Raw genomic sequence first — 55,418 nt, 5'->3', positions numbered from 1 at the left:
CTGGTCAACAAGCTCAATGCCGACCGCTTCTACCTGACCACCCTGCGCGAGTTCGAATGGAATCCGGCGCTGTATAACATCGCCGGGCCGTTCGACCTGATCATGGGTTCCGAATACGCGTCCAAGCCGCAGCGCCTGCGCACCCTGCTCAAGCGCCTCACCAACGTACCGGCCTATTACCAGGCGGCGCAGGCGAGCATCGTCAACCCGACCCGCGAACACACGCAACTGGCCTTGCAGCAGGCGCCCGGCACCATGACGGTGCTGGCCGACCTGGGCAAGGCGGCGCAGGAATCGATCCTGAACCAGGCCGAAAAAGACCTGTTCGCGCGCCGCATCGCGGCCGCCGGCGACGCCCTGATCGGCTACGTCAACTTCCTCACCGATCTCGATAAAACGCAGCAGGCCAACCAGTCGGCGCGCTCGTTCCGGATCGGCAAAGCGCTGTACGAACAGAAGTTCGGGCATGACATCCAGGCCGGCGTGAGCGCGGAGCAGATGTACCAGAAGGCCTTGAGCGCGCGCGAACAGCTGCTCGCGCGCATGGATACGCTGTCCGACGAGCTGTGGACCAAGACCATGGGCGGCGCCGCTAGGCCGGCCGACCGCACCAAAAAAATCGGCATGGTGATCGACAAGCTGTCGGCCAAACACGTCTCGCGCGAGGAGTTCTTCCCGGAGATCCGGCGCCAGATTCCACTGCTGCAGGACTGGGTGGTGAAAAACAACCTGCTCACGCTCGATCCGAAAAAACCGCTGGTGGTACGCGAAACGCCGCTGTACCAGCGCGGCGTGGCGGGCGCCAGCATCGATGCGCCCGGACCGTATCGGCCGCAGGACCGCACCTTCTACAACGTGACCCCGCTCGACGGCCTCTCGCCCGAGCAGGCCGAGAGCACCCTGCGCGAATACAACCACTGGATTCTGCAAATCCTGAACATCCACGAAGCCATTCCGGGCCACTACGCGCAGCTGGTGTATGCCAACAAGTCGCCGTCCCTGATCAAGTCGCTGTTCGGTAACGGCGCCATGATCGAAGGCTGGGCGGTGTACGGCGAGCGCATGATGCTCGAATCGGGCTATGGCGACAATACGCCGGAAATGTGGCTGATGTACTCGAAGTGGAACCTGCGCGTGGTGACCAACACGATCCTCGACTACAGCGTGCACGTGCTGGGCATGAGCGAAGCCGATGCGATGGACATGCTCACGCGCCAGGCCTTCCAGACGCGCAGCGAGGCGAGCGAGAAGTGGCATCGCGCCAAAGTGAGCTCGGTGCAGCTGACCAGCTACTTCAGCGGCTACAGCGAGATCATGGACCTGCGCGAGCAGCGCAAACAGGCGCTCGGCGCTCGCTTCGACCTCAAGCAGTTCCACGAGCAGTTCCTCGGTTACGGCAGCGCGCCGGTGAAGATGATCAAAGAGCTGATGCAATAAGGAGAGCGCGATGCGCATGGTAATTGGTGTGATTCTTGCGGCGCTTGCGTTGTATGTCGTCGCCTGCGTCGGCCTGTTCCTCGCGCAGCGCTCCTTGATCTACTTCCCGCAGCCGCGCCGTTTCGGCCTGCCCGAATCGGTCGTCAAGCTGCCCGTGAACGGCGCCGTGCTGGAGGTGTCGGCGCGGCCCGAGAGTGGACCGCGCGCCGTGATCTACCTGGGCGGGAACGCCGAGGACGTGTCGGCCAGCCTGCCGTTCCTGGGCGAGACTTTTCCGGGGCAGGCGCTGTATCTGCTGCATTACCGCGGTTACGGCGCCAGCACTGGCAAACCGAGCGAAGCGGCGCTGTTCGCCGATGCGCTGGCCCTGTTCGACATGGTGCAGGCGAGCCATCCGCAGGTGACCGTGATCGGGCGCAGCCTGGGCAGCGGCGTGGCGGTGCATGTAGCCAGCGTGCGCCCGGTGCAGCGGCTGGTGCTGGTGACGCCCTACGACAGCATCGTCGGCATCGCCGAGATGCAGTTTCCGTGGTTTCCGGTGACCTTGCTGTTGAGGGACAAGTTCGAGTCGGGCGTGTACGCCGCCATGGTCAATGCCCCGACCACCATCATCGTCGCCGGCAACGACGAGATGATCCCGCGCGCCAGTTCCGAACTGCTGATGACGCGCTTCAAACCCGGCGTGGCGCACTATATCAATGTGCCGGACACGGGGCACAACACGATTTCGGATAGTCCACTGTACGGGGCAAGCCTGGCCGGCGAGGCGGCGCCGCGCGCCGCGCTCAAGGCCAGGTAAGCCATCCCGCCGCTATTTGCAGACGTCCGACACCCGCGTCCAGCGCTCGCGCACCGCCGGCGAGGCAAATTGCGTCGGCATATTGCCCTTGAACTTCATGGTGGTGTCGATTGCCCATGTCTTGTCGTCGATCCGCTTGACCGTGCGGGTCATCTGGATGGTCGGGCAATTCGACACGTAGGACAAGGTATCCGGATCGACGGTCTTGACGGTATGGTCGGGACAGGATGCCTTGCTCGCCGCCTGGGCGGCTGGGGTGCCGGCCTGCAGGCACTGGGTATGCGGCTTCTTGCCTTTTTCCGCGAAATCACGCGTTGCTGCGCCGGAACGCAAGCGGTTCGATGCATCGCCGCTGGCGCCATCGATCTTGCCTTCGATGACACCTGGCGCGCCCTTCTCCTGGATGATCTCGGCCCGCCCCTCCCAATCGACCTGGTACAGCCCAGGCGGCTGCACGGCGCGGTGATGTTTCGGCGCCTCGGCCGACGCGCTTAGCGGGGAATGGAGCGAGACAACACCAAACAGCGCTAGCGACGGTATGTGTTTCATAGGTTCCTTCGGGTTGGTCCGGTCGGGCTGAGGCAAGGGCCATCGGCTGCTCAACAGAATGGTACAAATGACTACCTTCGTCAATCCCGCGGGCGACTGCCACTAGGAGCCTGCGCGGCAGAAGGAGTCGAGATGAAACGAATGGGAAAAGAACCCAATTCACACCCACTTTTGAGGTCTGTAGCCTAGCTACAGGCCGAGAAATGGGCGGCAAGTGGGACTTTTCTCCATCGGTTTCGGCCGACGAGCTTCTGCCGCGCAGGCTCCTAGGGTCTGTCTTGCTGGATCGTAGCGAGAGCGCAATTTTCGTCGTTTCGAAGCGATCGCTCAGGCACGCGCGCCACTGCGCCTGACAATGTCGGAGTTCCGACACATCAAGGACCGCCAACACGGCCATGCCCCAAACTGATAGGGCGCAAGCAGTCCCGCTTCTGCCTCCTGAGCAGACAGCAGGGTATCTTTCATGAACTGCAACGGCAAATCGGGATTGTCTTCGACAGCCTTGCCAAGGCGTGCCCAATACGCAATTTGCTTTGGCACCGAGCGATGCCCGGCAGCCGCATGTGGCTTGGCCATGTCGATCAGTTCATCCGACAATCTCAGCGTCGTGGACATTGTCGTCACCTCATGCTCATTTTAGTATGCGGCTCTCTGCAAGCGTTGACAACCGACCTGCCCATCCCGTTCCATCGCGTGACGGACTGCCCTGCCAACAATGACTGTGGTATTTCGCGCCGGCTTCCTTGATGTTGACTAGAGGCAAGTGACTTGCCTTATTGCCTCGTTACAATGTGTGAAATTCTGTTCAACTTCACGCAAAGGAGACGCCATGACGCCAGGCCCAAACCCCGCCCTGCTCATCGCCCTGACAGCAATGGCCCTGGCCGGCTGCGCCAGCCGGCCGCCACCGCCAGCCGCGCCGCCGGCCGGCATCAAACCGCCTAACAGCCAGCTCGAGCATTGCCCGCGCGCGCTGGGAACGCTGCGCTTCGGCACGGATGCCGACCTGTCCGGCACCGTGCCGCTGCTGCGCCTGATGGTGCGCGCCTCGAACTGCTTCACCCTGGCCGAGGCCACGTCGGCGCACAGCGGGCGCATACTCGCTCCATCCGACTACACCGCCACGCCATCGCTCAGCTTCGCCCACGATGGCGCCGTCGGGCGCCTCGGTTCGCTGCACGATATCGCCCTGCAGCCGTCCACCCTGCTCACCTTGACCGACACCCGCTCCGGCGCGCAGGTGGCCGTGGCGCAGGGCAGCGCCAGCCACTGGCGTTTCGGCGCGGCGGGCGGCTTTTTCAATGGCGGCTTCGCGGCGGCCGACGGCTACACCCGCACGCCGCAGGGCAAGGCGGTGGCCGCCGCCATGGTCGATTCATATAACCAGGTGGTGCGCTCGCTCAGGCGCCACGCGCCACTGGCCGACGGCGCCGGGCTCAGGGCGGCGCAGGTGGCGCGCCATGATCGGCCACGTTCTCGATAAGCATCAGCAAATCGGTCACGCCCAGATCCACGCCCGCCTGCGACAGCAAGGTGCTCGCTTGCCCGCGGTGATGGGTCTGGTGATTGAAAAAGTGCAGCAGCAGGTCGCCGAAGCGCTTTTGCGAGCGAATTCCCTTGGTATTGGCGTAATGCAGCACATGCCCGAGGTCGGCCTCGGCCAGCTGCGCGGTCCAGCTGACGATCAACTGGTCGAGCAGGCGCCGGTGCGCGCCCAGCACGGCCAGGTCGGTGCTGTGGATGGCGTCCAGCCCGCCTGGTGCCGGCAGCGCCAGCACCGGATCGAGCGCGCCAAAGCGCGCCGGATGGGTGGCGAAACGGCGCAGCCAGATGGTGTCGCCGGCGACCAGGTGGTTGAGCGTGCCGAGCAGCGAGCCGAAAAAAGCGCCGCGATCGGCCGCCAGTTCATCCCTGGACAGCGTGGCGGCGGCGTCATACAGTTTCTGGTTCATCCAGCTGTTGTAGCCGGCCATCAGGCGCAGGTGGGCCAGTTCAGACACGGTGGCCCCGCGCGCGCAGGTGTTGCAGCACGGCGCCGTGTCCGCTGAGCAGGACCGACAGCCGGATCACGCTGCCGCTGCGAAATGTGAGCACGTACATGCCGCAGTACGAACGGTAGTGCACGCTGCGCAGGTCATGCCAGGCTTCGTTACGCCTGCCGCCCCAAGGCGTGATGAAGATAATGCCGCCATCGTCCACCTTACCGCGCGTCATGATGCCTTCGCACAGGCAGTAGATACCGCCGATGGCCAGCAGCAGCGCCAGCGCGACCAGCCCCGTGTAACTGTCGTGCTCGCGCGACAGTGCCACCCAGGCCAGCACGGCCACCCCCAGCAATTGCAGGATGCCGAGCCGCTCCAGGAAAGGCGCGAAAACAAGGCTGCCGTCGCCGGCGCCGATGCGCAGGCGCGCACCGATCCAGCGCACGGCAAACCAGGCGGCAAAGGCACCAAACAGACCTGCGGCAAGTACCGACACAATCACTCCCAATCAATCAATCGACCAATCAGCGCAGCGACGGCTGCGCGGCTTGTCATTGTGCCTCACATCGCGCGCCGCCGCTGGCCGCCCCTGTGCAATGACGCACAAGCAGCGTGCAAGCACGCTCCGTCCGGTCCGCGATCTTTACGGTCGCCTCCGGTAGAATTATTTCCAGCTGTTACTTCCCGTGAACCGTCCCGAAGGCCGGCCGCCCAGCGCGGTATCCCTGACGCCCCCACCGAGCTCTTCCCTGCAAGCACCCGCAGCCTTCCCGTATTTTCAATATAGAAGAATGGAGACATCATGGACATCAAGCACTCTCTCGGCCGCCGCGCGGCTTCCTTACTGTTGTGCCTGCCAGTGTGCGCGCTGGCGCAGGTCCAGGCCGGCCCCGGCGCCTGGAGCGGCAACCAGACCTGGGGCGCGGACAGCGTCAACGGCGGCAACCTGAGCGGTTACTTTTACTGGCCCGCCACCCAGCCCGTGCTGGGCGGCAAGCGCGCCCTGGTGATGGTGCTGCACGGCTGCCAGCAAACGGCGGCCGGCGACGTCATCGATTCGGGATCGGACAAGGGTTTCAACTGGAAAGGCGTGGCCGACCAGTACGGCGCCGTGATCCTGGCCCCGAATGCCACCGGCAATATCTCCGGCAGCCATTGCTGGGATTACAGCCTGACCAATCACAACCGCGCCAGCGGCCACGATGGCGTGCTGCTGAACCTGGTCAGCCGTTTCCTGGCCGATGCGCGCTATGCGGTCGATCCGAACCAGGTGTACGTGACCGGCCTGTCGTCGGGCGGCGGCCAGACCATGGTGCTGGGCTGCCTGGCGCCGGATGTGTTCGCCGGCATCGGGATCAACGCGGGGCCACCGCCCGGCACCACCATCATGCAGATCGGCAGCGTGCCGTCGGGGTTCAACGCCAGCACGGCGGCCAACAAGTGCAGCGCCATGGCCGGCGCCCAGCAAGCCAGGTTCGCCACCCAGATCGCCAGCGTGATCTGGGGCACCAGCGATTACACGGTCTCGCCCGCCTACGGACCGATCGACGCGGCGGCCATGCGCATCGCCTACGGCGGCGTGTCCGGCAGGGGCGCAACGGTAGCCGTGCCTGGCGGCGGCAGCAACACGCCCTACACCGACAGCAACGGCAAACTGCGCACCTCGGAAATCGCGGTGACCGGCATGGGCCACGCGTGGCCGGCCGGACCCGGCGGGCAGAACGGGCACTTCGTCGACGCCACCAAGGTCAATTACCCGGCCTTCGTGATGGATTTCTGGTTCAGGAACAACCTGCGCGCGAGTGCCATTGCGGCGCCGGTGATGACCGCCTGCGCGGCCAGCGTGTCGGGCAACGCCGCCACCATCAGCGGCGCGGGCGTGGATGCGGCCGGCGCCATCGGCAGCTACCGCGTGGTGCTCTCCGGCGCCACGCCGGTCAACGACCCCGCAGCCGGCAGCGGCGCCGGGTTCAGCATCGCCTACGCGCTGGCCAACGGCTACTACAGCGGCACGGTCACGGCCACCAGCGCTACCACCGGCCAAACCTCGGCGCCCTGCGCCCTGCCCACGTTCCTGGTGGGACCGGTGCCGGCCGTGCAGCCGCCGGCCGGCCTGAAGGCAGGAGTCGCCAGCGCCAGCAGCATCGCCCTGTCATGGAGCGCGGCCAGCGGCGCCAGCGGCTACAACCTCTACCGCAACGGCAGCAAGGTCACGCCGGCGCCGCTCGCGGGCACGTCTTACACCGATACCGGGCTGGCGCCATCGACCGCCTATACCTACCAGGCCTCGTCGGTGGCGGGCGCGGTGGAAAGCGGCCTGTCGGCCGGCGTGAACGCCAGCACCAGCAGCGGCTTTACCTGCACCACGGTCACGGCAAGCAATTTTGCCCACGTGCAGGCCGGACGCGCGCATGACAGCGGCGGCTTTGCGCTGGCCAACGGGTCGAACCAGAACATGGGGCTGGACAACCTGTTCTACATCCAGACCCTGGCGCAGACCGCGCCCGGGCACTATGTGGTCGGCAACTGTCCGTAGTTCATTCTTCCGGGCCCGGATTCTTGCCTTCGACCAGGACGTAGGTCTTGCCGTTGTAGGCGTAGCGCGCCGTTCCGTTCAGGCTGGTGATATCCGAGGCCAGTACCGGGCCTTCCTGGCCCTTGCGGCGCGCTTCCTTCTTGCCGTCGTCCTGGCCGACGAAGGTGAGGACCAGGTCGTTATAGTCGGCTTGTGCGGCGGGCAGGGCGAAGCGCCAGCCGGCCACGATATCGGAGCAGATGTTTTCCTCCTCGGGAACGCAGCCGGACGTGGAAAAGAAGATGGTGATGCCGTCGCCGGTGAGCGAACGGACCGGATCGGCAGTCAGGTCGAACAAAGATAGCTTGCGCTGCGCATAGTCCATCATGGCGAAGCCATGCAGCATGGCCAACCCCGGTTTGCCGGGGGCGAGCTGCATGAACCTGGCCCTGCCGATGGTCTCCCAGCTACCCATGCGCGCAATATTCGGGTGGTGCTTGAGCAGCGCCCAGCGGCCATTGGTCTTGCGCAGGATGAAGATGTTCAGCAGCCCGCCTTCGGTGCGAACGCGGTTGTCGTCCGGTCCGCGCTCGCCGTGCAAGGCGTTGGCGACCAGCGCCGCGTCGCCATTGGGCAGGATGGTATGCGCCACCGGTTCGATGGTGTACACGTGCATGCCAGGCTCTTCCGGCACGCTCAGCTGCATGGTGGCGGCGTTGTGCACGGGATTGAACTTGCCGCCGAAGATGGCTTGCATCAGCACGACCCGCTCGCGCATTCCGGCGGCCTCGGCTTCCCGTTGTTCCGGCGTGAGTTCGGGCGCTGCGGGCACGGCCTCGCTGACAGGGGGCGCGGTAGCGGTAGCGGAAGCGCTCGCCGCCGGCGCGGCAGGGGTGGCGGCGGGCCGCTGCTCGCGGCAGGCGCACAGGAGCGCGCACAGGAGCAGGCTGGTCAGCGGAATGGTTCTGCGCATCATGGTTGTGGTTCCTTGTTGGCGCCCTCGGCCAGCGCATAAACGCTGCCGTTCCAGGCGTAGCGCGCCGTGCCGCCGAGCTTGCGGGTTGCGGCGGTCTCGTATTCATCCCCGTCCGGCCCGGGCGTCTTGCGGCGCTGTTTGATGTCTTGCTCGCCCTTGAGCGTCAATACCAGGTCGTTGTAAGGCCCCGCGCCGGCCGGCGCCGCGAAGTGCCAGCCGCCGGCAATGTTGAAACAGCTGGCCGGTCCCGAGGGATTGCAGCCGGCGCGGTTACCCGAGGCAATATGGATCGGCTCGCCCGCCAGGTCGCGCAGGGTGTCGGCGCCCAGGTCGAACAGCGACAGCAGGGTGCGCTCCTCGCCTTGCGAATTGAATCCGGCCAGCATCGCCAGGCCCGGCTTGCCCGGCGCCAGGTTGACGAACACCGCCTTGTTCATCCCGGGCTGGTGCGCCAGCGCGCTGACGTTGGCATGGTGGCGCAGCTCGGTCCAGGCGCCATCGACCTTGCGCAGGATGAACACGTTGAGCAGGCCGGCGTCGAGCAGAAAGTCGGTCGCGTGGCCTTGTTCGTCGGTTTGTCCGCCGACGCCCACCAGCACGGCGTCCCCGTCCGGCAAAAACGCGTGGGCGATCGGAACCAGCGCGTACTGGCGCGTGCCGGAACGGCCCGGTTCGCCAGCCTCGATGGTCGCCTGGGACGTCTCCGGCCGGTACGCCTGGCCGAAGATGGCCCGCATCAGCACCAGGCGCTCCTGCAGCAACGCGGCCCCGGCTGCACGCTGCGCGGGCGTGGGCGGAGCGGGTGGCGGCGCGGCATCCCTGCCTGCGCTGGCGCTGGCAGGCGGCGCGGCGGCAGCTGGCGGCGTGGCCGCCTTGTGCTCGCTGCAAGACGCCAGCAGCACGGCAAAAAGAACACTCGGAAACAAAACGGCTAAACGCATCGGATCGCACACGGGGATGAAAACAAGCCATCTTACCTTACCAATTGCCAGGCTATTTCAAACCGGCAGCCTTGCCCGCGGCTTGTTTGGCGCAAGGCGCGCAGGCAGCCGATTCCGGCCCGCGACGATTGATGCACCTCATACGCGCGCGCGCCGCAACTCCTAGGCTGAATGGATCGGCAGCGGCATTTCCGGGGCCGGCCTGGCTGCCGTGCCAGAACTACACGTCCGCAGGAGGACCCATGAGGCGAATGATTTGCGCAACCATGCTGCTGGCCGTCATGGCCATGCTGGGCGCCTGCGGTGGCGGCGACAGCCCGGCGGCGGCGCCGGCACAGGCGGCGCCGCCAGTGGCCGCCGTCGCCGCTTCCGGGCCTGCCAGGGCAATGCCCGCGCCGCCGCTGCGCGCCGCGCCGGCGCTGGCGCCGCCAGAGGCACCGTTACCGAACGACGTCATGCAGCTGCGCCAGGAAGTGGCCGGTCTGCGGCGTGAAGTGGCCGAGCTGCGCTTGATGCTCACGCGCGCGCCGCCCGCGCCGCAGCCGGCCGCGCCGTTGGCGACGCCGGTGATGCCCGAAACGCCGGGGGTGGCGCCGGCCGAGACCATGTTTCGCGCGGAACAGGTGGACCATGCGTGGAGCAGCCAGGCGTCAGCGGCGGTGCGCGCGGCGCTGGCGCGTGCCAATGCCGGACTCGAACCGCAGGTCAGGGTGCTCGAATGCCGTACCAAGACCTGCCGGGTCGAGGTCAATCCGGCCAGTGCCGACCTGCTCGAAAGCGCGCTGCCGGCCGTGCTGGCCAATCTGGGTTCAACCCTGCCGAACATGACGGCAACGCAGGTGGGAAGCGGTGATGGGAGCGAGGCGACGGTGCTGTACCTGACGCGCTAGCGAATCGGAAAGACCGGCAGCGCCGCAGGGAACAGTCACCGCGGCAGCTGCGGCGGCGTGCTTACGCCGCTTCTTCCGGCGCCTGGGTGGCGCGCACGAAGACGGGCGCGATCAGGAGGCCGAGTTCGAACAAAACCCACATCGGCAAGGCCAGCGCAAACTGGCTGACGATGTCCGGCGGCGTGACGATAGCGGCGATCACGAATGCGCCCACGATCACGTACGGACGGAGTTCCTTGAGTTTGGCCACGCTGACGATCCCCATGCGCACCAGGATCACCACCACCACCGGCACCTCGAAGGTGGCGCCGAAGGCCAGGCACATGGATATGACGAAATCGAGATAGTTTTCGATGTCGGGCGTGACCGCGATCGAGGCCGGCGAAAAGTCGGAGATGAACTTGAACACGCGCCCGAACACGAAAAAGTAGCAGAACGCCACGCCGCTCATGAACAGCAGCGAGGACGACACCACCAGCGGCAGCACCAGGCGTTTTTCGTGCTGGTACAGGCCGGGGGCGATGAAGGCCCACATCTGGTAGAACACCCACGGCAGCGCCATGATGATCGACAGCACCAGCGTGACCTTCATCGGCACCAGGAAGGGGGCGATGACGCCGGTGGCGATCATCTTCGAGCCGACCGGCAGCGCAGCGATCATCGGCTGGGCGATGATGTCGTAAATATGGGCCGGTCCGGGCCACATCATCAGTGCGGCGCACACGATGGCGATGCCGATGCAAGCCTTGACCAGGCGGTCGCGCAATTCGACCAGATGAGAGATAAAGGTCTCTTCGCCCGCTGCTTTATCTGTCATTGAGGATTCAAAGAGGTATTTAGAAGAACAGGGTTAGAAGAAGGACGAGGTGGACGACGAGCGCGGGCGGAATTTTTTCACGCGCGCGGCGCCCGACATGATGTGGGCCTTGCCGCCGTGGCGCTGCTTGTACCAGCCGGGGACGGCCGAATTGCGCACCAGCTTCTTGCGGCGGAAGTCGCGCGCCTTGCGCTCGAGGTCGCTTACGGTGGCGCTGGGCGCGTTTGAGGAAGGCAGGTCGCGCCAGGCGGCATCGACATCGTCGATGTTCTGGGCGATGGTGTTTTCGACGCTGTCCTTGAACGACTGGGCCGTTTCCTGCACTTCCTTTTGCAGGTTGCGCAGTTCATCGAGCTCGATCTCGCGGCTCACCTCGGACTTGACGTCATGCAGGTAGCGCTGGGCGCGTCCATACAGGGTGCCCGCCATGCGCGCCACCTTGGGCAGCTTTTCAGGGCCGATGACAATGAGTGCAACCACGCCGATGATGGCGAGTTTAGAGAGTCCAAGATCGATCATGGCGTCTGGAAGTATCGGACAAGGCGCGTGCCGGAGCACGCACGGTCATCAGAACTTCGTTTTCTCTTTCGCTTCGCCGTCGATGGTCGTCCGTTCCGCCACCTGGGTCGGAACCGGCGGCTTCTCGTCGTCGCCACGTACGCCATCCTTGAAGCCTTTGACGGCCTTGCCAATATCGCCACCCATGTTGCCGAGCTTCTTGGTTCCGAAAACCACGACAACGACCAGCAACACGATCAGCCAATGCCAAATACTCAGTGAACCCATCATTTTCTCCTTACGAGGCGCAAACGCCCGATTCGTGAAAGCGTACGCCGCGTATTCTACGCGATGCCGGCCATTCCTGCCGCATTGTCAGCGTTGCCCGGTCCAGGGACGGGGGCCGCCGATCATGTGCAGGTGCAGGTGATAGACTTCCTGGCCGCCGTCCGGACCGCTGTTGATAAGTGTCTTGTAGCCGCCGGCCGGCTTGCCGCCGGCATCGTAGGTGACTTCACAGCCATGCTCCTTGGCAAGTTTTGGCGCCAGCGCCAGCAGCTTGCCGAGCAGCGCGCCATGCGTTTCGTTGCATTCGGACAAGGTCGCCACGTGGACCTTGGGAATGACCAGCAGGTGCACGGGTGCGGCCGGATGGATATCCTTGAACGCCAGCAACTCTTCATCCTCGTAGACAATGCTAGAAGGGATTTGCTTGGCGGCGATTTTGCAGAACAGGCAGTCGGTCATGGGCAGTTTCCGTAGAGTTAGAAATAGGAGGACCTCAGTCCGGGCGGGCGGCTTTTTCGGCCAGTCCTGAGAGGCCTTCGCGGCGCGCCAGCTCGTCGAGCACCTGCTGCGGCGAGAGGTCGAATTTGGCCAGCAGCACCATCGAATGGAACCACAGGTCGGCGCATTCGTACAGCACTTGGGACGCATCGCCATCGACGCGCGCATCCTTGGCCGCCATCACCAGTTCGGTGGCTTCTTCGCCGATCTTTTTCAGGATCGCGTCGTCGCCCTTGGAAAACAGGCGCGACACGTACGAGGTGGCCGGGTCGCCGCCGTTTTCGAGCTTGCGCGACTCGATCGTTTGCGCCACGCGGGCAAGGGTCTGGCTCATGGTGTGCCCTTCTTGGGATTGGTGTAAATCGTTTCCGGGTCCTGCAGCACCGGTTCGACCACCTGCCAGTCGCCGCTCCTGGCGTCGCCCTCGAACTTTTGATAAAAGCACGAATGGCGCCCGGTATGGCAGGCGATGGCGCCGGCCTGCTCGATTTTCAGCAGGATCACGTCTTCATCGCAGTCGAGGCGGATTTCCAGTACCTTCTGGATGTGGCCCGACTCTTCGCCCTTGTGCCACAGCTTCTTGCGCGAGCGGCTCCAGTACACCGCCTCGCCCAGTTCCACCGTGCGCGCCAGGGCGTCGCGGTTCATCCAGGCGAACATCAGCACATCGTTGGAACCGGCTTCCTGGGCGATCACCGGCACCAGGCCGTTCTCGTCCCAGCGCACTTTTTTCAGCCAGCTGAAATTGGCCGCACTAGTCATTGTGGTCGCTATCATGTTCAATCCAGACGCATCGGAATGCCCTGCGCGGCCATGAAGCGCTTGGCTTCACCGACCGTATGCTGGCCGTAGTGGAAAATACTGGCCGCCAGGACGGCGTCGGCGCGGCCGATCTTGATACCGTCGGCCAGGTCCTGCAGGCCGCCCACGCCGCCCGAGGCGATCACGGGAATGCCGATCGCGGTCGACACGGCGGCAGTCAATCCCAGGTCGAAGCCGGCCTTGGTGCCGTCGCGGTCCATGCTGGTGAGCAGGATCTCGCCGGCGCCGAGGCGCTCCATGTTCATCGCCCATTCGACCGCATCGAGGCCGGTCGCGCGGCGCCCGCCATGGGTGAACACTTCCCACTTGCCGGGCGCGGTCTGCTTGGCGTCGATGGCCACCACGATGCACTGCGAACCGTGCTTTTGCGAGGCCTGGAACACCAGGTCGGGATTGGTCACGGCCGAGGTGTTCATGCTGACCTTGTCGGCGCCGGCGTTGAGCAGGCGGCGCACGTCGTCGACCTTGCGCACCCCGCCGCCAACGGTCAGCGGGATGAACACGGTGGAGGCCACCGCTTCGATGATGTGCAGGATCAGGTCGCGCTCGTCCGAGGACGCCGTGATGTCGAGGAAAGTGATTTCGTCGGCGCCCTGCTCATCGTAGCGGCGCGCGATTTCGACCGGGTCGCCGGCGTCGCGCAGTTCGGTGAAATTGACGCCCTTGACGACGCGCCCGTCAGTCACGTCGAGGCAGGGAATGATACGTTTTGCGAGCATGGTGTGTTCTTCCGGCTTACGCCGGGTCGCCTTCGGTAAGTTCGTCGGCGCGCGCCTGGGCTTGGCCCAGGTTGATCGTGCCCTCGTAGATCGAACGGCCGCAGATGACGCCTTCGATGCCCTCTTCCTGAACCGCGCACAGCGCCTCGACGTCGCCCAGGTTGTGCAGGCCGCCGGAAGCGATGATGGGAATCCTCACGGCCTGGGCCAGCTTGACGGTCGCTTCGATGTTAATCCCGCCCATCATGCCGTCGCGGCCGATGTCGGTGTAGATGATCGATTCGACGCCGTAGGCTTCGAACTTGGTGGCCAGGTCGATCACTTCGTGGCCGCTCATCTTGCTCCAGCCGTCGGTTGCGACCTTGCCATCCTTGGCGTCCAGGCCGACGATGATGTGGCCCGGGAAGGCGCCGCAGGCGTCGTGCAGGAAGCCGGGGTTTTTCACGGCGGCGGTGCCGACGATGATGTAGGTGATGCCGTCGTCGAGATAGCGCTCGATGGTGTCGAGATCGCGGATGCCGCCGCCCAGCTGGACGGGGATCTCGTCGATATCGTGATCGACGGCGAACTCCTGCACCACCTGCAGGATCGATTTGACGGCGGCTTCGTTTTTCGGCTTGCCGGCGAAGGCGCCGTTCAGGTCCACCAGGTGCAGGCGGCGCGCGCCCTGCTTGAGCCAGTGCAGCGCCATTTCGGCGGGGTCTTCGGAGAAGACGGTGGCAAGTTCCATATCGCCCTGTTTGAGGCGAACGCAGTGACCGTCTTTGAGGTCGATGGCAGGAATGAGCAGCATGATCGGTAGTCGCTTAGTTGGGTTGGATGATTGGATGACCGGATGACAATCAGGGATTCCAGTGGACGAAGTTCTTGTACAGCTGCAGGCCCGCACCGGCGCTTTTCTCCGGGTGGAACTGGGTCGCGAAAATATTATCGCGGGCGACGGCGCAACAGAACGGCGCGCCGTAATCGGTTTCGCCGGCGGTGAGGCTGGCGTCGTCGGGCTGGACATAGTAGCTGTGCACGAAATAGAAGTAGCTATCGTCGAGGATACCCTGCCACAGCGGATGCTGGCGCACTTGTCTGACGCGGTTCCAGCCCATCTGCGGCACCTTGAAGCGCGAGCCGTCCGGCTGCAGGCGGCCGTCGAGCCGGAAGCGCACCACTTTGCCGGGCAACAGGGCAAGACCCGGGGTGTCGCCCTCTTCGCTCACGTCGAACAGCATTTGCTCGCCGACGCACACGCCCATCACGGGACGGCTCCTGGCGGCGCGCAGCAGGGCTTCCTCGACGCCGGACTGGCGCAGGCTGGCCATGCAGTCGCGCATGGCGCCCTGGCCGGGCAGGACGATCCGGTCGGCCGAATCGATATCGGCCGCATCGCCGGAGATGAGAACGTCGGCTTCAGGAGCGACGGCGCGCAGGGCTTGCGCCACCGAACGCAGGTTGCCCATGCCGTAGTCGACCACAACAATTTTATTCATAGCAATTCAGGTTCTTAATCGGAGACAGACGCGCTTTCTACCGTCGTCCCCGCGAAGGCGGGGATCCATAGCACGTTGGCGAATCGTCGGTGCTATGGGTTCGCGCCGAGTGCCGCCTTGGCGCGGGAACGACGGGGAAAATGACGATTACAAACTACCCTTGGTCGACGGGATCGTGCCAGCCGAACGGGCATCGCGTTCGGCCGCCATGCGCAGCGCGCGCCCAAAGGCCTTGAACACGGTTTCGCACTGATGGTGCGCGTTCTCGCCGCGCAGGTTATCGATGTGCAGCGACACCAGCGCGTGATTCACAAAACCCTGGAAGAACTCATGCGCCAGGTCGACGTCGAAACTGCCGATCATCGAACGCTTCCAGGGCACGTGCATTTCCAGGCCCGGACGGCCCGAAAAATCGAGCACCACGCGCGAGAGCGCTTCGTCCAGCGGCACGTAGGCGTGGCCATAGCGGCGGATACCCTTCTTGTCGCCGATCGCCTTGGCCACCGCCATGCCGAGCGTGATGCCGGTGTCTTCCACCGTGTGGTGGGCGTCGATATGCAGGTCGCCCACGCACGCGATATCGAGGTCGATCAGGCCGTGGCGCGCGATCTGGTCGAGCATGTGGTCCAGAAAAGGCACGCCCGTGTTCAGCTTTTGCTGGCCGGTGCCATCGAGGTTGATGGCGACGCGGATTTGCGTTTCATTGGTGTTGCGCGTGATGCTTGCGGTGCGGTCTGCGCTGAGGTCTGCGATGGTCATGGGGAGGCTCGGTTAGTGCGAAGTCAGCGATGCCTTGACGGCATCGAGGAAAACAGCATTTTCTTCAGGTGTACTCACGGTCACGCGGATGCATCCGCCCAATCCGTTCATTTTACTCACATTTTTGATCAGTACCTTGGCCGCATCGAGCCGTGCGACGGTGGCGTCGGCGTCCGGCAGGCGCACCAGCAGGAAGTTGGCGGCCGACGGGAACACGGTCACGCCGGGCAGCGCAGCCAGGTCGGCCGCCATTTTCTCGCGCGCGTCGATCAGCAGGGTGGCCTGGTCGTTCAACACCTCGATATGATCGAGCGCGAATTCGGCGGCGGTCTGGGTCAGCACATTGATGTTGTACGGCGGGCGCACCTTTTCGAACTGCGCCAGCAGCTTGGGGGCGGCGGCCATGTAGCCGAGGCGGATGCCGGCCAGGCCCAGTTTCGAGACGGTGCGCATGACGACCATGTTCTCGAACTCGGGCAGGCGCTCCATGAAGGAGGTGCGCGCGAACGGACCATAGGCTTCGTCGACGACGACGATGCCGGACTCGCCGACGGCGCGGATGATCTCGACCATCTCGTCCGGGTCGAACAGGTTGCCGGTCGGGTTGTTCGGGTAGGCCAGGAACACCAGCGCCGGCTTGTGCTCGGCGATGTTGGCGAGCATGGCCGCTTTGTCGAGCGTCATGTCGGCGCGCAGCGGCACGCCCACGAATCGGGCGCCGGCCAGCATGGCCGAACGCGAAAACATCACGAAGCCGGGCGTCGGCGCCAGGATCACCGGGTGGCGCGCGCCGCCCGAGACGGCGGTGGCCATGATCGAGATCAGTTCATCGGAGCCGTTGCCGAGAATGACGTCGTAACCGCCCGGGACGCCCAGACGCGTGCAGATCTTCTGTTTGAGCGTGGCGTTGCTTGGCAGAGGATAGCGGTTCAGGACCGCGGCGGTCAGGCGCTGGCCCAGTTCTTCGCGCAGGTGGGCAGGCAGCGAGTAGGGATTTTCCATCGCGTCGAGTTTGATGAAGCCGTCGGCGTCGGCGACGACGTAGGCATGGTCGGCCTGGACCTCGGGACGGATCGTGTTGGCGATCAGCGTGTCGATGAAACTCATGCTGCTTTGCTCCTTAAGGTGGATGGTTCTTCTGCCTTCGCGGTCTTTTTGGATGGTTTACGCTTCTTGACCATTTCCTGCTCCGGCGGCGAGGCCAGGCGCGCTGCAATAATCTCGCAGTAGGCGGCATTGAGCTCGAAGCCGACAAAATTGCGCCCACAGCGCTTGGCCGCCATGGCCGTGGTGCCGCTGCCCATGAACAGGTCCATCACCACGCCGTCCGGCGGGCAGGAAGCCTTGACCATGCGCTCGATGATCTCGAGGGGCTTCTGGGTCGGGTGGTCGGCCCGCTCCGGGTGTTCCTTGTGCAGGCGCGACACGCTCCACAGATCCTTCGGGTTGTAGCCCACTTCCAGCCACTTGGCGCCGACGAAAATCGAACGCGACCGGGCCTTCTTGGTGGCCGCGTCGTAGGGAATGCGCACGGCGTCCAGATCGAAGTAGTAGTCCTTGCGGTTCACAAAAAAGCCGATGGTGTCGTGCACCGAACTGAAACTGCGTACGCTGCCGCCCATCGACGGTACCCGGCGGTCCCAGATAATTTCGTTCATCATCGTCATGCGCTGCTTGAGCATGACGAAAATCTCGGGCGAAAAGCGCCACGTCAAAAAAATGTACAGGCTGCCGTTAGGCTTGAGCTTGGGCAGCGCCCTGGAAATCCATTGCTCGGTCCAGGCCAGGTAAGCGGCCACGCTTTGCTGGTCGGAGTCGTTGCCGTAGTCCTTGCCCAGGTTATACGGCGGGTCGGTCAGAATCAGGTCGATGGAACCATCCGGGATGCGCGCAAGTCCACTCAGCGCATCCTCGCAAAATACCTGATTGAGCCAGTCGCTCATGCCGCCGGTCGCAATCGCAGTTCGGCGCTGCGGGCGTGCGCCTGCAAGCCTTCGCCGTAGGCCAGTTCGGCCGCGATTCTGCCCAGCGTTTGCGCACCGGCTTCGCTGACGAAAATGACGGAGGAACGCTTCTGGAAGTCGTACACGCCCAGCGGCGACGAGAAGCGCGCGGTGCGCGAGGTCGGCAGCACGTGGTTCGGGCCGCAGCAGTAGTCGCCCAGCGACTCGGACGAAAAACGCCCGAGGAACATGGCGCCGGCGTGGCGGATCTTGTCGGCCCACTGCTGCGGATCTTCCGCCGAAATTTCCAGGTGCTCGGCGGCGATGGCGTTGGCGATGTCGCACGCTTCCTGCATGTCGCGCACCTTGACCAGCGCGCCGCGGTCGGTCATCGAGGTGCGGATGGTGTCCGCGCGCGGCATGGTCGGCAGCAGCTTGTGGATGCTCGCTTCGACCTTCGCAATGTAGTCGGCGTCCGGGCACAGCATGATGGCCTGCGCCAGTTCGTCGTGCTCGGCCTGCGAGAACAGGTCCATCGCGACCCAGTCCGGGTCGGTGGTGCCGTCGCACAGCACCAGGATTTCGGACGGCCCGGCGATCATGTCGATGCCGACCGTGCCGAACACGCGCCGCTTGGCCGCAGCCACGTAGGCGTTGCCGGGGCCGACGATCTTGTCGACCGGGGCGATGGTGGCGGTGCCGTAGGCCAGCGCGCCGACAGCCTGGGCGCCGCCGATGGTGATCACGCGGGTCACGCCGGCAATCGCGGCGGCGGCCAGCACCATCTGGTTCTTCACGCCGTCCGGGGTCGGCACCACCATGATGATATCAAGCACGCCGGCCACCTTGGCAGGGACGGCGTTCATCAGCACCGACGACGGATAGGCCGCTTTTCCGCCGGGGACGTAGATACCCACGCGGTCGAGCGGGGTGATCTTCTGGCCCAGCAGCGTGCCATCGGGCTCGGTGTAGGTGAAGCCGCGCAGTTCTTCTTTTTGCCGTTCGTGGAACACGCGAATCCGTTCGGCCGCCGTTTCCAGCGCCGCGCGCTGGGCGGCCGGCAGCGCATCGAGCGCCGCCTGCAATTCGGTTTGCGGCACGTCGAAGGCGGCCATGCTGGTCGGGCTAGCGGGAATGCGGTCGAATTTGTTGGTGTACTCGAGGACGGCGGCGTCGCCGCGATGTTTGACGTCATGCAGGATCGCCGCCACCGATTTTTCAATCGCTTCATCGGTGGACGCTTCGAAGGCCAGCAGGGTATCGAGGCGTTGCTTGAAGTCCGGCTGGGCCGAATCGAGGTGGCGGATCTGGATGGTCATGATAGTCGTTTCTAAAAGCTTTAGTTGTTCAGGCGCGAGGCGCGTTCGAAGGCGTCGAGAATCGGTTGCAGGCGCTTGCGCTTGAGTTTGAGCGCGGCCTGGTTCACCACCAGGCGCGAGGAGATGTCCATGATCTCTTCGACTTCGACCAGGTTGTTGGCGCGCAGGGTGCTGCCGGTGGAGACCACGTCGACGATCGCGTCCGACAGGCCGACCAGGGGCGCCAGTTCCATCGAACCATACAGCTTGATCAAATCGACGTGCACGCCCTTGGCGGCGAAGTGCTCGCGCGCGGTCTGGACGAACTTGGTGGCCACGCGCAGGCGCGCCCCCTGGCGCACCGCCTTGTCGTAGTCGAAGCCGGCGTTCACGGCGACCGACATGCGGCATTTGGCGATGTTCAGGTCGATCGGCTGGTACAGCCCTTCCCCGCCGTGTTCCAGCAGCACGTCCTTGCCGGCCACGCCGAAATCGGCGGCGCCGTACTGCACGTAGGTCGGCACGTCGGACGCGCGCACGATGATGACGCGCACGTTCGGATCGTTGGTCGCCAAAATCAGCTTGCGCGAGGTCTCCGGGTTTTCGGTGACGGTGATGCCGGCCGACGCCAAGAGGGGCATGGTGTCGTCGAAGATGCGGCCTTTCGACAGTGCCAGGATCAGCTGGGAGTTGGCCGGGTTACTGAATGTGCTCATTGATGTTTTCTCTGGCTTCTTTACTTGATGCGGACGATATCGGCACCCACCGCCGACAGCTTCACTTCCATGCGGTCGTAGCCGCGGTCGAGGTGATAGATGCGGTCGATAATGGTGGTGCCTTGCGCGGCCATGGCGGCGATCACCAGCGAGGCCGAGGCGCGCAAGTCGGTCGCCATCACGGGCGCGCCCACCAGCTTGTCGACACCCTTGACGTGGGCGGTGTTGCCCTCGGTCTGGATCGCCGCGCCCAGGCGGTTCATCTCCTGCACGTGCATGAAGCGGTTTTCGAAAATCGTCTCGGTGATGCGGCTGCTGCCGGAGGCGATGGTGTTTACCGCCATGAACTGGGCCTGCATGTCGGTCGGAAAACCCGGGTATTCGGTGGTGCGGAACGAGACCGGCTTCGGACGGCCGCCCATCTGGGCGCGGATCGAATCGGGACCCATGGTCATGACCAGGCCGATTTCGCGCAGCTTGTCGAGCGCCACATCGAAGTAGTCGGTGCGGGTGTTCTTGAGCAGGATGTCGCCGCCGGTGGCCGCAACGGCGCACAGGAAGGTGGCCGCTTCGATGCGGTCGGAAATCACCGCGTGCTTTGCGCCGTGCAGTTCAGCCACGCCCTGGATCACCAGGCGGTCGGTGCCGATGCCTTCAATTTTGGCGCCCATGGCCACCAGCAGGTTGGCCAGGTCGGTCACTTCCGGCTCGCGCGCGGCGTTTTCCAGGATCGTTTCGCCTTCGGCCAGGGTCGCCGCCATCAGCAGGTTTTCGGTGCCGGTGACGGTGATCATGTCGGTGCGGATGCGCGCGCCCTTGAGCTTCTTGCACTTGGCGTAGATGTAGCCGCCTTCGATGGTGATCTCGGCGCCGAGCGCCTGCAAGCCCTTGATGTGCTGGTCGACCGGACGCGAACCGATGGCGCAGCCGCCCGGCAGCGAGACCTTGGCTTCGCCGAAGCGCGCCAGCAAGGGGCCGAGCACCAGGATCGAGGCGCGCATGGTCTTGACCAGTTCATAGGGCGCCTCCAGGGTGGTGATGGCGCTGCCGTTGAGGGTCACGCGCTCGTCGTCCTGGCTCACCTTCAGGCCGGTCTGGGCCAGCAGCTTGAGGATGGTCTTGACGTCGTGCAGGCGCGGCACGTTCGACAGTTCAAGGTCGCCCGAGGTGAGCAGACCGGCGCACAGGATCGGCAGGGCCGCGTTCTTGGCGCCCGAAATGACGATTTCCCCTTCGAGGCGTTTGCCTCCGACCACTTGGAGCTTGTCCATGCTTATTATCCTTTTAACCTTGGTATTCTTCGGGGGTGAGCGTTTTCATCGACAGCGCGTGGATTTCTTCGCGCATGCGCTCGCCCAGCACAGCGTAGACGATCTGGTGGCGCTGGATCGGGCGCTTGCCGGCGAACGCCGGCGAGACGATGACGGCGGTGAAGTGCTGGCCGTCGCCGTCCACTTCGAGGTGGGTGCATTCGAGACCGGCGCTGATGTAGCCGTGAATAAGTTCTGGTGTGGTAGCCACGATAGGTTCCTCTGATTAGTGGCGCAGGTTGTAGCCGCGCTTGAGCAGGTTGATGGCGATACCCGCGAGTACCGCGAAAAAGGCCGACACGATCGCAAGACTGGTCCACGGCGAGACGTCGGACTGGCCGAAGAAACCGTGACGGAAGCCGTCGATCATGTAGAAAAACGGATTGAAATGCGACACGGTGAGCCAGAATGGCGGCAGCGAGTGAATCGAGTAGAACACGCCGGAGAGGAACGTGGCGGGCATGATCAAAAAGTTCTGGAACGCGGCCAGCTGGTCGAATTTTTCGGCCCAGATGCCGGCGATGACCCCCATGGTGCCGAGAATGGCGGCGCCGAGCAGCGCGAAGGCCAGGATCCACAGCGGCGCGGAAAACGACAGCTTGGCGAACCACACGGTGGCGATGAACACGCCGGCGCCGACGGTCAGGCCGCGCACCACGGAGGCGAGCACGTAGGCCGACAAAATCTCCCAGTGCGACAGCGGCGGCAGCAGGATGAACACCAGGTTACCGGTGATCTTGGACTGGATCAGCGAGGACGAGGAATTGGCGAAGGCATTCTGCAACACGCTCATCATCACCAGGCCGGGAATCAGGAAGGCGGTGTAGTTCACGCCGCGCACGTTGACGTGACCTTCGAGCACATGGCCGAAGATCAGCAGGTACAGCATGGCCGTGAGCACAGGCGCGAGCACGGTTTGCGTGGCTACCTTCCAGAAGCGCAGCATTTCCTTGTAGAGCAGGGTCTGGAAGCCCACCGAAAACATGTTCATAGCGTGCCCTTGTCCATAATCTGCAGGAAGATGTCTTCCAGGTCGGCCTGCTGCAACTGCATTTCGTCGATGACGGCGCCGGATTCGCGCAGGCGCGCCAGGATCTGTTCGACTTCGCCGTATTCGTTCACGCGCAGGCTGTACTTCATGCCGCCGCCATTGCCGTTACCGTTATCCCGTTCGTCGTGCGACACCAGATGGCGCAGGTCTTCCGGCAGCACGCCGCTGGCCAGGTGCACGATCAATTGCGAACCCGAGATGCGGCGGATCAGGGCCGACATGGTGTCGAGCGCGACCACCTTGCCGCCCTTGAGCATGGCCACGCGCTGGCACATCGCTTGCGCTTCTTCCAGGTAGTGGGTGGTCAGCACCACCGTGTGGCCTTCGCGGTTCAGGCGCGAGATGAACTTCCACAGCGTCTGGCGCAGTTCGACGTCGACGCCGGCGGTCGGCTCGTCGAGCACGATCACGGGCGGCTTGTGGACCAGCGCCTGGGCCACCAGCACGCGCCGCTTCATGCCGCCAGAGAGTGCGCGCATGTTCACATCGGCCTTGTTGGTCAGGTCCAGGTTGCCCATGACCTCGTCGATCCACTTGTCGTTGTTTTTCAGGCCGAAGTAGCCCGATTGCAGGCGCAGGGTTTCGCGCACCGTGAAGAAGGGATCGAACACCAGTTCCTGCGGCACCACGCCGAGCTTCTTGCGCGCTTCGCGGAAATCGGTGACGACATCGTGGCCGTGAATGGCGACCGTACCCGCATCGGGGCGGATCAGGCCGGCGATGGTGGAGATCAGGGTGGTCTTGCCGGCACCGTTCGGGCCGAGCAGGCCGAAGAACTCGCCTTCTTCAATCGTCAGGGAGACGCCACCCAAGGCTTTGAGGGCCTTGTAGCTTTTCTCGACGTTGGTAATTTGAATCGCTGTCATGCGTCTTTTTTGGGTGAGCAAATGTCTATACAGCATGCAGAGACATTGCGGGGTGAGCCGTCAATTATAGGGGAAATCGGGAGAAACAGAGTTGCCCAGGGTTACAGGCAGGGGGAGTGGAGAGGCGAATGCGCCTCTCCAAAGGCAGGATCAATGGTGCTGCAGGTTGGCGGGAGTGTCCACCAGGAAGGCATCGACGCCGTACAGCGCGGCCAGGCTTTTCAGGCTGTCCGGAAGATTGACATAGGACAGCACCACGCCGGCGCTGCGCGCGGCGCGCTGCCAGGCGAGCAGGACCGCGACCGCGGACGAATCGGCCACCTTGACGGAGCCGAAATCGAACACGGTCTGGCCCGCCTTGATCGCATCGTAACCCTGGACCAGTGCCGCCTTGGCGTTGTGCACGGTCAGGGTATCGATGTTCTCGAGCTTGTTGGTTTGAACCACGGTTTCAGCCCTATTATTTAAGCGGCTTGGCCAGCGGCTTGGCGGCCAGCTTCTTGTTGCGCTCGGCCAGGGTCTTGATCAGGCCATCGATGCCGGACTTGTTGATTTCCGATGCGAAGGTGCCTTTGTAGGTTTCCACCAGCCACGCGCCCAGCACGTTGATGTCGAAAATCTTCCAGCCGGTCGGGGATTGCGCCAGGCGATAGTTCAGGGTCACAGGCTCGCCGCGGGCGACGTTCACTTGCGAACGCACTTCGACTTCCTTGTCTTCCGGCGCGGCGCGCAGCGGCTTGAACTCGACGGTTTCATTCTTGATCTGCGACAGCGCGCCCGAGTAGGTGAAGATCAGCAGGGTGCGGAACTCGTTCGAGAGCTGCTTTTGCTGCTCGGGCGAGGCATCGCGCCAGGCGCGGCCGGCGGCCAGCTGGGTCATGCGCATGAAGTCAACGTGCGGCAAGATCTTGCTTTCGACCAGGTCCATGACCTTTTTCTGGTTGCCGGCCTGGATGTCCTTGTCGGCCTTGGCGGTGTCGATGACGTCGGCGCTGATGCGTTTGACGAGCGCGTCCGGTGCTTCGGCAGGGGCGGCAGCAGTGGCGCTGGTGGCGACAGCTACGGTCGCGAGGGCGATAAGTTGTTTGATCAGTTTCATAAGCTCTTTTCGAAAAGGTTGCGTGTTTACCAGTACTGGACTGTGCGTTGACAGCCCAGTTTAACGGTTAACTACTTCGAGGGCGTTTCGGATGACACCGCCGGCGCGGCAGGGGCCGCTTCAGGCGCCGGCGTCGGAGCCGGCGCGGTCGGCGTGGCCGCCGGCGCCGCATCGGTAGCCGGCGCGTCGTCGGCGTAGGCGGCGCGGATGCTATTTGCGTCGGCCGGGCCTTCGTTGGCTTCTTTCAGCGCCTTGCGCGAGCTTTCGCCGTCGAACACCTGGCTCTGGCGGCGTTGCAGGAAGCCGTCGCGGATGAATTCGTAACGGTCGAGTGCGGCGCCTTCCAGCAGGTTCGAGGCATCGAGCAGGTTGGCGCGGGTATCGATCACGCGCACCGCAGTGCCGATGTTGCGGGTCGAGACCGGATCAACGTAGGACCAGCCGTTGGCGGCCATGTCCACCGGCAAGCCGGAGGTATCGCGCACGGTGGACGGGCCCAGCAGCGGCAACATCAGGTACGGGCCGCTCGGCACGCCCCAGTAGCCGAGGGTCTGGCCAAAGTCTTCGTTGTGCTTTTTAAGGCCCGCTTCGGAAGCGATATCGAACAGGCCGCCGATGCCGAAGGTGGAGTTCAGCGCAACGCGGGTCCAGTCGGACATGCCTTGCTCGCCCTTGCCTTGCATCAAATTGTTGGCGCCGGTCCAGACATCGGACAGGTTGCCGAAGAAATTGTTCACGCCGGTTTGCACGAAGCTCGGCAGCACCTTCTTGTAGGCGGTGGCGGCCGGTTTCAGCGCGACCTGGTCGATGGTGTCGTTCACCTTGAACATGGTGCGGTTGAACGGCTCGAGCGGGTCGCGCGGATTGTTGGTGGCGCAACCGCTCAGGGTGGCAATGGCCACCAGGGCGGCAGCGCTGACGCGCCAGGTCGGGGCGCGGTTCGGCTTCATGAATGTCATTGCTCTTATTCCTTTCCGTCGGCCGCCTTGCTGTAGATGAACTGATTAATCAGGTCTTCCAGCACGGTGGCAGATTGGGTCGTGTTAATGCGGTCACCATTGACCAGCTTGTTAGCATCGTCGTTACCTGCCTGAATACCGATGTACTGTTCACCGAGCAGGCCGGCGGTGAGGATCTTGAGCGAGCTATCTTTCGGGAAGTTATAGCCTGTCTCAAGTTCCAAGGTTACCAGCGCCTGATACGTTTTGTCATCAAACTTGATATCGCCCACGCGCCCGACCACCACGCCGGCGCTTTTCACCGGTGCCTGCGGCTTGAGCCCGCCGATATTGTCGAACTTGGCCTGGACCAGATAGGTCTTGCCGAACGACAAAGTACTCATATTGCCGGCCTTGAGGGCCAGGAACAGCAGCGCTGCCAGGCCCAGCAAAACAAACAGGCCGACCCAGACGTCGATGGATTTACGATGCATTTGATTTCCTAACTCGTGTTATGCGGCGCTGTGCCGCCAGATTCAATAGTTGAACGGTATTTAGTTAAACATCATCGCGGTCATCACGAAGTCCAGACCCCAGACGGTCAGCGACGCGATCACAACGGTACGGGTGGTGGCGCGCGACACGTCTTCCGGCGTCGGCTGGGCCTGGTAGCCCTGGAACAGCGCGGTAAAGGTGACGGCAATGCCGAACACGAAGCTCTTGATGATGCCGTTGACGACATCGTGCTGCACATCCACGTTCGCCTGCATCTGCGACCAGAACGCGCCTTCGTCCACGCCGATCAGCTGCACGCCGACCAGGTACCCGCCCAGCACGCCGACGGCGCTGAAGATGGTGCCGAGGATGGGCATGGCAATCACGCCGGCCCAGAAACGCGGCGCCAGCACGCGCTGGACCGGGTTAATCGCCATCATTTCCATGGCCGAGAGTTGCTCGCCGGCTTTCATCAAGCCGATTTGCGCGGTCAGCGAGGTGCCGGCGCGGCCGGCGAACAGCAGGGCGGTCACGACCGGCCCCAGTTCGCGCACCAGCGCCAGCGCGACCACCTGGCCGAGCTTCTGTTCGGCGCCGTAGGGCGTGAGCGTGATGTAGCCTTGCAGGCCGAGCACCATGCCGACGAACAAGCCCGAGACAATGATGATCACCAGCGAATAATTGCCGATGAAGTGAATCTGTTCGGAAATGAGGCCGGGACGGCGCAGCGCGCCCGGGGTCACGCCCAGCAGGGTGAAGAAGGAGCGGGTGGCGAAGCCGACGCTGGCGATGTTTTCGCGCACCGACTGGCCGATGGCGCCGAGGAAGTTAGCGATCACTTGCGCTCTCCCAGGCCCAGGTCCTCGGCCAGCGACTTGCCAGGGTAGTGGAACGGCACCGGGCCATCGGGCGCGGCGTTGACGAACTGCTTGACGTAAGGGTCGTCGGAAACGCGCATATCGGCCGGCGTACCCTGGGCAACAATCTTCCCAGCGGACATAAAGTACACATAATCAGCGATCGCAAAGCACTCGTGCACATCGTGCGACACCAGGATCGAGGTGGAACCGAGTGCATCGTTGAGCCTGCGGATCAGGTTGGCGGTGACGCCCATCGAAATCGGATCGAGGCCGGCGAAGGGTTCGTCGTACATGATCAGTTCCGGATCGAGCGCAACGGCGCGGGCCACGGCCACGCGGCGCGCCATGCCGCCGGAAATCTCGGCAGGTTTCAGCTTGGCGGCGTTGCGCAGGCCGACCGCGTTGAGCTTCATCAGCACCAGGTCGTGGATCAGCTCTTCCGGCAGGTCGGTGTGTTCGCGCAGCGGGAAAGCCACGTTCTCGAAGACCGACAAGTCGGTGAACAGGGCGCCGAACTGGAACAGCATGCCCATTTTGCGGCGCAGGCGGTACAGGTTATCGGTATCGAGTTCGTGGACGGTCTCGCCGGCCACGGTGACGAAGCCTTTTTGCGGGCGGATCTGGCCGCCGATCAGGCGCAGCACCGTGGTCTTGCCACAGCCGGAACCGCCCATGACGGCAACGACCTTACCGCGTGGGAAGTCCATCCGGAGGTTCGACAAGATCGAACGGTCGCCGTAAGAAAAATGTAGATCGCGGATTTCGACAAGATTAGACACGGCACTGTTCATATTTGGGAATGGCGTATTGTAGTGCAGAAAGGGCAATCCCTGCTGAGAGGGCCCCGATCCACAATGGGTGCGCGAGGCCAGAATACAACACTACTGAACGGCGGGTCAGATATTTTTGAATGTAAGTACTTGTTTTTGCTGGGATAGTGGTGCGGAGAGAATTGGTTCGAAGACGTACTTATTACTCATGCCCAACAATGCGTTTATGTAACTTTACATTACTTCATGCATACAGCGAAGGTGAAATAAGTCAAAAAAGAGACACTTTTATCGCTCGACCAATGAGCCGTCTCTCCCGCGCCAAGGCGGCCCTCGGCGGGGGGCCATTGCAGCTTTGATCATAGGCGCAATGGACCCCCGCCTTCGCGGGGGAGACGGTGTTAAGTACTCGGGCCGCAATCAGCGCGGCAAGACTGACTCGCCCATCAGGAACTCATCGACGGCGCGGGCGCACTGGCGGCCTTCGCGGATCGCCCATACCACCAGCGACTGGCCACGGCGCATGTCGCCCGCGACGAATACCTTCGGCACCGACGTGGCGTAGCAGCCGTCGCCATCGGTGGTGGCCTTGGCGTTGCCGCGCGCATCTTTTTCGACGCCGAAGGCATCGAGCACCTGTTGCACCGGCGAGACAAAGCCCATCGCCAGCAGCACCAGGTCGGCCTTCATCTCGAATTCGGAATTCGGCACTTCGATCATCTTGCCGTCCTTCCACTCGACGCGGCAGGCGATCAGCTTCTCCACCTTGCCGCCCTTGCCTTCGAAACGCTTGGTGGCCACCGCCCAGTCGCGCTCGCACCCTTCTTCATGCGAGGACGAGGTGCGCAGCTTGGTCGGCCAGTACGGCCACACCAGCGGCTTGTTTTCCTGCTCGGGCGGCTGCGGCATCAGTTCGAACTGGGCGACCGAGGTGGCGCCGTGGCGGTTCGAGGTGCCGACGCAGTCGGACCCGGTATCCCCGCCACCAATGACCACGACGTTCTTGCCGCTGGCCTTGATCTGGTCCTTGAGCTTGTCGCCGGCGTTGACCTTGTTTTGCAGCGGCAGGAAGTCCATGGCGAAATGCACGCCCTTGAGCTCGCGCCCCGGTACCGGCAAGTCGCGCGGCTGCTCGGCGCCACCGGCCATGACGATGGCGTCGAAGTCGTTTGCCAGGTCTTCCGGGAAAATCGTTTCCTTGGCCCAGTTGTTGACCGAGGCAGGGAAGTCTTTGCCGACCAGCACGCTGGTGCGGAAGGTCACGCCTTCGGCTTCCATCTGCTTGACGCGCAGGTCGATGTGGGTTTTTTCCATCTTGAAGTCGGGAATGCCGTAGCGCAGCAGGCCGCCGATGCGGTCGCTTTTCTCGAACACGGTGACGGCATGGCCAACCCGCGCCAGTTGCTGCGCCGCCGCCAGGCCGGCCGGACCGGAACCGATGATCGCCACTTTCTTGCCGGTCAGTTTTTCCGGCGGCTGCGGCACCACCCAGCCGTGCTCCCAGCCGGTGTCGATGATTTTATGCTCGATCGACTTGATGCCGACCGGGTCGTTGATGATGCCGAGCGTACAGGCCGACTCGCACGGCGCGGGGCAGACGCGGCCGGTGAACTCGGGGAAGTTATTGGTCGAGTGCAGGTTTTCCAGCGCGGCGCGGTAATTGCCGTGAAAGACCAGGTCGTTCCAGTCGGGGATGATGTTGTTGACAGGACAGCCGCTGTTGCAGAAAGGGATGCCGCAATCCATGCAGCGCGCCGCCTGCACCTTCGCTTGCGGGTCGCTCAGGTGCAAAACGAATTCCTTGTAGTTCTTGACGCGCGCCGCAGGCTCGAGATAGCCCTCGTCCTGACGCTTGAATTCCATGAAGCCGGTAATTTTACCCACGATGTTTTTCCTTGTGTTCTATGCGGCGGGCAACATGTGCCCGCCCGGGCTGTCTTAGGCAGCGATCTTGGCGATCTTGGCGACGGACTTTTCAACAGCGTCGATCTTGTCGTTGGCTTCTTCCATGCTGCTGTTGTGCAGTTCTTCCAGCGCCCGTTTGTATTCGGTCGGGAAGACTTTGACGAACTTGGCGCGTCCTGTCGCCCAGTCGTCCAGCAGGTTGCGCGCGCGGGTCGAGCCCGTGTGCTTGAAGTGGCGTTCGATCAGGCGCTTGAGGATGGCTTCGTCCGATTCGGGATCGCTGGCGCGGCTCTGGCTGTGCCAGCCGGCGCGGTCGCCCTGCTCCTTGGTGCTGAGCACGCGCTCCAGGTTGACCATCGCGGTGTTGCATTTCTTCTCGAAGTCGCCCAGCGGATCGTAGACATAGGCCACGCCGCCCGACATGCCCGCCGCAAAGTTGCGGCCGGTGGCGCCCAGCACCACGACAGTGCCGCCGGTCATGTATTCGCAGCCGTGGTCGCCGCAGCCTTCGACAATCGCCGTCGCCCCGGAGTTGCGCACGGCAAAGCGTTCGCCCGCCACGCCGTTAAAGAAGGCTTCGCCGGCAATCGCGCCGTACAGGACTGTGTTGCCGACGATGATGTTATCCACCGCCCAGCCGCGGAACTCGGTGTTCGGACGCACGATGATGCGCCCGCCAGACAAGCCCTTGCCGACGTAATCGTTGCCCTCGCCCACCAGGTCCAGGGTAATGCCGGCGGCCAGGAAGGCGGCGGCGGACTGGCCGGCCGTGCCTTGCAGCTGGATGTGGATGGTGTCGTCCGGCAAACCGGCGTGGCCGTAGCGCTTGGCCACTTCGCCCGAGAGCATGGTACCGACGGTGCGGTTGACGTTGCGCACCGGCGAGATAAAGGAGACGCGCTCGCCTTTTTCCAGCGCCGCCTTGGCCTGGGCGATGAGCTTGTGGTCCAGGGCTTTTTCGAGGCCGTGGTCTTGTTCCTCGACCTGGCGCACGGCGCCGCCGGCCGGCACTTCCGGCTGGTAGAAAATGTTACTGAAGTCCAGGCCACGGGCTTTCCAGTGGCTGATGGCTTTCGATTTGTCGAGCAGGTCGACCCGGCCGATCAGTTCGTCGTAGCTGCGGATACCGAGCTGGGCCATCAACTGGCGCGCTTCTTCGGCCACGAAGAAGAAATAGTTCACCACGTATTCAGGTTTGCCCGAGAACTTGGCGCGCAGGATCGGGTCCTGGGTCGCCACGCCGACCGGGCAGGTGTTCAGGTGGCATTTGCGCATCATGATGCAGCCTTCGACCACCAGCGGGGCCGTGGCGAAACCGATCTCGTCGGCGCCGAGCATGGCGGCAATCACCACGTCGCGTCCGGTTTTCATCTGGCCATCGGCCTGCACGCGGATGCGGCTGCGCAAGCCATTCAGGACCAGGGTTTGCTGGGTCTCCGCCAGGCCCAGCTCCCACGGCGTGCCGGCGTGCTTGACCGACGACAATGGCGAGGCGCCGGTGCCGCCGTCATGGCCGGCAACGACCACGTGATCCGCCTTGGCCTTGGTGACGCCGGCGGCAACCGTACCGATACCGACTTCCGAGACCAGCTTGACCGAGATCGAGGCGCGTGGATTGGCGTTTTTGAGGTCGTGAATCAGTTGCGCCAGGTCTTCGATGGAATAGATATCGTGGTGCGGCGGCGGCGAAATCAGGCCCACGCCCGGCACCGAGAAGCGCAGGCTGGCGATATATTCGGTCACTTTGTGGCCCGGCAGCTGGCCGCCCTCGCCGGGTTTTGCGCCCTGCGCCATCTTGATCTGGATCTGGTCGGCCGAGTTCAGGTACTCGGCGGTGACGCCGAAGCGGCCCGAGGCCACCTGCTTGATGCGCGAGCGCAGGGAATCGCCTTCCTGCAAAGGAATATCGACCACCACGTTCTGCTCGCCGATGACGGAGGCCATCGTTTCGCCCTGCTTGATCTTGATGCCTTTCAATTCCTTGGTATAGCGGAACGGATCTTCGCCGCCCTCGCCCGTGTTCGACTTGCCGCCGATGCGGTTCAGGGCAATGGCGAGCGTCGCGTGGGCTTCGGTGCTGATCGAGCCCATCGACATGGCGCCGGTGGCGAAACGCTTGACGATCTCCTTGGCCGGTTCGACTTCGTCGAGGGGAATGGCTTTGGTCGGATCGAGTTTGAACTCGAACAGGCCGCGCAGTGTCAAATGACGGCGGCTCTGGTCATTGATGATCTGCGCGTATTCCTTGTAGCTCGAAAAATTGTTGCTGCGGGTGGAGTGTTGCAGCTTGGCGATGGCGTCAGGCGTCCACATGTGTTCTTCGCCGCGCACGCGGAAAGCGTATTCGCCGCCGGCATCCAGGGCGTCGAGCAACAGCGGGTCGTTGCCGAAGGCCAGGTTGTGCAGGCGCAGCGCTTCCTCGGCCACTTCGAACACGCCGATGCCTTCCACGTTCGACGAGGTGCCTTTGAAGTATTTGTCGACCAGCGACTTGTTCAGGCCGATGACTTCGAAGATCTGCGCGCCGCAGTACGACATGTAGGTCGAGATGCCCATCTTGGACATCACCTTCATCAGGCCCTTGCCGACGGCCTTGGTGTAGTTATAGATGGCGGTGTCGCCCGACATCTCGCCGCTCATGCCCTGCGCCAGTTCGATCAGGGTTTCCATGGCCAGGTAGGGGTGCACGGCTTCGGCGCCGTAGCCAGCCAGCAAGGCGAAGTGGTGGGTTTCGCGGGCCGAGCCGGTTTCCACGACCAGGCCGGTGGAGGCGCGCAGGCCGCGCGCCACCAGGTGCTGGTGCACGGTGGAGGTGGCCAGCAGGGCTGGAATGGCGACCTGTTCGGCCGAGACGGCGCGGTCGGAGACGATCAGGATGTTGTGGCCGGACTTGACCGCGTCCACCGCTTCGGCGCACAGCGAGGCCAGCGAGGCTTCGATGCCTTCCTTGCCCCAGGCGACCGGGTAGCAAATGTTCAGCTCGTACGACTTGAACTTGCCGCCGGTGTGGGCACTGATGTTGCGCAGACGCGCCATGTCGTCGAAGCCGAGCACCGGCTGCGACACTTCAAGGCGCATCGGCGGGTTGACGTTATTGGTGTCCAGCAAATTCGGCTTGGGACCGATGAACGACACCAGCGACATGACCATGGCTTCGCGGATCGGGTCGATCGGCGGGTTGGTCACTTGCGCGAACAGTTGCTTGAAATAGTTGTAGAGCGGTTTGAGCTTGTTGGACATGACCGCCAGCGGCGAATCGTTGCCCATCGACCCGGTGGCTTCTTCGCCGAGCACGGCCATTGGCGCCATCAGGAATTTCAGGTCTTCCTGAGTGTAGCCGAAGGCTTGCTGGCGGTCGAGCACGGAGGCCGGGGCTTTTTCGCCCTGGGCCGGCGCGCCAAGGCGGATGCCATCCCTGGCGCGGTTGTGGCCGAGCTGGCTTTCCTTGAGCTTGATCTCGTTGAGCTTGATGCGCACTGAGTTGATCCATGCCTTGTACGGCTTGGCGTTGGCGTAGGTGTCTTTCAGTTCCTTGTCGTCGATGATGCGGCCCGCTTCCAGGTCGATCAGGAACATCTTGCCCGGCTGCAGGCGCCATTTCTGGATGATTTTCGATTCCGGAATCGGCAGCACACCGGATTCGGAGGCCATCACGACCAGATCGTCGTCGGTGACGATGTAGCGCGCCGGACGCAAGCCGTTGCGGTCCAGGGTGCCGCCGATATGGCGCCCGTCGGTAAACGCCATGGCGGCCGGGCCGTCCCACGGTTCCATCATGGCGGCATGGTATTCGTAGAAAGCGCGGCGGTTGTCGTCCATCATCGTGTGATTTTCCCAGGCTTCCGGGATCATCATCATCATGGCCTGGGCGATCGGGTAGCCGGCCATGATCAGCAGTTCGAGGGCGTTGTCGAAGCAGGCGGTGTCGGACTGGCCTTCATAGATCAGCGGAAACAGCTTTTGCAGGTCTTCGCCCAGCACGGCCGACTTCATCACGCCTTCGCGCGCGCGCATCCAGTTGAAGTTGCCTTTGACGGTGTTGATTTCGCCGTTGTGGGCGATCAGGCGGTACGGGTGGGCCAGCGGCCATTCCGGGAAGGTGTTGGTCGAGAAACGCTGGTGCACCAGCGCCAGTGCCGAGATGCAGCGCGGATCTTGCAGGTCCTTGTAATAGACACCGACCTGGTCGGCCAGCAGCAAGCCCTTGTAGACGATGGTGCGGGCCGACATGGATGGCACGAAGAATTCTTTGCCGTGCAGCAGTTTCAGCGCCTGGATCGCGTGGCCGGACGACTTGCGGATCACATACAGCTTACGCTCGAGCGCGTCAGTGACCATGATGTCCGGGCCGCGGCCGATGAAAATCTGGCGGATCACCGGTTCCTTGCCGCGCACGGTCGGCGACATGGGCATGGCCTCGTCCAGCGGTACGTTGCGCCAGCCGAGCACGACCTGGCCTTCGATGCGCACGGCGCGTTCGATCTCTTGCTCGCAGGCGATGCGGGAGGCATTTTCTTTCGGCAGGAACACCATGCCGACGCCATATTCGCCCGGCGGCGGCAGTTCCACGCCCTGCTTTGCCATTTCGTCGCGGAAGTACTGGTCCGGGATCTGGATCAGGATGCCGGCGCCGTCGCCCATCAGCTTGTCCGCGCCGACAGCACCCCGGTGATCGAGATTCTTCAGGATCAAGAGGCCTTGCTCGATGATGGAGTGGCTCTTGTTGCCCTTGATGTGGGCGATGAAACCGACGCCGCAGGCATCGTGTTCATTGGACGGATCGTACATACCTTGGGCAATCATGCGCATTCTCCACAGCTTTTTAAAATCGAACACCAACATTAGTGCAATGCAGCAGAATGGGCAAGCGGATTAATTAGGGTCAGAGTCCAATTAACTGCGCTGGCGTCGCTCGGAAAATTAAATAGGGACACAGTAACCGGGTTTTCGTGTTGATGCGTTGCGGCTAGGTGGAAATGCGGGTTTTGGCGTTTCTGGCAGGCGAAAAAAAACGCCCAGCGGGCGTTTTCAGGGGGCGGGAGCCTTGATTTTGAACGGTCTGCCGCGCTTGGCGGGGAGCACCTGGCGTTTGGCGCGGTGTTGCAATTCCGTCTTAAAGGCATCGGAACCGAGCGGCCAGCCCTTGAGCACGGCGCCGTTGATCTGGTCGAGCTGCGCGCGCGTCAGCGCTGGGCGGCTCAGTTCGATATAGGCGGCTTCGCGCTGGAAGGGGGTGTTGCCGAGTGCCCAGTACAGGGCGTGGTCGGTGATCAGGTTGTCGGGCTGGGCGCCGGCGTGGTGGGGGTAGCTCGACCATGGGTAGTCCAGCGGGTCGGACACGAGTTCGTTGCGCACCGGGTTGTATTCTATATAGCGGCTGCACAGCAGCAAGTAGGCGGCGGCGTCGATCAGGGAAGTTTTGAAGCGGCCCTGGAACAGGCTGCCGCTGCGGCCGTACTTGGCGTTAAACCAGGGAACATAATAGCGGCCGACGCGCTGCATGGTCTGGGCCAGCCCTTCCACCGTGGAGGGGGAGGCGAGCAGGTGCAGGTGGTTGGGCATCAGCACGTAGGCGTGGATGGCGACCTTGAATTCCCTGGCGCTGTCTTTCAGCCAGCCGAGGAAGCGCTGGTAATCTTCAGCTTCGCGGAAAATCAGCTGGCGATCGTTGCCATGCTGGATGATGTGGTGCGGCTGGTTGGGCAGGACAAGACGGGGAAGGCGGGCCATGGCGGTATGAACAGAGCTGCGGAGGCCGGTATTTTACTGAACTATCACGACTCTGTCCCTGATTAAAAACAGGCTCATGATTACCGGGGCCGACTATGTCCCTGTTTATGAGGCTTGGATGCCGCGTTGCGCTGCCTTGCCCGCCTCGCAAAGCAATTGAGCGATCTGCTGAATATACGCCCTTTGTTCCAGCAAGAATACGGGAAGCTTGCTGGCGCCGTTCGCCGCTCCCCACATTGCGCCGGCCATCGCCGCGATCGTATCCACGTCGCCGCCACAGGCGATGGCAAACGCCATCATGTCGTCAAACGGCGCGTGACGAAAGCGCAGTGCCAGATAGATCGCCGTGAAACAGGAGGTCTCGGCGGTCATGCCATTGCCCAGCCGGACGGCAATCGATCGCGGCGCGTGGGCAAGCGTGCCGCTATCGGAGAAGCACTCAAAAAACGCCAGCTTGGACACCAGCCTCGGGTCGGAACAGTGGTCGCTTAACAGCGCCAGCGTGTCGGCCGTCGTTCGCTGGTGCAAGAGTGCGTACGTTGCCACCGCAATCAGCACGGCGCCGCCGATACCGAGGGGGTGCGAATGCGTGACGCGCGCGCTGTCGACGGTGGCGCGCAGCATGGCGGCAAGATCGTGCACATAAAACAGGGCGACGACAGGCGCGCGCATGGCAGCGCCATTCCCGTACGAGCCCTGCGAAAAAACCGAGGTCGACGCCGACTGCCAGTCTTGTCCGCGCTGAATCCGTTTCAATATCCTGGCGGTACCCTGGCCATAGCCCCGGCTCCAGGCATACCCATCGGCAAAGCGGCGGGCGAGGTCGGCCTGATCGAGTTCTCCCCGCGCCAGCAAGGATTCGGCAAGGTCGAGCGACATCCGGGTGTCATCGGTCCAGCGCGCTTCGCCATCACGGGTGCGGCCGATGGCGCGCCACAGCGCCCGCTCCATGAAGCCGCCCTCGTACGGCGCGCCGAGGGCGTCACCGCTGGCCAGGCCCAGCAGGCATCCGGAAAAATGGTCGGGAGAGCGTGTCATTGCCGGGGCCGACGCGATGCTCGCCCGGCGCCTTGAATGGCGCGCGTGCAATAACTGAGCGGCAATGCGCGTTGCAATGTAACCGGTTACGCGATGGTGAAACCGGCGGACAGGCTGTAGCCTTCGCCGTAGGCGCTGCGCAGGGGCAAGTCCTGGCCGAGGCCGGAACGGGCTTTCTTGCGCAGGCGGTAGACCAGCATGTCGACCCGGCGGCTGGCGTCCGGGTCGTCGCCGCCCATGCCGGCCACGATCACCTGGCGCGGCACCGGACGGGTGTTGAGCGTGAGCAGGTGCAGGAAGTTGCACTCTTTTTCGGTCAGGTCGATCACCGCACCCATCAGTTCGAGCTGGCGCGCGCTGACGCGCAAGGTCCACTTGCTCGGCAGCTGGGCTGCGGGCTCGGGCGGACGCACGCGCCGGTCCAGCGCTTCGATGTGGGCGGCGAGTTCGGGAAACTTGATCGGCTTGGTCAGGTAATGGTCGGCGCCCAGGCGCAGGCCCAGGATGCGGTTGTCGAACGCGACGCGCCCGGTCAGCACCAGCAGGCCGATTTCGGGATACAGCTGGCGCATGCGCGGAATGACATTGAAACCGTCTTCGTCGGGTAAGCCAAGGTCGAGCACGACCACGGCGGTCGGGGTCTTGGTCAGCGCCGCCCACATCTCGGCGGCGGTGGTCGCGATCATTACTTCATGGTTGAGTTCCGTCAGAAACTCCGCCATATCGCCGGCATAGTCGCCGTTGTCCTCAACAATCAATATCTGCGTCATGGGTTGGCCATTTTGTTCATTTCATTACCCCGTGCGTAACATACGTAGATTCACTACTTGCGCGCGGTGCCTTCCCTAGTGTGTTGATTACCGGAATTATCACTGCTGCACCATTCCGGCGCAACTGTTTTCCCCGTCGCCCGTTGCGCGGGGAGCCAGATTTTGAACACCGGGCCCGACGATGGCACGTTTTGAACTTCGATGGTGCCTCCGTGCACTTCGACGACCGAACGCGCCATATACAGGCCGAGGCCGGAGCCCTGGCCGACGGCGTTGCTCCCACGATATCCTTTGTCGAAAATCATGCCAATTTCCGCTTCCGGCACGCCCCGGCCGTGGTCGCAAACCGACAGTTCGATGCCGTCCTTGGTTGCGTGCCCAGCCAGCAGGATGGGCTGTCCCGGCGCGCAGTATTGCAGCGCGTTATCAACCAACACTTTCAATGCCAGCCGCAAGGCATTCGGCTGGGCCCGGATCAAGGGCGGCAAGCCGCTCGTTTCGATGCGGGCGCTGCCGCCTGCCGCGCTGACCTGGGCCGCCGCTTCCTGCAACAGCACCTCGGGCGCGACAGTGTCTGGCTGGCGCGCGCTGCCGATCTCGTCCATGCGGTCGGGCGACAGGTACTGGTCCAGCATACCAATCAGCCGGTCCACCGCACCCTGAATCTTGCGATAACGCTGGCGGGTCGGCTCGTCGGCCTGCGTTGCGGTCGCCTCCAGACGCTGGATGGCGCCGTCGATGGTCGACAAGGGCGTGCGGAATTCATGGTTCAGCATGCTCGCGAAGCGACGTTTTTCCTCGGCCCGCCCGCGCTCGGCACTGGCGTCGATCAGCACGCCGACCAGCGCGCACGGCTTGCCGCTGGCGTCGGTCAGCAGGGTCGAGCGCACGTCGAGCGCGACCGTGCTGCCATCGGGACGCAACTGGTCGACACGCCGCAGCAGCTCGCGCCGGCTCCGGTCGCCTGCGGCAAAGCGGGCGATGCGCTCCGGCAATCCCGCGCACAAGGCGGCCAGCGGCGACGCGGCCTGCGGGCTGGACAGTTGCTTGCTGACATCCGCAGCCTCGTAGCCGAGCAAATCCCGTACCGATGGGCTGATATAGGACAAGCTGCCGGACGCGCAATCGACGATCCAGGCCACATCGCCGCGCAACTCGGCAATGGCGCGAAACTGTTCCACGAGCCTGTTGTCGCTGGACCGCACCGACCCTTCGCTTTCCTCGCTGACACTATTGTTCATGGAACGCTTTCTTCAACCGGGGCCCACTGTTCAAAATTGCACCGCGCTAGTATATCGCCAACATTGCAGTAAGTATATGAACACAAATCCGAGCTTGCTATTCGTCCAGCGGCGCGAAAATGGCTTGCAGGTCTTCTTGCGTCAGGCTCATTTTTTGCGACTCGCCTTCGGCCAGGATCGACTGCGCCAGATCGGATTTCTTTTGCTGCAATAACTGGATCTTTTCTTCCAGGGTGCCCTTGGCGATCAGCTTGTAGACGAACACCGGCTTGTCCTGCCCGATGCGCCAGGCGCGGTCGGTGGCCTGGTTTTCGGCGGCCGGATTCCACCACGGATCGTAGTGGATCACGGTATCGGCCGCGGTCAGGTTCAGGCCGACGCCGCCGGCCTTCAGGCTGATCAGGAAGATCGGCACCGCGCCCTGCTGGAAGGCGGCGACCTGGGCCGCGCGGTCCTTGGTGTCGCCGGTGAGCAAGGCGTACGGAATGCGGCGCGCGTTGAGCTCCTCTTCGATCAGCGCCAGCATGCTGGTAAATTGCGAGAACACCAGGATCTTGCGCCCTTCTTCGAGCAAATCGTCGACCATCTGCATCAGGTCGATCAGCTTGGCGGAGCCGCTGTCTTTCTTCTTGGCAGGCAGCGCCTTCACCAGGCGCGGGTCGCAGCAGACCTGGCGCAGCTTGAGCAAGGCTTCCAGGATGACGATCTGGCTGCGCGCCACGCCTTTTTTGTCGATCTCGTCGCGCACTTTCTTGTCCATCGCCAGGCGCACGGTTTCGTACAGGTCGCGCTGGGCGCCCGACAACTCGACCTTGCGCACCATTTCTGTCTTCGGCGGCAATTCCTTGGCGACATTGTCCTTGGTCCGGCGCAGCAGGAAGGGCCGGATGCGGCGGTTCAGCAGCGCGCGCCGCAGTGGGTCGTCCTGGCGCTCGATCGGGTGGCGGAACTGGCTGTTGAAGGTTTTTTCATCGCCCAGCAAACCCGGCAGCAGGAAGTGGAACTGCGACCACAGCTCGCCCAGGTGGTTTTCGAGCGGGGTGCCGGTCAGGCACAGGCGGTGGCGCGACTTGAGCAGGCCGGCGCTCTGGGCCGCCTTGGAACGGTTGTTCTTGATGTAGTGCGACTCGTCGAGAATGACGAGGTGGAACTCGTGCTCGCGCAGCTTTTCTTCGTCGCGCGGCAACAGGGCGTAGGTGGTCAGGACCAGATCGACTTCCTCGATCTTGTCGAACTGTTCCAGGCGCTCCTTGCCTTGCAGCAGCAACACGCGCAGATCGGGCGCGAAGCGGGCCGCTTCGTCCTGCCAGTTGGTCATCAGGCTGGTGGGCGCGATGACCAGGGCCGGATGGGTCAGGCGACCGGCTTCTTTTTCGATCAGGATGTGGGCCAGGGTTTGCACCGTCTTGCCCAGGCCCATGTCGTCGGCCAGGATGCCGGCCAGGTCGTACTCGCGCAAAAATTGCATCCAGGCCAGGCCATCTGCCTGGTAATCGCGCAGGGTCGCCTGCAAGCCCGCCGGGGGCGCGACTTTTTGCACCGAACCGAACAAGCTCAGCTTGCGGCCGGTTTCGCGCAACTGCTCGCCGCCAAACCAGCGTAAAGCGGTTCCGCGCGCCAGTTCTTCGAGACGGCCCGCATCCAGGGTCGAGAGCCTGACCTTGGTTTTGATCTTGTCGCTGAAGTAAAGTTCACCGAGCGTGTTGAGAATGGGTTTCAGGCGGCCCCACGGCAGCGCCACGCGCAGGCCGTCCGGCAACGTCGCCAGCATCTGGTCGGCGTCGGCGTGGGCGGCCAGCACTTCGGGATCGAAGTCGCTCGGGGCGCTGCGGATCAGTTGCACCAGCACCGGCAGCAGCGGCACGCGTTTCTGGTTGACCACGATGCCCAGCTCCAGCTCGAACCAGGCGTTGCCCGCTTCGGCCGGCTCGTCGATCTCGGCGTACCAGTCTTCCACCGCGACCACGTCGTAACGGTATTTATTCGATTTCTGGACATGCCAGCCGGCCTCGACCAGGCCAGCCAGGTCGCCTTCGGCAAAACGCAGCCAGTGCGCCTGGCTTTCGAGCTGCCGGGCGCCGGCCAGGGCGTTCAGCGGCGGCGTACCGGGCTTGCGGAAACCGAGCGCGGTGAGTTCGTCCAGTGCGGCGGCCTCGGCCGCGCTATCGCGGGCGATGACTTCGGTCACGTCGCCCACCTGGCGCACCACGCGCTGGGCCGGATCGAAGGCCACGCGCTCGCCGTCGTAGTCGAAGGAGAGCACGGCGTAATCGTGCCAGCGCTGGTGCGCGCCGTCGGCCAGCGGCACGCTGTCGAGCAGCAAGTGCGGACGCGGCTTGACATCGTCGCGCAGGCGCTGGATGAGCGGCTGCGGCAGCGGCATGAGTTGCTGCAAGCCATGCGCCAGCAACAGTTGCGACACGCGCTTCTTATCGTTGCCGCTCAGCGCCGGGGCTTGCGCCACCAGCGCCTGCAAGTCGGCCAGGGAAATGTCGACCCCGCCGCGGTTGAGCGCCAGCGCGCCGCAGGACAGGTTGTCGATGTACCACGGCGGATCGGTCGGCAGCATGTAGTCGATCTGGTCGGCGGCGGTGTGGGTCGCGCCGCTGGCGGGCTGGACTTGCCAGCCGAGGCGCGCGGTACGGCCTTCTTCGCGCCAGACCAGGTTGGCTTCGCGCACGGGACCGGCCTGCAGCGGATAGATCAGGCCGTTTGCCATGTCGGCCCAGGAATTCGCCCACAGCAGCTTGTCTTGTTCCAGCAACATGTGCAGCAGGATGGCGCCGACCTTGCCTTTCGGCTCGGTCGCGCTGCCGCCCTGGGAGGCGGCGCCGCTGCGCATGGCGATGAAGAAACGCACCAGGTCTTCATCGTCGCCTTCCAGATAGGCGGGCGGGGCCGACAGCAGGGAAAACACTTCGCTGACCGGGCTGGCGGCGGCCACTTCGCCATTCGGGCGCAGGCGCGCCTTGCACAGGCACAGGGCCACGTGGCGCCCGCCGCTGGTCGGGGCCAGCACATAGACGAACTTGTACTGGGCGACTTTGGGATCCTTGACCTCCAGGTCGAGCTTGGGCTGCGGGTGGGCGGCGGCCTCGACCCGTTGCAGCCAGCTGGCGATCGGCGCCGGCAGGGCCGACGCCGGCGTGGCGTGCGGCGCAGCGGTGGCAGGGCGTCCTTCTCGGGGTTCGTCGCGCGTTAAATCCATCGTGTGCATGTGTTCTGTAAGGGCAATATCGAAGACGATAACACCCGATATTATCCGACATAAAGACGCTTGTGTTCTGTTCTCTTTCGCACGAAGTGATGGGGAACGGGCCGCGCGCTGGCCGGCATTGCGCCCGCATGCATGATGGGTATTTTCGAGCGGGCTGTCATGAGCGCCGCCGGCACACTGCGTTCGGCGCGTCGATCACTGCGCCGTCAGCAAATGACATCGCTTGATCGCAGGTTGGCGCCATGCTGAGGGCTCGCCCGATTTGCGCCAGAGAAGGCGATAAAAATCAGGATGGCTCTGCTATCAATAGCAAAACATTGATAAGATTCAATTTTCCGCTACGGATCCTAGTCGCGGAAACGCTGGAATCGACCCGCCTGCCGGCACTACACAAATTCGAGCTAACCCTTCATTCAAACTTCATGAACCGTCGCGTGACCTGCATTGCCATTATCGTCATCGTTGTGCTGTGCGCAGCCAAATTGTATGGCCACGTTATTTACGCAATGTACGGTGGAGATATTCCCGCAAGGTGGAATCCGGATTTGTATCTGCTGTCGCACAAAGATCTGGTAGGACAGCTGGGACGTCCCGATGTGGATTTGGCGGGAAAAGGTTATCAATACTGGCAGAAAACAGCGTGGTGGGGACTTTATGAACTGCAAGTAGGGTACGCCGATTGCTGTACCGCTCAATCACTTCCTTCCAGCGTGTACATTGCCGCATACGTGAAGGGAAAATATGATCCCGTTCTGTACAAAAAAATTTCCAGGGCTGGCGTAGCGACGGAAAGCGGAATCGCAAAAGCATCTGCCAAAAATCCCCCGCAGTGATGTTGCTATTGTTGCTATTTATACTCAGATGTATAAAATGGCAACCTTCGAGCCCTTCTATTCGCTGCGCCGCTCTTGTTCCTCCTGGAGAAATCATGAAACTGTCCGCCGTCCTCGCCCTGCTGCTGTTTACCGCCACCGCCAATGCCCAGATCGGCGACCGCGTCGTCATGGCCAAGGATGAAAGTCCGGTGATGGCCGCGGCAATCGCCAAAGCCCAAGGCTCGCTCGATACCTTTCTCGCGACTTACGCAAAACCACCGGCAGGCGCCGGCATGTTCCGCGTCAAGGTAAAAATCACCGATGAGAATGGCAGCGAGCATATGTGGGTGATGCCGTTCAAGCAGACCAAAACCGGCTTCACCGGCACCGTCTCGAATGAACCACAGATCATCGAGAGCGTCGAAAACGGCGAAGAAATCACCTTCAAGCGTTCCGATATTTCGGATTGGGGTTATGTGCAGAACGGCAAGCAAAAAGGCAGCTACACCGTGTGCGCGCTGTTCAAAACCATGCCGGCCAACGTGGTCAAGCAATATCGCGAACAGCACGGTTTCGAATGCTGATTGCATGACGATGACGGCAGGGCGCGATTTATCATAAAACAACATTGATATTTACTTATCACAGTCCTACACTGGCTATTCGGCACAGCGCTTGCGCTCTGCCTTCTTTCACCGGGAATAGCATGAAACTGCCTGCGTTACTTGCCTTGCTGCTGTTGACTGCCACAGCCAACGCCCAGATCGGCGACCGCGTGGTGCGGGTCCCCAATGAAAACAAGGACATGGCCGCCGCCATCGCCAAGGCGCAGGGCTCGCTCGATGCCTTCCTTGCGCTCTACGCCAAACCGCCCGCCGGTGCGGAGCAGTTCCGCCTCAAGGTCAAAGTCACCGATGACAACGGCAGCGAGCATTTCTGGGTCATCCCGTTCAAACAGACCAACACAGGTTTTACCGGCACCATCGCCAACGACCCCGATATCGTCGAGAGCGTCGAAAACGGCGATGAAATCACCTTCAAGCGCACCGACATTTCGGATTGGGGATACGTCCAGAACGGCAAGCAAAAAGGCAGCTTCACGGTGTGCGCCATGTTCAAGTCAATGCCAGCGAAGGTGGTCAAGCAGTACCGCGAGCAACACGGTTTCGAGTGCTGACATGAAGCAGTATTTTTTCGACTACGAAGAAGGCATGAACCGGGACAATTGCCACCCGCGCTTTGCGACACTGGCCTCCGAGGACTTTTACTACGACGGTTGCGACGATTTCACGCCTTTCGGCAGCGACACCGGCCACGATACCCTGACCGCGCTCCAGGATTGGTATCAGCACGGCGGGCGTGATCGCGAGATCGGCTCATTCGTGCTGGGCTTGTTCAAAGAATGGGATTGCCCTGTTCCCAAGGATATCTGGCGCGCGCAAGCGGACGTCATCGAAGCGTGGCTGGCGCTGGAACCGCTCAATGAGCGCTTTCTGATGGACGAATGGCGGGTCAGGGTCGCCGCGGCGTTCGGCCAGCTGCGCATCAGCGGCGATATCGAAGCGCGCATGCTCGACGACGCCTTGCTCGCCATGCGTTTCCAGCTCTGGTTCAACGAGCGGGCGCGTACCGTCTATCCGGCATGGGAATATGCCGACGCCGAGAAAGCGCGCTTGCTTGCCATGCAGGCGGTATTGGAACAGGTGCGTGCCGGCGTCGGCAAGCGTTAAGCGACGCTGTCGGCTCGATTGCGCGCCGACAGCGATGTTACGCCAGCGCCGCCAGCATGCGTTCCATGTCCGCTTCCGCGCTGTCGCAATTGGCCAGGAAGATCACCGACAGGCGCCGCGCCGGCAGCCGCATCAGCAGGGTATTGAATCCCCATAAGCCGCCACTGTGAAACACCACGGCGGCGCCGTTGCGCTCGATAATCTCCAGCCCGAAACGGTAAGGCAGCAAGCTGCCGTCGGCCAGCGCCGAGGGCTGCAGCATCGCACGCAACAGGCTCCCCCGATCGTCCCATTGGCGATGCCATTCGCGTTCCCACAGCACCAGTTCATCGGTGCTGGCATACACGCCGCCATCGCCCACGGTGTTCGCATTGCCCAGATACTGTTTGAATCCGCGCGGGCGCCGCGCATCCGCCTCATAACTGAGCACGCGCTGCATGATGATATTGCTGCGGTCATCGTCAAACCCCATGCGCTCGATGCCGAGCGGCTGGAACAAGGTCTCGCGTGCAAAGCGCGCCGCGGACAAGCCGCTCAGGCGCTCGATCAATGCCGCCAGCAGGATATAGTTACTGTTGCTGTAACCATGTTGCGTACCGGTCGGAAAAGCCAGCGACTCGAACCCGGCGATCATTTTTAAAATCAGCGCATTGTTAAAATAATCGGCCTCGTGCCGTCCCAGCTGGCATTGCAGAAACTGGAAATAATCGGGAATGCCACTGCTGTGATTGAGCAGCGAGCGCAAGGGAAACGCCTGTTTCATGCGCGCCAGTTCCGGCAAGTGGCTGCACACATCGTCATCGAGCCCGATGCGCCCGGCGCGCACCAGCGCCAGCACGCAGGCCGCCGTGAACTGCTTCGATTCCGACGCCAGATAATAGGCCGACTTTCCCGACAGCGGCACCGCCAGTTCCAGCGACGCCATTCCGTGATGCAGCTCGCATGCCACGGCATTATCCTGCAGCACGACGGCACTGAAACCCGGCCCCTCGGCCGGTAATGTCGATTGAAGTTCAAGAAAATACCGGCGCAATTTTTCCATGGTTTTTTTATGCTAATCAACAGGACCGGGGCAATGTACACTGTCCGCTTTTAAACAGCCAGAGCGGCGGTCGCCGTGCACACCGCTGCGGCACTGTCAAGACTGGCGCATTCGCCGCGATTGCGTATCATTGCCCGCTTGACTCATCAGGATGTTCCCCATGCTCCCAACTATCGAACAACGTCTCGCCATTGAACTTGCCGCCAAGCCCGTCCAGGTTGCCGCCGCCATTGCCCTGCTCGACGAGGGCGCCACCGTTCCCTTTATCGCGCGCTACCGCAAGGAAGCGACCGGCGGACTGGACGATATCCAGTTGCGCCTGCTGGAAGAGCGCCTGCGCTACCTGCGCGAGCTGGAAGACCGGCGCGCCGCGATCATCGCGTCGATTACCGAACAAAACAAGATGACGCCGGCCCTGCTCGACGCCGTCACCCACGCCGAAGACAAGACGCGCCTGGAAGACTTGTACCTGCCATACAAGCAGAAACGCCGCACCAAGGCGCAGATCGCGATCGAAGCGGGCCTGGCGCCCCTGGCCGAAGGCTTGCTGGGCGACCCCACCATCGCCCCCGAAGAAGAAGCGGCCAAGTACCTGCGCGAAGCGTTCACCAGCGACGACGGCAACAACCCCGGCGTAGCCGACACCAAGGCCGCGCTGGACGGCGCGCGCCAGATCCTGATGGAGCGCTTCGCCGAAGACGCGACCTTGTTGCAGTCGCTGCGCGAGTACGTGCAGGAACACGGCATCGTCGAATCGAAAGTGGTCGAGGGCAAGCAGGATGAAGGCGAAAAATTCGCCGATTATTTCGACTACTCCGAGACCATTTCGACCGTGCCCTCGCACCGCGCGCTGGCGCTGTTGCGCGGGCGCCGCGAAGGCATCCTGGACGTGGTCCTGCGGCTCGACACCGAGGCCGAAAAACCCAAGTGGGACGCGCCGCACAACCCGTGCGAAGGCCGCATCGCCGCGCGCTTCGGCATCAGGAACCAGGGCCGCCCGGCCGACAAATGGCTGGCCGACACGGCGCGCTGGACCTGGCGCGTGAAGAGCTTCATGCACCTGGAGACGGAGCTGATGGGCGCCCTGCGCGAACGCGCCGAACTCGATGCCATCAACGTCTTCGCCCTGAACCTGAAAGCGCTGCTGCTGGCCGCGCCGGCCGGCCCGCGCGCCACCATGGGCCTCGACCCCGGCCTGCGCACGGGCGTGAAAGTGGCCGTGGTCGACGCCACCGGCAAGGTGGTCGACACCGCCGTCATCTATCCGCACCAGCCGAGGAACGACTGGGACGGCTCGCTGCACGTGCTGGGCGCGCTGGCCGCGAAACACAATGTGTCCCTGATCTCGATCGGCAACGGCACCGCCTCGCGCGAAACCGACAAGCTGGCGCAGGACCTGATCAAGCAGCGCGCGGAACTGAAGCTGACCAAGATCGTGGTGTCGGAAGCCGGCGCGTCGGTGTACTCGGCCTCCGAATTCGCCTCGCGCGAACTGCCCGACATGGACGTGTCGCTGCGCGGCGCGGTGTCGATCGCGCGCCGCCTGCAGGACCCGCTGGCCGAATTGGTGAAGATCGATCCCAAGTCGATCGGCGTGGGCCAGTACCAGCACGATGTGAGCCAGTCCCAGTTGGCGCGCTCGCTCGACGCCGTCGTCGAAGATTGCGTGAATGCGGTCGGGGTGGACGTCAACACCGCCTCGGCGCCGCTGCTGGCGCGCGTGTCCGGTTTGTCGTCGAGCGTGGCGCAGGCCATCGTGACCTACCGCGACCTGAAAGGCGCGTTCACCTCGCGCGCGGACCTGAAAGCGGTGCCGCGCCTGGGCGACAAGACCTTCGAACAGGCGGCCGGTTTCCTGCGCGTGATGGGCGGCGCCAATCCGCTCGACGCGTCGGCGGTGCACCCGGAATCGTATCCGCTGGTCGAAAAAATCCTGGCCGATATCAAGAAGGAGATGAAGTCGGTCATCGGCGACGCTTCGCTTCTGAAGACGCTCAATCCGGCCAAATACGCGGACGACAAATTCGGCGTGCCGACCATTACCGACATCCTCAAGGAACTGGAAAAACCGGGCCGCGATCCGCGTCCCGAGTTCACCACCGCCACCTTCAAGGAAGGCGTGGAAGAAATCCGCGACCTGCGCCCGGACATGATTTTAGAGGGCGTGGTCACCAACGTGGCCGCCTTCGGCGCGTTTGTCGACATCGGCGTGCACCAGGATGGGCTGGTGCATATTTCGGCGCTGTCGAACACCTTCGTGAAGGACCCGCACACGGTGGTCAAGGCCGGCCAGGTGGTGCGCGTGAAGGTGCTGGAAGTGGACGAGAAGCGCAAGCGCATCGCCCTGACCATGCGCCTGACCGACAGCGCGCCGCAGGCCGGGTCGAAACCCGAGCAGCGCGGCGACCGCACCGACGGCAAGCGCCTGGCGCAGCACCAGCAGAAGCAGGAGCGCGCGCCGGCGCCGGCCGGCGGCAGCATGGCGGCGGCGTTTGCCAAGCTGCGCGGGTAAGAGGTGCATGAGCCGTGCATGAGCCGTCCATGATCGCAATTTCCGCCTGCGATCCGGACAGCTTTGACGCGCGCGTGCTGATCGAGGAGCTGTCGGCGGCGCTGGCGGCAATCACCGGCGACAGCGGCAAGGCCTCGTTTGCGGCCGACGATGCACGCACGGCGCGCGCGCTGTTCGTGGTGGCGCGCGGCGAGGCTGGGCAGCTGCTCGGCTGCGCGGCATTGCGTGCGCTGGAGGGAAACGCCGACGTGGGCGAGATCAAGCGCATGTTCGCGCGGCCCGGCACCAAAAGCGCCGGCGCGGCCCTGCTGGCGCACCTGGAACGGGCGGCGCGGGAGTTCGGCTACCGCGCACTGTGGCTGGAAACGCGCAAGGTCAATACGCGCGCCGTGGCGTTCTATGAAAGGCACGGGTATCGCACGATTCCCAACTACGGCAAATATGTGGGGCGTGAGGAGGCGGTTTGCCTGGGCAAACTGCTGGGGGAGGAATAAAGCTTCCTTTCAGCCTACCTTCTACCCCGTCGTTCCCGCGCGCCGCCCGACCCCAAACGTCCGCCCCCCGCCGTTTTCTTATAAAATGGCGGCATCTAACCTATTTCCCACCGAGGCAAGCCATGAGCGACGTAAAAACCTGGATCAAAGACACCGTAACCGCCACCCCAGTGGTGCTGTTCATGAAAGGAACCGCCCAGTTCCCGCAATGCGGCTTTTCGGGCCGCGCCATCCAGATCCTGAAAGCCTGCGGCGTCGAGAATATCGCCACCGTCAATGTGCTGGAAGATCCTGAGGTGCGCCAGGGTATCAAGGACTATTCGAACTGGCCAACCATTCCCCAGCTCTACGTCAAGGGCGAATTCATCGGCGGCTCCGACATCATGAACGAGATGTTCGAGTCCGGCGAACTCAAAGCCCTGCTCGATGCCTGATCTGCGCCCGCGGCGCCTGGTTGTCGCCATCACCGGCGCCACCGGCGCCGTGTATGGCGTGCGCCTGGTCCAGCAACTGGCCGCCACGCCCGGCATCGAGACGCATCTGATCGTCTCGGATGCGGCCGTCCTGACCCTGCACCAGGAACTGGGCATGCAGCGCCGCGAGGTCGAGGCGCTGGCCCATGTCGTCCACAAGAACCGCGATGTCGGCGCCTCGATCGCCAGCGGCTCGTTCCAGTCCGATGGCATGGTCATCGCCCCCTGTTCGATGAAAACCCTGGCCGCCGTGGCCCTGGGCCTGTCCGACAACCTGATCGCGCGCGCGGCCGACGTGGTGCTCAAGGAGCGCCGCCGGCTGGTGCTGATGGTGCGCGAAACCCCGTTCAACCTGGCGCACCTGCGCAACATGACGTCGGTAACGGAAATGGGGGGAGTGATCTTTCCACCACTGCCGAGCTTTTATCACAAGCCCGAGAGCATCGACGACATGGTCGATCATACGGTGGCGCGGGTGATGGACCTGTTTGGGGTGGTGCACACGCTGGCGCCGCGCTGGGCCGGCATGAAAGCGGGAACGGACGCCAGGGACGCCTGAGGCGCGGCAGGCGTGTTCAACGCCCCGCTATGCCGCTATGCGCGGCAATGATCTTGTAACGAACAAACAAGCGAGCGAGCAGGCAAGCAGAGGACCGCGCCAGCCTCCCCGGCGCCGCCCTGCCGCGCTGGCCGCGCTCAGCGCTTGTCGAACTGCCAGCTGTCGGCCTTTTTCAATTCCTTCGCTTCCTCGACCATCCGGCGATGGGCGATGCGCTTGCGCATGACTTCTGCGTGCTGCGCGGCAGTCATCGGGGGAACAGTCATCAGGTCCTTGAGTTGCGCGGTGTTGCTGTAGTTACTTTTCATAAGACGGCTGGGTCCTCGGCGTGGTGCGTAACGGGATGACAAGACTGCAATTGCTGTTGTGATTATGAGCCACTATGCCGCTTTTGTGCGGCACAATATAAACCATTGCACCGGTGAAACTTCACCACGGTCTGACCAGTGTGCATGAATTTTATGGCTTCGCCATGACAAATCATAAAGTCCCGTCGAATTCGCAAAGGACGGCAAGCTGATTCGGCGTTGATGTGACGCGGAAAGCGTCCAGAGACAGGGCGCCGCCCATATGGGGGCGCCTGGGGTGGAAATATGTCTGTTTATATCAACCCGGATCGGGTAAATATATGTACCAAATAGCTACTTTTGGTAATTAATGCGTACAAGCATGCGAATGAATTCTCGTGCTATTTGACGATGATGTTCGTCCAGCCGCTGTAAATCTGCAATTAATTTCACATCAGCGGATTCGAAGCGCGACAAACCGGCCGCGCCTTCGCCGTTCGCGGCAGCGCTTTCGTCGCCCCCAAAGCGTAACCATTCGGCGGGTACGCCCAGCCATTGCGCGATCATGCGCAGCTTCTCCTGGGTGGGAATCGCCTCTCCCACAAGCCATTTCCGGGCAGCATGCACCGTGATCGGCCGTCCATCGAAGCGAATGTTAAATTCCCGCGCCAGGCGGGTGGGGCTGTCGGGTGAGTAGTGGGCGTTCTTCAGGGCCTGCTGGAGGCGCTCACTAAAGCTTTCGCGTTCGTTGGATGAATTCATGGGTGGCACTATTTCATGCAATGGCATGAAAGTCAGTCTCTTGACGGTTGAGACCAATTGTGACAAGTTACATTTTCGATGTAACAATCAAGTGAGAATTGTACACATATAAAGCAAGGACGAAAACCGCTGGCGGATGTTAATTCTTCAGCAATTTTTTGCGGCTTGGTGCACTTGATCGGATGTCACTGGTCGGGAAAACCAGTGTAGGCGCAGCGCCGTAGCGCCACCCCCGCGCACGAACCGCTGGTTTGTCTTGGATCAGATGCAGGCGCGGGATAACGCCGTTTTCATGGCTGGGGCGCAAGAAGGCGTCATGCCGCTGCCACCCGGCTGCGCTTCCCGGACGAGACCTGCAGCGCCCGCACAATTTTTCGACGTCCCCGTGCGGCATTCTTTCGTGTCCGGGATAGCGGCAGGCACGCTACAATAGGTTGACGTTGACGTAAACGGCAAGCTGCGCACCAACGCCAGGCGATGGCGCGCGGCCCCTTCCCACCGCGCCTATGAATAGCTCCGAGCCTCTGATGTCCCTCCGTACTTACACCATTGCCGAACTGGCGCGCGAATTCGACATCACCGCGCGCGCCATCCGTTTTTATGAAGACCAGGGCCTGCTGCGCCCCAGCCGCGAAGGCGTGGGCGGGCGCAACCGGGTCTACACGGCGCGCGACCGCACCCATCTCAAGCTGACCCTGCGCGGCAAGCGCCTCGGCCTGACCTTGTCGGAAATCAAGAGCATCGTCGACATGTACGAGTCGCCCAAGGATACGGCGGCGCAGATGAACCGCTTCCTCGGCGTGCTGGCCCACCAGCGCGAAACGCTCGAACGCCAGCGCGAGGATATCGACATGGCGCTGGCTGAAATTGCCGCCCATGAAGAAGAATGCCGCCGCATGCTGGCCGAGCAGACGGCCAATGCATAAATAGCAGCGCTGCTTGACGTTTACGTTAACGTCAAACATGCGTATGATGAACTCTTCCCATTCCGACCCCGCGAGGACGACAAATGCTGCATCTTCCAGGCTTGACCTTTGACCATGGCGAAGACATCGCCGCGCTGCGCGAAGCAGTCCAACAATTCGCTGCGGTAGAGATTGCTCCCCGCGCGGCGGAAATCGACCGCAGCGACCAGTTCCCGATGGATCTGTGGCGCAAGATGGGCGACCTGGGCGTGCTGGGCATCACTGTCGACGAGCAATACGGCGGCGCCCAGATGGGCTACCTGGCGCACATCGTGGCAATGGAAGAAATCTCGCGCGCGTCGGCCTCGGTCGGCCTGTCGTACGGCGCCCACTCGAATCTGTGCGTCAACCAGATCAAGCGCAACGGCAGCGAAGAACAGAAGCAGAAGTACCTGCCGAAGCTCATTTCCGGCGAATACATCGGCGCACTGGCCATGTCCGAGCCAAATGCGGGATCGGATGTGGTCAGCATGAAACTGCGCGCCGATTTCAAGGGCGACCGCTGGGTGCTCAACGGCACCAAGATGTGGATCACCAACGGCCCGGATGCCGATGTGCTGGTGGTGTACGCCAAGAACGACCTGGAAGCGGGCCCGCGCGGCATGACCGCCTTCATCATCGAAAAAGGCTACAAGGGTTTCTCGATCGCGCAAAAACTCGACAAGCTGGGCATGCGCGGCTCGCACACGGGCGAACTGGTGTTCCAGGATTGCGAAGTGCCGGCCGAAAACGTGCTCGGTGGTTTGGGCAAGGGCGTCAATGTGCTGATGTCGGGGCTCGATTTCGAGCGCACCGTGCTGTCGGGCGGACCGCTGGGCATCATGGCCGCCTGCATGGACGCGGTCGTGCCGTACGTGCACGACCGCAAGCAGTTCGGCCAGCCGATCGGCGAATTCCAGCTCATGCAGGGTAAACTGGCCGATATGTATTCGACCATGATGGCGTGCAAGGCGTATGTGTACGCCGTGGGCCAGGCCTGTGACCGCGCCAGGACGCCGGAAGCGATCCGCAACCTGCGCAAGGATGCGGCAGGCGCGATTCTGTACAGCGCCGAAAAGGCCACCTGGATGGCGGGTGAAGCGATCCAGACCCTGGGCGGCAATGGTTATATCAACGAGTATCCGGTCGGACGTCTGTGGCGCGATGCGAAGCTCTACGAAATCGGCGCAGGCACCAGCGAAATCCGCCGCATGCTGATTGGGCGGGAGTTGTTTGCCGAGACGAAGTAATTACGGTCCCCACCGACCTCAAAACCGTCTTCCCCGCGCAGGCGGGGACCCATAGCACCTGTGGTCATAGTCAGTGTATCGCTGCTCATAAGTGCTATGGATTCCCGCCTTCGCGGGAACGACGAGCTTGCGGCGTATAGAATAGTCTTCCCACCAAGACTGATCGAGAAGCCAGATGACACAAGTTGCGTTCCCCAAGCTGCTGTCTTCGCAGATTGCTTTCGACATCGCCCGCACCATTCTCGACGGTTTCGACAAGCACTACCGCCTGTTCCGCCAGACCAGCCAGACCGCCAAGCGCCATTTCGAAACCGGTTCCTGGGCCGTGGCCCAGCAGGCGGCGCGCGAGCGCATCGGTTTCTACGACCAGCGCGTGCAGGAATGCGTGCAAATCCTCGAAGATGAATACGACAACGGCGAACTGACCGACGAAGTCTGGCGCGAACTCAAGCTGCATTACATCGGCATGCTGTCCGGCCACAAGCAGCCCGAGCTGGCCGAAACCTTCTTCAACTCGGTCTGCTGCAACATCCTGCACCGCACCTATTTCCACAACGATTTCATTTTCGTGCGCCCGGTAGTCTCCACCGAGTACATCGAAACCGAGGAACTGCTGCCGACCTACCGCGTGTACTACCCGGCCAAGGACGGCCTGCGCTTCGCGCTCAAGCGCATCGTCACCAATTTCCAGCTCAACTGCAAGTTCGCCAACCTGGACCGCGACATCGCCCTGGTCGAAGCACGCCTGAAGCTGATCTTCGGCGGCGAGGCACTCGAACCCAACCACCAGATCCAGGTGCTGTCGAGCCTGTTCTTCCGCAACAAGGGCGCCTACATCGTCGGCAAGGGCATCAACGGCAACCGCGAATACCCGTTCATCGTGCCGATCCTGCACAACCGCCACGACGAGCTGATCCTCGACACGGTGCTGTTCGACCATGAACAGATCACCATCCTGTTCTCGTTCACGCGCGCCTACTTCCTGGTGGACATGGAAGTGCCCTCGGCCTACGTGCAGTTCCTGCGCAGCCTGCTGCCACGCAAGCCGCGCAGCGAGATCTACACCATCCTCGGCCTGCAAAAGCAGGGCAAGACGCTGTTCTACCGCGATTACCTGCAACACCTGAAACACACCGCCGACCGCTTCGAAATCGCGCCCGGCATCAAGGGCCTGGTGATGCTGGTGTTCGCGCTGCCCTCGTTCCCGTACGTGTTCAAGGTGATCAAGGATTTCTTCCCGGCGCCGAAAGAAACCACGCGCGCCCAGATCAAGGAAAAATACCTGCTGGTCAAGAACCACGACCGGGTGGGCCGCATGGCCGACACGCTCGAATACTCGAACGTGGCCTTTCCGCTGGAACGCTTTTCGGAAGAACTGATCGCCGAGCTGATGCACCACGCGCCCTCGCTGGTCGAGTACGAAGGCGACCGCATCATCATCCGCCACCTGTACATCGAACGGCGCATGGTGCCGCTCAATATCTTCCTGAACACGGCCGAAGTGGCCGGCAACGATGCCCTGATCGAACATGGCGTGCTCGAATACGGCAACGCCATCAAGGAACTGGTGGCGGCGAATATCTTCCCGGGCGATATGCTGTATAAAAACTTCGGCGTGACGCGCCACGGCCGCGTGGTGTTTTACGATTACGACGAAATCGAATATATCACCGACTGCAATTTCCGCAATATCCCGGAACCGCGCAACGAAGAAGATGAAATGTCGGCCGAGCCGTGGTATTCGATCGGCAAGCACGATGTTTTTCCCGAGCAGTTCGGCGCATTTTTGCTGGGTAACGCGAAAATCCGCCTGTATTTCATGAAGCACCACGCGGACCTGCTGACCAGGGACTTCTGGCAGTCGCGCAAGCAGCGCATCATGGACGGCCATATCGAAGACGTGTTCCCGTATCCGCAGCAAATCCGCTTTTGCAACCAGAGTGCCGCCGATAATCCGGCGGTGTATACCCCGTCCTATTTGGAGAACTTACACAATGAATGATCCAGTCGTTATCGTCGGCGCGGCCCGCACACCCATGGGCGCGTTCCAGGGCGATTTTTCCTCCAAGTCCGCCAGCGACCTCGGCGCCGTGGCGATTGCCGCCGCCGTCGAGCGTTCCGGCGTTGACGCCAAGCTGGTCGAACACGTTTACTTCGGCAACTGCCTGATGGCCGGCCAGGGCCAGGCCCCGGCGCGCCAGGCGGCCATCAAGGGCGGCTTGCCGCTGTCCGCCGGTGCGGTCACCCTGTCCAAGATGTGCGGCTCGGCCATGCAGGCGGCCATTTTCGCCCATGACACCCTGCTCGCGGGCAGCGCCGACATCGTCGTCGCCGGCGGCATGGAGTCGATGACCAATGCGCCGTACCTGATTCCGAAGGCACGCGGCGGCTACCGCATCGGCCACGCACAGATGCTCGACCACATGATGTACGACGGCCTGGAAGACGCCTACTCGCGCAACGAGAAAACCGGCGAAGGCCGTTCCATGGGCACCTTTGCCGAAGAATGCGTGGCCAAGTACGCGTTCACGCGCGAAGCGCAGGATGCGTTTGCGATCGCCTCGGTCAAGCGCGCGCAGGAAGCGAACAACGAAGGCTACTTCAAGTGGGAAATCGCGCCGGTCACCGTGACCACGCGCGCCGGCGACGCCATCATCGACAAGGATGAAGGCCCGGCCAAGGCCAGGCCGGAAAAAATCCCGGCCCTGAAACCGGCCTTCAAGAAGGATGGCACCATCACCGCCGCCTCGTCGTCGTCGATCAACGATGGCGCCGCGGCGCTGGTGCTGATGCGCGAATCGAAAGCGCGCGAACTGGGATTGACCCCGATCGCCCGCATCGTCGGCCACTCCACCTTTGCCCAGGAACCGAACCTGTTTACCACCGCCCCGATCGGCGCGCTGCAAAAGCTGTTCGCCAAGACCGGCTGGACGCCGTCGGAAGTCGATCTGTACGAGATCAACGAAGCGTTTGCCGCGGTGCCGATGGCGGCGATGCACGAACTCGACATCCCGCACGAGAAGGTCAACATCCACGGCGGCGCCTGCGCGCTGGGCCACCCGATCGGCGCTTCGGGCGCGCGCATCATCGTCACCCTGCTCGGCGCGCTGAAGAAGACCGGCGGCAAGCGCGGCGTGGCCTCGCTGTGCATCGGCGGCGGCGAAGCGACGGCGATGGCGTTTGAGATGATGTAATGTACTACGGTGGCTTTCGCCATCGTCCGTAGAGCCGTCGTCCCCGCGAAGGCGGGGATCCATAGCACCTTTGAGCATAGGTGCTATGGATCCCCGCCTGCGCGGGGAAGACGGTTTTGAGGCGAGCGGTCCATCATA

57 protein-coding genes (1 of these 57 running past the window's edge) are annotated in these 55,418 nt (G+C 62.9%); 17 read left to right on the top strand and 40 right to left on the bottom strand.

Annotated elements, in window-relative coordinates; translation table 11 throughout:
• Positions 1-1,437, top strand: the 3' portion of a protein-coding gene (locus F1609_RS28835) for a DUF885 domain-containing protein (RefSeq protein ID WP_167080523.1). It extends 492 nt beyond the left edge of the window; only the last 1,437 of its 1,929 coding nucleotides appear in the window; its start codon lies beyond the left edge, outside the window; it ends in the stop codon at positions 1,435-1,437.
• 10 nt (positions 1,438-1,447) lie between these two features.
• Positions 1,448-2,236, top strand: coding sequence for an alpha/beta hydrolase (locus F1609_RS28830; RefSeq protein ID WP_167080520.1), 789 nt, complete (start codon positions 1,448-1,450; stop codon positions 2,234-2,236).
• 12 nt (positions 2,237-2,248) lie between these two features.
• Here the strand turns inward: F1609_RS28830 and F1609_RS28825 are convergent, their stop codons facing one another.
• Together F1609_RS28825 and F1609_RS28820 are read right to left on the bottom strand one after the other, a co-directional pair.
• Positions 2,249-2,785: a hypothetical protein gene (locus F1609_RS28825; protein WP_167080518.1), complete on the bottom strand. Its 537-nt coding sequence runs from the start codon at positions 2,783-2,785 to the stop codon at positions 2,249-2,251.
• A gap of 327 nt (positions 2,786-3,112) precedes the next feature.
• Entirely contained in the window at positions 3,113-3,400 is a 288-nt protein-coding gene (locus F1609_RS28820) for a TA system antitoxin ParD family protein (protein ID WP_167080516.1), read from the bottom strand.
• A 214-nt stretch (positions 3,401-3,614) separates the two neighbouring features.
• Here F1609_RS28820 and F1609_RS28815 point away from each other — a divergent pair, with 214 nt between their 5' ends.
• Positions 3,615-4,268: a hypothetical protein gene (locus tag F1609_RS28815; protein ID WP_167080514.1), complete on the top strand. Its 654-nt coding sequence runs from the start codon at positions 3,615-3,617 to the stop codon at positions 4,266-4,268.
• On the opposite strand, the gene F1609_RS28810 is transcribed toward F1609_RS28815, so the two are convergent.
• Both F1609_RS28810 and F1609_RS28805 read right to left on the bottom strand, forming a co-directional pair.
• Complete coding sequence (locus F1609_RS28810) at positions 4,222-4,758, bottom strand: DinB family protein (RefSeq protein ID WP_187363168.1); 537 nt, start codon at positions 4,756-4,758, stop codon at positions 4,222-4,224. The two genes, F1609_RS28815 and F1609_RS28810, sit on opposite strands and share 47 nt — an antisense overlap.
• A 19-nt stretch (positions 4,759-4,777) precedes the next feature.
• The gene (locus tag F1609_RS28805; RefSeq protein WP_167080510.1) at positions 4,778-5,263 is read right to left on the bottom strand and encodes a hypothetical protein; all 486 of its coding nucleotides are present in this window, start codon (positions 5,261-5,263) and stop codon (positions 4,778-4,780) included.
• A gap of 306 nt (positions 5,264-5,569) precedes the next feature.
• Between F1609_RS28805 and F1609_RS28800 the strand changes: the two genes are divergently transcribed.
• Positions 5,570-7,303: an extracellular catalytic domain type 1 short-chain-length polyhydroxyalkanoate depolymerase gene (locus tag F1609_RS28800; RefSeq protein ID WP_167080509.1), complete on the top strand. Its 1,734-nt coding sequence runs from the start codon at positions 5,570-5,572 to the stop codon at positions 7,301-7,303.
• A gap of 1 nt (position 7,304) precedes the next feature.
• On the opposite strand, the gene F1609_RS28795 is transcribed toward F1609_RS28800, so the two are convergent.
• Positions 7,305-8,258, bottom strand: a complete 954-nt coding sequence (locus tag F1609_RS28795; protein WP_167080507.1) for a hypothetical protein — start codon at positions 8,256-8,258, stop codon at positions 7,305-7,307.
• Positions 8,255-9,199 (bottom strand): hypothetical protein, encoded by a 945-nt coding sequence (locus tag F1609_RS28790; protein ID WP_167080505.1) that lies wholly within the window; start codon positions 9,197-9,199, stop codon positions 8,255-8,257. The genes F1609_RS28795 and F1609_RS28790 overlap by 4 nt, the downstream gene beginning before the upstream one ends.
• 242 nt (positions 9,200-9,441) lie before the next feature.
• On the opposite strand from F1609_RS28790, the gene F1609_RS28785 reads away from it, so the two are divergent.
• Entirely contained in the window at positions 9,442-10,089 is a 648-nt protein-coding gene (locus F1609_RS28785) for a hypothetical protein (RefSeq protein WP_167080503.1), read from the top strand.
• A gap of 61 nt (positions 10,090-10,150) precedes the next feature.
• Here F1609_RS28785 and tatC read toward each other — a convergent pair whose 3' ends face one another.
• The 31 genes from tatC to F1609_RS28630 form a co-directional block, all read right to left on the bottom strand.
• Positions 10,151-10,906 carry a twin-arginine translocase subunit TatC gene (tatC, locus tag F1609_RS28780; RefSeq protein WP_167080501.1) on the bottom strand — a complete coding sequence of 252 codons (756 nt, stop codon included), beginning with the start codon at positions 10,904-10,906 and terminating at the stop codon, positions 10,151-10,153.
• A gap of 33 nt (positions 10,907-10,939) precedes the next feature.
• Positions 10,940-11,425: a Sec-independent protein translocase protein TatB gene (gene tatB, locus F1609_RS28775; RefSeq protein WP_167080499.1), complete on the bottom strand. Its 486-nt coding sequence runs from the start codon at positions 11,423-11,425 to the stop codon at positions 10,940-10,942.
• Positions 11,426-11,473: 48 nt separating this feature from the next.
• Positions 11,474-11,692, bottom strand: a complete 219-nt coding sequence (gene tatA, locus F1609_RS28770) for a Sec-independent protein translocase subunit TatA (RefSeq protein ID WP_167080497.1) — start codon at positions 11,690-11,692, stop codon at positions 11,474-11,476.
• 87 nt (positions 11,693-11,779) lie between these two features.
• A complete protein-coding gene (locus F1609_RS28765; protein WP_167080495.1) occupies positions 11,780-12,151 on the bottom strand; it encodes a histidine triad nucleotide-binding protein in 372 nt (123 codons plus the stop codon).
• Positions 12,152-12,185: 34 nt separating this feature from the next.
• Positions 12,186-12,524, bottom strand: coding sequence for a phosphoribosyl-ATP diphosphatase (locus tag F1609_RS28760; RefSeq protein WP_167080493.1), 339 nt, complete (start codon positions 12,522-12,524; stop codon positions 12,186-12,188).
• Positions 12,521-12,952 (bottom strand): phosphoribosyl-AMP cyclohydrolase, encoded by a 432-nt coding sequence (hisI, locus tag F1609_RS28755; protein WP_167080560.1) that lies wholly within the window; start codon positions 12,950-12,952, stop codon positions 12,521-12,523. The genes F1609_RS28760 and hisI overlap by 4 nt, the downstream gene beginning before the upstream one ends.
• Positions 12,953-12,969: 17 nt before the next feature.
• Positions 12,970-13,731 (bottom strand): imidazole glycerol phosphate synthase subunit HisF, encoded by a 762-nt coding sequence (gene hisF / locus F1609_RS28750; protein ID WP_167080491.1) that lies wholly within the window; start codon positions 13,729-13,731, stop codon positions 12,970-12,972.
• A 16-nt stretch (positions 13,732-13,747) separates the two neighbouring features.
• The gene (gene hisA / locus F1609_RS28745) at positions 13,748-14,524 is read right to left on the bottom strand and encodes a 1-(5-phosphoribosyl)-5-[(5-phosphoribosylamino)methylideneamino]imidazole-4-carboxamide isomerase (protein ID WP_167080489.1); all 777 of its coding nucleotides are present in this window, start codon (positions 14,522-14,524) and stop codon (positions 13,748-13,750) included.
• A 49-nt stretch (positions 14,525-14,573) separates the two neighbouring features.
• On the bottom strand, positions 14,574-15,212 hold the full coding sequence (hisH, locus tag F1609_RS28740; protein ID WP_167080487.1) for an imidazole glycerol phosphate synthase subunit HisH: 639 nt from the start codon (positions 15,210-15,212) through the stop codon (positions 14,574-14,576).
• Between the two features lie 147 nt (positions 15,213-15,359).
• Entirely contained in the window at positions 15,360-15,971 is a 612-nt protein-coding gene (gene hisB, locus F1609_RS28735) for an imidazoleglycerol-phosphate dehydratase HisB (protein ID WP_167080485.1), read from the bottom strand.
• A gap of 12 nt (positions 15,972-15,983) precedes the next feature.
• Positions 15,984-17,078, bottom strand: a complete 1,095-nt coding sequence (hisC, locus tag F1609_RS28730) for a histidinol-phosphate transaminase (RefSeq protein ID WP_167080483.1) — start codon at positions 17,076-17,078, stop codon at positions 15,984-15,986.
• Complete coding sequence (locus F1609_RS28725) at positions 17,075-17,914, bottom strand: DNA-methyltransferase (protein WP_167080480.1); 840 nt, start codon at positions 17,912-17,914, stop codon at positions 17,075-17,077. The genes hisC and F1609_RS28725 overlap by 4 nt, the downstream gene beginning before the upstream one ends.
• Positions 17,911-19,233, bottom strand: a complete 1,323-nt coding sequence (hisD, locus tag F1609_RS28720) for a histidinol dehydrogenase (protein ID WP_167080477.1) — start codon at positions 19,231-19,233, stop codon at positions 17,911-17,913. The genes F1609_RS28725 and hisD overlap by 4 nt, the downstream gene beginning before the upstream one ends.
• Before the next feature lie 20 nt (positions 19,234-19,253).
• On the bottom strand, positions 19,254-19,928 hold the full coding sequence (hisG, locus tag F1609_RS28715) for an ATP phosphoribosyltransferase (protein WP_167080475.1): 675 nt from the start codon (positions 19,926-19,928) through the stop codon (positions 19,254-19,256).
• 20 nt (positions 19,929-19,948) lie between these two features.
• Positions 19,949-21,199 (bottom strand): UDP-N-acetylglucosamine 1-carboxyvinyltransferase, encoded by a 1,251-nt coding sequence (gene murA / locus F1609_RS28710; protein ID WP_167080473.1) that lies wholly within the window; start codon positions 21,197-21,199, stop codon positions 19,949-19,951.
• 13 nt (positions 21,200-21,212) lie between these two features.
• Positions 21,213-21,449 carry a BolA family protein gene (locus F1609_RS28705; RefSeq protein ID WP_166874824.1) on the bottom strand — a complete coding sequence of 79 codons (237 nt, stop codon included), beginning with the start codon at positions 21,447-21,449 and terminating at the stop codon, positions 21,213-21,215.
• A 15-nt stretch (positions 21,450-21,464) separates the two neighbouring features.
• Positions 21,465-22,229, bottom strand: a complete 765-nt coding sequence (locus F1609_RS28700) for an ABC transporter permease (RefSeq protein WP_167080471.1) — start codon at positions 22,227-22,229, stop codon at positions 21,465-21,467.
• Positions 22,226-23,155: an ABC transporter ATP-binding protein gene (locus F1609_RS28695; protein WP_167080469.1), complete on the bottom strand. Its 930-nt coding sequence runs from the start codon at positions 23,153-23,155 to the stop codon at positions 22,226-22,228. Before F1609_RS28695 ends, F1609_RS28700 begins: the two co-directional genes overlap by 4 nt.
• 150 nt (positions 23,156-23,305) lie before the next feature.
• Positions 23,306-23,602, bottom strand: coding sequence for an STAS domain-containing protein (locus F1609_RS28690; RefSeq protein ID WP_167080467.1), 297 nt, complete (start codon positions 23,600-23,602; stop codon positions 23,306-23,308).
• Positions 23,603-23,615: 13 nt separating this feature from the next.
• A complete protein-coding gene (locus F1609_RS28685) occupies positions 23,616-24,254 on the bottom strand; it encodes an MlaC/ttg2D family ABC transporter substrate-binding protein (protein ID WP_167080465.1) in 639 nt (212 codons plus the stop codon).
• A 71-nt stretch (positions 24,255-24,325) separates the two neighbouring features.
• Positions 24,326-25,213, bottom strand: a complete 888-nt coding sequence (locus tag F1609_RS28680) for an MlaA family lipoprotein (RefSeq protein ID WP_229422121.1) — start codon at positions 25,211-25,213, stop codon at positions 24,326-24,328.
• A 5-nt stretch (positions 25,214-25,218) separates the two neighbouring features.
• A complete protein-coding gene (gene mlaD, locus F1609_RS28675; protein ID WP_166885667.1) occupies positions 25,219-25,686 on the bottom strand; it encodes an outer membrane lipid asymmetry maintenance protein MlaD in 468 nt (155 codons plus the stop codon).
• A 60-nt stretch (positions 25,687-25,746) separates the two neighbouring features.
• Entirely contained in the window at positions 25,747-26,526 is a 780-nt protein-coding gene (mlaE, locus tag F1609_RS28670) for a lipid asymmetry maintenance ABC transporter permease subunit MlaE (RefSeq protein ID WP_166885669.1), read from the bottom strand.
• On the bottom strand, positions 26,523-27,326 hold the full coding sequence (locus tag F1609_RS28665; RefSeq protein WP_167080463.1) for an ABC transporter ATP-binding protein: 804 nt from the start codon (positions 27,324-27,326) through the stop codon (positions 26,523-26,525). Before F1609_RS28665 ends, mlaE begins: the two co-directional genes overlap by 4 nt.
• A 411-nt stretch (positions 27,327-27,737) precedes the next feature.
• The gene (locus F1609_RS28660; protein WP_167080461.1) at positions 27,738-29,201 is read right to left on the bottom strand and encodes a glutamate synthase subunit beta; all 1,464 of its coding nucleotides are present in this window, start codon (positions 29,199-29,201) and stop codon (positions 27,738-27,740) included.
• A gap of 54 nt (positions 29,202-29,255) precedes the next feature.
• The gene (locus F1609_RS28655) at positions 29,256-34,025 is read right to left on the bottom strand and encodes a glutamate synthase-related protein (RefSeq protein WP_167080459.1); all 4,770 of its coding nucleotides are present in this window, start codon (positions 34,023-34,025) and stop codon (positions 29,256-29,258) included.
• Positions 34,026-34,250: 225 nt separating this feature from the next.
• Positions 34,251-34,952 carry a transposase gene (locus F1609_RS28650; protein WP_167080457.1) on the bottom strand — a complete coding sequence of 234 codons (702 nt, stop codon included), beginning with the start codon at positions 34,950-34,952 and terminating at the stop codon, positions 34,251-34,253.
• A 105-nt stretch (positions 34,953-35,057) separates the two neighbouring features.
• Positions 35,058-35,990 carry an ADP-ribosylglycohydrolase family protein gene (locus F1609_RS28645; RefSeq protein WP_167080455.1) on the bottom strand — a complete coding sequence of 311 codons (933 nt, stop codon included), beginning with the start codon at positions 35,988-35,990 and terminating at the stop codon, positions 35,058-35,060.
• An 86-nt stretch (positions 35,991-36,076) separates the two neighbouring features.
• Complete coding sequence (locus tag F1609_RS28640) at positions 36,077-36,760, bottom strand: response regulator transcription factor (RefSeq protein WP_167080453.1); 684 nt, start codon at positions 36,758-36,760, stop codon at positions 36,077-36,079.
• Between the two features lie 53 nt (positions 36,761-36,813).
• Positions 36,814-38,001, bottom strand: coding sequence for a PAS domain-containing sensor histidine kinase (locus tag F1609_RS28635; RefSeq protein ID WP_167080452.1), 1,188 nt, complete (start codon positions 37,999-38,001; stop codon positions 36,814-36,816).
• 97 nt (positions 38,002-38,098) lie between these two features.
• Positions 38,099-41,209: a DEAD/DEAH box helicase gene (locus F1609_RS28630; RefSeq protein WP_167080556.1), complete on the bottom strand. Its 3,111-nt coding sequence runs from the start codon at positions 41,207-41,209 to the stop codon at positions 38,099-38,101.
• A 251-nt stretch (positions 41,210-41,460) separates the two neighbouring features.
• Here F1609_RS28630 and F1609_RS28625 point away from each other — a divergent pair, with 251 nt between their 5' ends.
• From F1609_RS28625 to F1609_RS28610, 4 genes are all read left to right on the top strand, one after another.
• Entirely contained in the window at positions 41,461-42,051 is a 591-nt protein-coding gene (locus F1609_RS28625; protein ID WP_167080450.1) for a hypothetical protein, read from the top strand.
• A 95-nt stretch (positions 42,052-42,146) separates the two neighbouring features.
• Positions 42,147-42,617: a YegJ family protein gene (locus tag F1609_RS28620; RefSeq protein ID WP_167080448.1), complete on the top strand. Its 471-nt coding sequence runs from the start codon at positions 42,147-42,149 to the stop codon at positions 42,615-42,617.
• A 122-nt stretch (positions 42,618-42,739) separates the two neighbouring features.
• Positions 42,740-43,210 carry a YegJ family protein gene (locus tag F1609_RS28615; RefSeq protein ID WP_167080445.1) on the top strand — a complete coding sequence of 157 codons (471 nt, stop codon included), beginning with the start codon at positions 42,740-42,742 and terminating at the stop codon, positions 43,208-43,210.
• A gap of 1 nt (position 43,211) precedes the next feature.
• Positions 43,212-43,763: a MolR family transcriptional regulator gene (locus F1609_RS28610; protein ID WP_167080443.1), complete on the top strand. Its 552-nt coding sequence runs from the start codon at positions 43,212-43,214 to the stop codon at positions 43,761-43,763.
• Between the two features lie 37 nt (positions 43,764-43,800).
• On the opposite strand, the gene F1609_RS28605 is transcribed toward F1609_RS28610, so the two are convergent.
• On the bottom strand, positions 43,801-44,805 hold the full coding sequence (locus tag F1609_RS28605) for a serine hydrolase domain-containing protein (RefSeq protein WP_167080440.1): 1,005 nt from the start codon (positions 44,803-44,805) through the stop codon (positions 43,801-43,803).
• A gap of 160 nt (positions 44,806-44,965) precedes the next feature.
• Between F1609_RS28605 and F1609_RS28600 the strand changes: the two genes are divergently transcribed.
• The 4 genes from F1609_RS28600 to F1609_RS28585 all read left to right on the top strand — a co-directional run bounded on the left by F1609_RS28600 (position 44,966) and on the right by F1609_RS28585 (position 48,843).
• A complete protein-coding gene (locus F1609_RS28600) occupies positions 44,966-47,317 on the top strand; it encodes a Tex family protein (RefSeq protein ID WP_167080438.1) in 2,352 nt (783 codons plus the stop codon).
• A gap of 29 nt (positions 47,318-47,346) precedes the next feature.
• Positions 47,347-47,811: a GNAT family N-acetyltransferase gene (locus F1609_RS28595; protein WP_167080436.1), complete on the top strand. Its 465-nt coding sequence runs from the start codon at positions 47,347-47,349 to the stop codon at positions 47,809-47,811.
• 122 nt (positions 47,812-47,933) lie between these two features.
• Positions 47,934-48,245 carry a Grx4 family monothiol glutaredoxin gene (gene grxD, locus F1609_RS28590; protein ID WP_166874774.1) on the top strand — a complete coding sequence of 104 codons (312 nt, stop codon included), beginning with the start codon at positions 47,934-47,936 and terminating at the stop codon, positions 48,243-48,245.
• A complete protein-coding gene (locus F1609_RS28585; protein WP_167080433.1) occupies positions 48,238-48,843 on the top strand; it encodes a UbiX family flavin prenyltransferase in 606 nt (201 codons plus the stop codon). The genes grxD and F1609_RS28585 overlap by 8 nt, the downstream gene beginning before the upstream one ends.
• 137 nt (positions 48,844-48,980) lie before the next feature.
• On the opposite strand, the gene F1609_RS28580 is transcribed toward F1609_RS28585, so the two are convergent.
• Together F1609_RS28580 and F1609_RS28575 are read right to left on the bottom strand one after the other, a co-directional pair.
• The gene (locus F1609_RS28580; RefSeq protein ID WP_166874768.1) at positions 48,981-49,151 is read right to left on the bottom strand and encodes a hypothetical protein; all 171 of its coding nucleotides are present in this window, start codon (positions 49,149-49,151) and stop codon (positions 48,981-48,983) included.
• A gap of 333 nt (positions 49,152-49,484) precedes the next feature.
• Complete coding sequence (locus F1609_RS28575) at positions 49,485-49,892, bottom strand: hypothetical protein (protein WP_167080431.1); 408 nt, start codon at positions 49,890-49,892, stop codon at positions 49,485-49,487.
• 527 nt (positions 49,893-50,419) lie between these two features.
• Between F1609_RS28575 and F1609_RS28570 the strand changes: the two genes are divergently transcribed.
• The 4 genes from F1609_RS28570 to F1609_RS28555 all read left to right on the top strand — a co-directional run bounded on the left by F1609_RS28570 (position 50,420) and on the right by F1609_RS28555 (position 55,280).
• Entirely contained in the window at positions 50,420-50,818 is a 399-nt protein-coding gene (locus tag F1609_RS28570) for a MerR family transcriptional regulator (RefSeq protein WP_167080429.1), read from the top strand.
• A gap of 83 nt (positions 50,819-50,901) precedes the next feature.
• On the top strand, positions 50,902-52,086 hold the full coding sequence (locus F1609_RS28565) for an isovaleryl-CoA dehydrogenase (protein WP_167080427.1): 1,185 nt from the start codon (positions 50,902-50,904) through the stop codon (positions 52,084-52,086).
• Between the two features lie 175 nt (positions 52,087-52,261).
• Entirely contained in the window at positions 52,262-54,088 is a 1,827-nt protein-coding gene (gene aceK, locus F1609_RS28560; RefSeq protein ID WP_167080425.1) for a bifunctional isocitrate dehydrogenase kinase/phosphatase, read from the top strand.
• Complete coding sequence (locus tag F1609_RS28555; RefSeq protein ID WP_167080423.1) at positions 54,081-55,280, top strand: acetyl-CoA C-acyltransferase; 1,200 nt, start codon at positions 54,081-54,083, stop codon at positions 55,278-55,280. The genes aceK and F1609_RS28555 overlap by 8 nt, the downstream gene beginning before the upstream one ends.
• Positions 55,281-55,418 lie beyond the last annotated feature (138 nt).

Source organism: Massilia aquatica (assembly GCF_011682045.1).
In the GTDB taxonomy this organism is placed as follows: Bacteria; Pseudomonadota; Gammaproteobacteria; order Burkholderiales; family Burkholderiaceae_D; genus Telluria_A; species Telluria_A aquatica.
The sequence above is the reverse complement of the archived record's forward strand: the minus strand, read 5'-3'. Positions and strand labels throughout refer to the sequence as shown.

What these genes read in the sequence shown, in the direction of transcription:
- F1609_RS28685 (WP_167080465.1), bottom strand. Translation starts at nt 24,254, where the DNA reads ATGAAACTGATCAAACAACTTATCGCCCTCGCGACCGTAGCTGTCGCC.
- murA (WP_167080473.1), bottom strand. Translation starts at nt 21,199, where the DNA reads ATGGACAAGCTCCAAGTGGTCGGAGGCAAACGCCTCGAAGGGGAAATC.
- F1609_RS28795 (WP_167080507.1), bottom strand. Translation starts at nt 8,258, where the DNA reads ATGATGCGCAGAACCATTCCGCTGACCAGCCTGCTCCTGTGCGCGCTC.
- F1609_RS28725 (WP_167080480.1), bottom strand. Translation starts at nt 17,914, where the DNA reads ATGAGCGACTGGCTCAATCAGGTATTTTGCGAGGATGCGCTGAGTGGA.
- hisI (WP_167080560.1), bottom strand. Translation starts at nt 12,952, where the DNA reads ATGACTAGTGCGGCCAATTTCAGCTGGCTGAAAAAAGTGCGCTGGGAC.
- tatB (WP_167080499.1), bottom strand. Translation starts at nt 11,425, where the DNA reads ATGATCGATCTTGGACTCTCTAAACTCGCCATCATCGGCGTGGTTGCA.
- F1609_RS28765 (WP_167080495.1), bottom strand. Translation starts at nt 12,151, where the DNA reads ATGACCGACTGCCTGTTCTGCAAAATCGCCGCCAAGCAAATCCCTTCT.
- F1609_RS28625 (WP_167080450.1), top strand. Translation starts at nt 41,461, where the DNA reads ATGCTGAGGGCTCGCCCGATTTGCGCCAGAGAAGGCGATAAAAATCAG.
- hisB (WP_167080485.1), bottom strand. Translation starts at nt 15,971, where the DNA reads ATGACCATCGCAGACCTCAGCGCAGACCGCACCGCAAGCATCACGCGC.
- F1609_RS28645 (WP_167080455.1), bottom strand. Translation starts at nt 35,990, where the DNA reads ATGACACGCTCTCCCGACCATTTTTCCGGATGCCTGCTGGGCCTGGCC.
- F1609_RS28700 (WP_167080471.1), bottom strand. Translation starts at nt 22,229, where the DNA reads ATGAACATGTTTTCGGTGGGCTTCCAGACCCTGCTCTACAAGGAAATG.
- F1609_RS28605 (WP_167080440.1), bottom strand. Translation starts at nt 44,805, where the DNA reads ATGGAAAAATTGCGCCGGTATTTTCTTGAACTTCAATCGACATTACCG.
- grxD (WP_166874774.1), top strand. Translation starts at nt 47,934, where the DNA reads ATGAGCGACGTAAAAACCTGGATCAAAGACACCGTAACCGCCACCCCA.
- F1609_RS28760 (WP_167080493.1), bottom strand. Translation starts at nt 12,524, where the DNA reads ATGAGCCAGACCCTTGCCCGCGTGGCGCAAACGATCGAGTCGCGCAAG.
- F1609_RS28575 (WP_167080431.1), bottom strand. Translation starts at nt 49,892, where the DNA reads ATGAATTCATCCAACGAACGCGAAAGCTTTAGTGAGCGCCTCCAGCAG.
- F1609_RS28555 (WP_167080423.1), top strand. Translation starts at nt 54,081, where the DNA reads ATGAATGATCCAGTCGTTATCGTCGGCGCGGCCCGCACACCCATGGGC.
- hisA (WP_167080489.1), bottom strand. Translation starts at nt 14,524, where the DNA reads ATGCTGCTCATTCCTGCCATCGACCTCAAAGACGGTCACTGCGTTCGC.
- F1609_RS28830 (WP_167080520.1), top strand. Translation starts at nt 1,448, where the DNA reads ATGCGCATGGTAATTGGTGTGATTCTTGCGGCGCTTGCGTTGTATGTC.
- F1609_RS28570 (WP_167080429.1), top strand. Translation starts at nt 50,420, where the DNA reads ATGTCCCTCCGTACTTACACCATTGCCGAACTGGCGCGCGAATTCGAC.
- F1609_RS28635 (WP_167080452.1), bottom strand. Translation starts at nt 38,001, where the DNA reads ATGAACAATAGTGTCAGCGAGGAAAGCGAAGGGTCGGTGCGGTCCAGC.
- F1609_RS28680 (WP_229422121.1), bottom strand. Translation starts at nt 25,213, where the DNA reads ATGACATTCATGAAGCCGAACCGCGCCCCGACCTGGCGCGTCAGCGCT.
- F1609_RS28655 (WP_167080459.1), bottom strand. Translation starts at nt 34,025, where the DNA reads ATGATTGCCCAAGGTATGTACGATCCGTCCAATGAACACGATGCCTGC.
- F1609_RS28595 (WP_167080436.1), top strand. Translation starts at nt 47,347, where the DNA reads ATGATCGCAATTTCCGCCTGCGATCCGGACAGCTTTGACGCGCGCGTG.
- F1609_RS28615 (WP_167080445.1), top strand. Translation starts at nt 42,740, where the DNA reads ATGAAACTGCCTGCGTTACTTGCCTTGCTGCTGTTGACTGCCACAGCC.
- F1609_RS28630 (WP_167080556.1), bottom strand. Translation starts at nt 41,209, where the DNA reads ATGGATTTAACGCGCGACGAACCCCGAGAAGGACGCCCTGCCACCGCT.
- F1609_RS28585 (WP_167080433.1), top strand. Translation starts at nt 48,238, where the DNA reads ATGCCTGATCTGCGCCCGCGGCGCCTGGTTGTCGCCATCACCGGCGCC.
- F1609_RS28650 (WP_167080457.1), bottom strand. Translation starts at nt 34,952, where the DNA reads ATGGCCCGCCTTCCCCGTCTTGTCCTGCCCAACCAGCCGCACCACATC.
- hisC (WP_167080483.1), bottom strand. Translation starts at nt 17,078, where the DNA reads ATGAGTTTCATCGACACGCTGATCGCCAACACGATCCGTCCCGAGGTC.
- F1609_RS28565 (WP_167080427.1), top strand. Translation starts at nt 50,902, where the DNA reads ATGCTGCATCTTCCAGGCTTGACCTTTGACCATGGCGAAGACATCGCC.
- F1609_RS28800 (WP_167080509.1), top strand. Translation starts at nt 5,570, where the DNA reads ATGGACATCAAGCACTCTCTCGGCCGCCGCGCGGCTTCCTTACTGTTG.
- F1609_RS28600 (WP_167080438.1), top strand. Translation starts at nt 44,966, where the DNA reads ATGCTCCCAACTATCGAACAACGTCTCGCCATTGAACTTGCCGCCAAG.
- tatA (WP_167080497.1), bottom strand. Translation starts at nt 11,692, where the DNA reads ATGGGTTCACTGAGTATTTGGCATTGGCTGATCGTGTTGCTGGTCGTT.
- aceK (WP_167080425.1), top strand. Translation starts at nt 52,262, where the DNA reads ATGACACAAGTTGCGTTCCCCAAGCTGCTGTCTTCGCAGATTGCTTTC.
- F1609_RS28810 (WP_187363168.1), bottom strand. Translation starts at nt 4,758, where the DNA reads ATGGCCGGCTACAACAGCTGGATGAACCAGAAACTGTATGACGCCGCC.
- F1609_RS28785 (WP_167080503.1), top strand. Translation starts at nt 9,442, where the DNA reads ATGAGGCGAATGATTTGCGCAACCATGCTGCTGGCCGTCATGGCCATG.
- F1609_RS28815 (WP_167080514.1), top strand. Translation starts at nt 3,615, where the DNA reads ATGACGCCAGGCCCAAACCCCGCCCTGCTCATCGCCCTGACAGCAATG.
- hisG (WP_167080475.1), bottom strand. Translation starts at nt 19,928, where the DNA reads ATGAGCACATTCAGTAACCCGGCCAACTCCCAGCTGATCCTGGCACTG.
- F1609_RS28610 (WP_167080443.1), top strand. Translation starts at nt 43,212, where the DNA reads ATGAAGCAGTATTTTTTCGACTACGAAGAAGGCATGAACCGGGACAAT.
- tatC (WP_167080501.1), bottom strand. Translation starts at nt 10,906, where the DNA reads ATGACAGATAAAGCAGCGGGCGAAGAGACCTTTATCTCTCATCTGGTC.
- hisH (WP_167080487.1), bottom strand. Translation starts at nt 15,212, where the DNA reads ATGAATAAAATTGTTGTGGTCGACTACGGCATGGGCAACCTGCGTTCG.
- F1609_RS28695 (WP_167080469.1), bottom strand. Translation starts at nt 23,155, where the DNA reads ATGACAGCGATTCAAATTACCAACGTCGAGAAAAGCTACAAGGCCCTC.
- F1609_RS28825 (WP_167080518.1), bottom strand. Translation starts at nt 2,785, where the DNA reads ATGAAACACATACCGTCGCTAGCGCTGTTTGGTGTTGTCTCGCTCCAT.
- F1609_RS28580 (WP_166874768.1), bottom strand. Translation starts at nt 49,151, where the DNA reads ATGAAAAGTAACTACAGCAACACCGCGCAACTCAAGGACCTGATGACT.
- F1609_RS28620 (WP_167080448.1), top strand. Translation starts at nt 42,147, where the DNA reads ATGAAACTGTCCGCCGTCCTCGCCCTGCTGCTGTTTACCGCCACCGCC.
- hisD (WP_167080477.1), bottom strand. Translation starts at nt 19,233, where the DNA reads ATGACCATCCAGATCCGCCACCTCGATTCGGCCCAGCCGGACTTCAAG.
- F1609_RS28640 (WP_167080453.1), bottom strand. Translation starts at nt 36,760, where the DNA reads ATGACGCAGATATTGATTGTTGAGGACAACGGCGACTATGCCGGCGAT.
- F1609_RS28820 (WP_167080516.1), bottom strand. Translation starts at nt 3,400, where the DNA reads ATGTCCACGACGCTGAGATTGTCGGATGAACTGATCGACATGGCCAAG.
- hisF (WP_167080491.1), bottom strand. Translation starts at nt 13,731, where the DNA reads ATGCTCGCAAAACGTATCATTCCCTGCCTCGACGTGACTGACGGGCGC.
- mlaD (WP_166885667.1), bottom strand. Translation starts at nt 25,686, where the DNA reads ATGCATCGTAAATCCATCGACGTCTGGGTCGGCCTGTTTGTTTTGCTG.
- F1609_RS28790 (WP_167080505.1), bottom strand. Translation starts at nt 9,199, where the DNA reads ATGCGTTTAGCCGTTTTGTTTCCGAGTGTTCTTTTTGCCGTGCTGCTG.